This window comes from Methylorubrum populi (assembly GCA_036946625.1).
GTDB lineage: Bacteria > Pseudomonadota > Alphaproteobacteria > Rhizobiales > Beijerinckiaceae > Methylobacterium > Methylobacterium populi_C.
In genome coordinates, this window is sequence record JAQIIU010000003.1 from 1539877 (window position 1) to 1596752 (window position 56876).

53 protein-coding genes (2 of these 53 only partly in view) are annotated in these 56876 nt (G+C 70.0%); 31 read left to right on the forward strand and 22 right to left on the reverse strand.

All coding sequences use genetic code 11. From position 1 onward, the window contains the following. Positions 1-275: the 5' end (the start) of an LTA synthase family protein gene (locus tag PGN25_18720; protein MEH3119553.1), read on the reverse strand. Its footprint begins 1210 nt before the window's first position; the window shows 275 of its 1485 coding nt (coding positions 1-275); it begins with the start codon at positions 273-275; the stop codon falls past the left edge of the window. 7 nt (positions 276-282) lie between these two features. Next, positions 283-2220 carry a capsular biosynthesis protein gene (locus PGN25_18725; GenBank protein MEH3119554.1) on the reverse strand — a complete coding sequence of 646 codons (1938 nt, stop codon included), beginning with the start codon at positions 2218-2220 and terminating at the stop codon, positions 283-285. Between the two features lie 333 nt (positions 2221-2553). Here PGN25_18725 and PGN25_18730 point away from each other — a divergent pair, with 333 nt between their 5' ends. The 3 genes from PGN25_18730 (at position 2554) to PGN25_18740 (ending at position 5554) form a co-directional block, all read left to right on the forward strand. Continuing rightward, on the forward strand, positions 2554-3861 hold the full coding sequence (locus PGN25_18730; protein MEH3119555.1) for a capsular biosynthesis protein: 1308 nt from the start codon (positions 2554-2556) through the stop codon (positions 3859-3861). A gap of 68 nt (positions 3862-3929) precedes the next feature. Beyond that, a complete protein-coding gene (locus tag PGN25_18735) occupies positions 3930-4697 on the forward strand; it encodes an SDR family NAD(P)-dependent oxidoreductase (GenBank protein ID MEH3119556.1) in 768 nt (255 codons plus the stop codon). Then, a complete protein-coding gene (locus tag PGN25_18740) occupies positions 4697-5554 on the forward strand; it encodes a formyltransferase family protein (protein MEH3119557.1) in 858 nt (285 codons plus the stop codon). Before PGN25_18735 ends, PGN25_18740 begins: the two co-directional genes overlap by 1 nt. A gap of 4 nt (positions 5555-5558) precedes the next feature. On the opposite strand, the gene PGN25_18745 is transcribed toward PGN25_18740, so the two are convergent. Next, entirely contained in the window at positions 5559-6839 is a 1281-nt protein-coding gene (locus tag PGN25_18745; GenBank protein MEH3119558.1) for an O-acetylhomoserine aminocarboxypropyltransferase, read from the reverse strand. Positions 6840-7243: 404 nt separating this feature from the next. On the opposite strand from PGN25_18745, the gene petA reads away from it, so the two are divergent. From petA to PGN25_18765, 4 genes are all read left to right on the forward strand, one after another. Beyond that, entirely contained in the window at positions 7244-7792 is a 549-nt protein-coding gene (gene petA / locus PGN25_18750; GenBank protein ID MEH3119559.1) for a ubiquinol-cytochrome c reductase iron-sulfur subunit, read from the forward strand. A gap of 34 nt (positions 7793-7826) precedes the next feature. Continuing rightward, positions 7827-9119 carry a cytochrome b N-terminal domain-containing protein gene (locus PGN25_18755; GenBank protein MEH3119560.1) on the forward strand — a complete coding sequence of 431 codons (1293 nt, stop codon included), beginning with the start codon at positions 7827-7829 and terminating at the stop codon, positions 9117-9119. Positions 9120-9141: 22 nt separating this feature from the next. After that, positions 9142-10035, forward strand: coding sequence for a cytochrome c1 (locus PGN25_18760; GenBank protein MEH3119561.1), 894 nt, complete (start codon positions 9142-9144; stop codon positions 10033-10035). 204 nt (positions 10036-10239) lie between these two features. Then, complete coding sequence (locus tag PGN25_18765; GenBank protein MEH3119562.1) at positions 10240-11115, forward strand: S-methyl-5'-thioadenosine phosphorylase; 876 nt, start codon at positions 10240-10242, stop codon at positions 11113-11115. A gap of 272 nt (positions 11116-11387) precedes the next feature. Here the strand turns inward: PGN25_18765 and PGN25_18770 are convergent, their stop codons facing one another. Both PGN25_18770 and PGN25_18775 read right to left on the reverse strand, forming a co-directional pair. Further along, positions 11388-11651 carry a YARHG domain-containing protein gene (locus PGN25_18770; GenBank protein MEH3119563.1) on the reverse strand — a complete coding sequence of 88 codons (264 nt, stop codon included), beginning with the start codon at positions 11649-11651 and terminating at the stop codon, positions 11388-11390. Between the two features lie 35 nt (positions 11652-11686). Beyond that, positions 11687-12592, reverse strand: a complete 906-nt coding sequence (locus PGN25_18775) for a metallophosphoesterase (protein ID MEH3119564.1) — start codon at positions 12590-12592, stop codon at positions 11687-11689. 178 nt (positions 12593-12770) lie between these two features. On the opposite strand from PGN25_18775, the gene hisB reads away from it, so the two are divergent. The 10 genes from hisB to PGN25_18825 all read left to right on the forward strand — a co-directional run bounded on the left by hisB (position 12771) and on the right by PGN25_18825 (position 20826). Then, entirely contained in the window at positions 12771-13358 is a 588-nt protein-coding gene (gene hisB, locus PGN25_18780; GenBank protein ID MEH3119565.1) for an imidazoleglycerol-phosphate dehydratase HisB, read from the forward strand. A gap of 17 nt (positions 13359-13375) precedes the next feature. After that, positions 13376-13858, forward strand: coding sequence for a DUF2628 domain-containing protein (locus PGN25_18785; protein ID MEH3119566.1), 483 nt, complete (start codon positions 13376-13378; stop codon positions 13856-13858). Next, positions 13855-14517, forward strand: a complete 663-nt coding sequence (gene hisH / locus PGN25_18790) for an imidazole glycerol phosphate synthase subunit HisH (GenBank protein ID MEH3119567.1) — start codon at positions 13855-13857, stop codon at positions 14515-14517. Before PGN25_18785 ends, hisH begins: the two co-directional genes overlap by 4 nt. A gap of 43 nt (positions 14518-14560) precedes the next feature. Continuing rightward, entirely contained in the window at positions 14561-15307 is a 747-nt protein-coding gene (hisA, locus tag PGN25_18795) for a 1-(5-phosphoribosyl)-5-[(5-phosphoribosylamino)methylideneamino]imidazole-4-carboxamide isomerase (GenBank protein MEH3119568.1), read from the forward strand. Between the two features lie 23 nt (positions 15308-15330). Further along, a complete protein-coding gene (locus PGN25_18800) occupies positions 15331-15813 on the forward strand; it encodes a DUF29 domain-containing protein (GenBank protein MEH3119569.1) in 483 nt (160 codons plus the stop codon). A gap of 11 nt (positions 15814-15824) precedes the next feature. Beyond that, positions 15825-16601 carry an imidazole glycerol phosphate synthase subunit HisF gene (gene hisF / locus PGN25_18805; protein MEH3119570.1) on the forward strand — a complete coding sequence of 259 codons (777 nt, stop codon included), beginning with the start codon at positions 15825-15827 and terminating at the stop codon, positions 16599-16601. Between the two features lie 121 nt (positions 16602-16722). After that, entirely contained in the window at positions 16723-17046 is a 324-nt protein-coding gene (locus tag PGN25_18810; GenBank protein MEH3119571.1) for a phosphoribosyl-ATP diphosphatase, read from the forward strand. Continuing rightward, positions 17043-18056 (forward strand): type I pantothenate kinase, encoded by a 1014-nt coding sequence (gene coaA / locus PGN25_18815; GenBank protein MEH3119572.1) that lies wholly within the window; start codon positions 17043-17045, stop codon positions 18054-18056. Before PGN25_18810 ends, coaA begins: the two co-directional genes overlap by 4 nt. 897 nt (positions 18057-18953) lie before the next feature. Continuing rightward, positions 18954-20087, forward strand: a complete 1134-nt coding sequence (locus PGN25_18820) for a transglycosylase SLT domain-containing protein (GenBank protein ID MEH3119573.1) — start codon at positions 18954-18956, stop codon at positions 20085-20087. Positions 20088-20304: 217 nt separating this feature from the next. Then, positions 20305-20826 (forward strand): response regulator, encoded by a 522-nt coding sequence (locus tag PGN25_18825; GenBank protein MEH3119574.1) that lies wholly within the window; start codon positions 20305-20307, stop codon positions 20824-20826. Positions 20827-20862: 36 nt separating this feature from the next. Here PGN25_18825 and PGN25_18830 read toward each other — a convergent pair whose 3' ends face one another. Beyond that, positions 20863-21369 carry a hypothetical protein gene (locus PGN25_18830; GenBank protein ID MEH3119575.1) on the reverse strand — a complete coding sequence of 169 codons (507 nt, stop codon included), beginning with the start codon at positions 21367-21369 and terminating at the stop codon, positions 20863-20865. A gap of 420 nt (positions 21370-21789) precedes the next feature. Between PGN25_18830 and PGN25_18835 the strand changes: the two genes are divergently transcribed. Next, positions 21790-22449: a L,D-transpeptidase gene (locus PGN25_18835; protein ID MEH3119576.1), complete on the forward strand. Its 660-nt coding sequence runs from the start codon at positions 21790-21792 to the stop codon at positions 22447-22449. Positions 22450-22825: 376 nt separating this feature from the next. On the opposite strand, the gene PGN25_18840 is transcribed toward PGN25_18835, so the two are convergent. The 11 genes from PGN25_18840 to PGN25_18890 form a co-directional block, all read right to left on the reverse strand. After that, positions 22826-24259 (reverse strand): NAD-dependent succinate-semialdehyde dehydrogenase, encoded by a 1434-nt coding sequence (locus PGN25_18840; protein MEH3119577.1) that lies wholly within the window; start codon positions 24257-24259, stop codon positions 22826-22828. 112 nt (positions 24260-24371) lie between these two features. Next, the gene (locus tag PGN25_18845; protein MEH3119578.1) at positions 24372-25691 is read right to left on the reverse strand and encodes a hypothetical protein; all 1320 of its coding nucleotides are present in this window, start codon (positions 25689-25691) and stop codon (positions 24372-24374) included. A gap of 644 nt (positions 25692-26335) precedes the next feature. Further along, positions 26336-27439, reverse strand: a complete 1104-nt coding sequence (locus PGN25_18850; protein MEH3119579.1) for an ABC transporter ATP-binding protein — start codon at positions 27437-27439, stop codon at positions 26336-26338. Beyond that, positions 27436-28236 (reverse strand): ABC transporter permease, encoded by an 801-nt coding sequence (locus PGN25_18855; GenBank protein ID MEH3119580.1) that lies wholly within the window; start codon positions 28234-28236, stop codon positions 27436-27438. The genes PGN25_18850 and PGN25_18855 overlap by 4 nt, the downstream gene beginning before the upstream one ends. A 10-nt stretch (positions 28237-28246) precedes the next feature. After that, a complete protein-coding gene (locus tag PGN25_18860) occupies positions 28247-29119 on the reverse strand; it encodes an ABC transporter permease (GenBank protein ID MEH3119581.1) in 873 nt (290 codons plus the stop codon). Between the two features lie 29 nt (positions 29120-29148). Continuing rightward, a complete protein-coding gene (locus PGN25_18865) occupies positions 29149-30135 on the reverse strand; it encodes an ABC transporter substrate-binding protein (GenBank protein MEH3119582.1) in 987 nt (328 codons plus the stop codon). 113 nt (positions 30136-30248) lie between these two features. Further along, positions 30249-30557: an NIPSNAP family protein gene (locus PGN25_18870; GenBank protein MEH3119583.1), complete on the reverse strand. Its 309-nt coding sequence runs from the start codon at positions 30555-30557 to the stop codon at positions 30249-30251. A 10-nt stretch (positions 30558-30567) separates the two neighbouring features. Then, entirely contained in the window at positions 30568-32037 is a 1470-nt protein-coding gene (locus PGN25_18875) for an aldehyde dehydrogenase (GenBank protein ID MEH3119584.1), read from the reverse strand. A 14-nt stretch (positions 32038-32051) separates the two neighbouring features. Continuing rightward, positions 32052-33089, reverse strand: coding sequence for an LLM class flavin-dependent oxidoreductase (locus tag PGN25_18880; protein MEH3119585.1), 1038 nt, complete (start codon positions 33087-33089; stop codon positions 32052-32054). A 68-nt stretch (positions 33090-33157) separates the two neighbouring features. Then, complete coding sequence (locus PGN25_18885; GenBank protein MEH3119586.1) at positions 33158-34921, reverse strand: alpha/beta fold hydrolase; 1764 nt, start codon at positions 34919-34921, stop codon at positions 33158-33160. Further along, a complete protein-coding gene (locus PGN25_18890; protein ID MEH3119587.1) occupies positions 34914-35504 on the reverse strand; it encodes an amino acid synthesis family protein in 591 nt (196 codons plus the stop codon). The genes PGN25_18885 and PGN25_18890 overlap by 8 nt, the downstream gene beginning before the upstream one ends. Before the next feature lie 400 nt (positions 35505-35904). On the opposite strand from PGN25_18890, the gene PGN25_18895 reads away from it, so the two are divergent. Next, a complete protein-coding gene (locus PGN25_18895; GenBank protein MEH3119588.1) occupies positions 35905-36576 on the forward strand; it encodes a GntR family transcriptional regulator in 672 nt (223 codons plus the stop codon). 442 nt (positions 36577-37018) lie between these two features. On the opposite strand, the gene PGN25_18900 is transcribed toward PGN25_18895, so the two are convergent. Together PGN25_18900 and PGN25_18905 are read right to left on the reverse strand one after the other, a co-directional pair. Further along, the gene (locus PGN25_18900; GenBank protein MEH3119589.1) at positions 37019-37336 is read right to left on the reverse strand and encodes a hypothetical protein; all 318 of its coding nucleotides are present in this window, start codon (positions 37334-37336) and stop codon (positions 37019-37021) included. A 237-nt stretch (positions 37337-37573) separates the two neighbouring features. Next, positions 37574-38050 (reverse strand): phasin, encoded by a 477-nt coding sequence (locus PGN25_18905; GenBank protein ID MEH3119590.1) that lies wholly within the window; start codon positions 38048-38050, stop codon positions 37574-37576. 242 nt (positions 38051-38292) lie between these two features. Here PGN25_18905 and PGN25_18910 point away from each other — a divergent pair, with 242 nt between their 5' ends. From PGN25_18910 to PGN25_18925, 4 genes are all read left to right on the forward strand, one after another. Beyond that, positions 38293-40794 (forward strand): PAS domain-containing sensor histidine kinase, encoded by a 2502-nt coding sequence (locus PGN25_18910; GenBank protein ID MEH3119591.1) that lies wholly within the window; start codon positions 38293-38295, stop codon positions 40792-40794. 226 nt (positions 40795-41020) lie between these two features. Then, entirely contained in the window at positions 41021-42967 is a 1947-nt protein-coding gene (acs, locus tag PGN25_18915; GenBank protein MEH3119592.1) for an acetate--CoA ligase, read from the forward strand. Positions 42968-43341: 374 nt separating this feature from the next. Continuing rightward, positions 43342-43728, forward strand: a complete 387-nt coding sequence (locus PGN25_18920) for a DUF485 domain-containing protein (protein MEH3119593.1) — start codon at positions 43342-43344, stop codon at positions 43726-43728. Continuing rightward, positions 43725-45425: a cation acetate symporter gene (locus PGN25_18925; protein ID MEH3119594.1), complete on the forward strand. Its 1701-nt coding sequence runs from the start codon at positions 43725-43727 to the stop codon at positions 45423-45425. The genes PGN25_18920 and PGN25_18925 overlap by 4 nt, the downstream gene beginning before the upstream one ends. Positions 45426-45692: 267 nt before the next feature. On the opposite strand, the gene purH is transcribed toward PGN25_18925, so the two are convergent. The 3 genes from purH to sseA all read right to left on the reverse strand — a co-directional run bounded on the left by purH (position 45693) and on the right by sseA (position 50184). Next, complete coding sequence (purH, locus tag PGN25_18930; GenBank protein MEH3119595.1) at positions 45693-47306, reverse strand: bifunctional phosphoribosylaminoimidazolecarboxamide formyltransferase/IMP cyclohydrolase; 1614 nt, start codon at positions 47304-47306, stop codon at positions 45693-45695. 134 nt (positions 47307-47440) lie between these two features. After that, positions 47441-49147 carry a heparinase II/III family protein gene (locus PGN25_18935; protein MEH3119596.1) on the reverse strand — a complete coding sequence of 569 codons (1707 nt, stop codon included), beginning with the start codon at positions 49145-49147 and terminating at the stop codon, positions 47441-47443. Between the two features lie 188 nt (positions 49148-49335). After that, on the reverse strand, positions 49336-50184 hold the full coding sequence (gene sseA / locus PGN25_18940) for a 3-mercaptopyruvate sulfurtransferase (GenBank protein MEH3119597.1): 849 nt from the start codon (positions 50182-50184) through the stop codon (positions 49336-49338). Between the two features lie 189 nt (positions 50185-50373). On the opposite strand from sseA, the gene PGN25_18945 reads away from it, so the two are divergent. The 8 genes from PGN25_18945 to gyrB form a co-directional block, all read left to right on the forward strand. Continuing rightward, positions 50374-50610, forward strand: coding sequence for a hypothetical protein (locus tag PGN25_18945; protein ID MEH3119598.1), 237 nt, complete (start codon positions 50374-50376; stop codon positions 50608-50610). Positions 50611-50884: 274 nt separating this feature from the next. Next, the gene (locus tag PGN25_18950) at positions 50885-52426 is read left to right on the forward strand and encodes a DEAD/DEAH box helicase (protein MEH3119599.1); all 1542 of its coding nucleotides are present in this window, start codon (positions 50885-50887) and stop codon (positions 52424-52426) included. 94 nt (positions 52427-52520) lie between these two features. Further along, on the forward strand, positions 52521-52706 hold the full coding sequence (locus tag PGN25_18955; GenBank protein ID MEH3119600.1) for a DUF1508 domain-containing protein: 186 nt from the start codon (positions 52521-52523) through the stop codon (positions 52704-52706). Positions 52707-52830: 124 nt separating this feature from the next. Next, positions 52831-53115: a hypothetical protein gene (locus PGN25_18960; GenBank protein MEH3119601.1), complete on the forward strand. Its 285-nt coding sequence runs from the start codon at positions 52831-52833 to the stop codon at positions 53113-53115. A gap of 203 nt (positions 53116-53318) precedes the next feature. Beyond that, the gene (locus tag PGN25_18965; protein MEH3119602.1) at positions 53319-53462 is read left to right on the forward strand and encodes a hypothetical protein; all 144 of its coding nucleotides are present in this window, start codon (positions 53319-53321) and stop codon (positions 53460-53462) included. A 96-nt stretch (positions 53463-53558) separates the two neighbouring features. After that, positions 53559-53963: an acyl-CoA thioesterase gene (locus PGN25_18970; protein MEH3119603.1), complete on the forward strand. Its 405-nt coding sequence runs from the start codon at positions 53559-53561 to the stop codon at positions 53961-53963. 316 nt (positions 53964-54279) lie between these two features. Further along, complete coding sequence (locus PGN25_18975; GenBank protein MEH3119604.1) at positions 54280-54924, forward strand: MBL fold metallo-hydrolase; 645 nt, start codon at positions 54280-54282, stop codon at positions 54922-54924. 238 nt (positions 54925-55162) lie between these two features. Beyond that, on the forward strand, positions 55163-56876 hold the 5' portion of the coding sequence (gene gyrB, locus PGN25_18980) for a DNA topoisomerase (ATP-hydrolyzing) subunit B (protein ID MEH3119605.1). 734 nt of this gene lie beyond the right edge of the window; 1714 of the gene's 2448 nt are visible here — the first part of the coding sequence; the start codon lies at positions 55163-55165; its stop codon lies off the right edge, out of view.

Sequence of the window (56876 nt, forward strand, 5' to 3'; positions counted from 1 at the left end):
GCGAAGTCGCTGAACACCATCGGTTCGCCGATCACCGTGCGCTTCAGCCGGTCGACGACCGAGAGAATGGCCAGCGTCAGCAGACAGGAGCAGGCGGCGAGCCAGGGCCGCCAGGAGAACTGGAACCAGAACAGCGTGATCAGCGCGTAGCCCAGCGCCCGGATCGCGAGATCCCCGGGCCGCAGGCTCGGGCGACGCGGCGAGGCCGCCGCCTCGATGGCGAACGAGCCCGCGAGCGCGACCGCGAGGGGAACCAGATCGATCGCCGGACCCATCCCTGCCTCAGCGTTCCGGGCCGCTGCGCACGCCGCGCCGGGCGCGCAGCCGGCGCAGGATCGGATTGACGAGGGCGTAGCGCAGCCGCATCGCCGTGTGGCGGGCCGCGCCGAGGGCGAGCCGCGAGGGGGGTGCGGCGGCGCGCGCCTCGCTGAGCCGGTCGAGCAGTCGCTCCGGGGTGCAGGGCTTCATCGCCACCGGATCGAGATAGAGCGGGTAGAGGATCAGCGCCCCGGCCACCAGCGCGTCGAGGGAGAGCGTCCGGCCGCGGTCGGCCCCAGGCGCCAGATCCTCGGTCAGCCCCCAGCCGGCGTAGAAGGGACGGCCGTGGACCGCGACCGTCAGGCCGCGGATCAGCGCCTCGAACCCGGCGAGCGAGGTCATGGTCTCGACATGGTGGCAGCGGTCGAGCAGGTCGACGATGGAGAGGCCGCCGACCACGCGGTCGGCGAGCCGCCGCACCTCGTCCTGGGGAATCGCGCCGGGCCGGAAACCCGCCTCCACGTCGGGATGCGGCTTGTAGAGCAGGAAGGCGTCCGAGTTGCGGCGCCGCGCCGCGCGCAGCAGCGCGAGGTTGCCGCGCACCTGCGGCGAACCGGTGAGGACGGAGGCGTCGTCCTCGACCTGCCCCGGCACCAGCACGATCGGCCGGTCGGTCGGCCAATCCTCGCCGCCGCCGTCGAGGCCGACATTGTACTTGCTCAGGCGCCGCGCCACGATCGCTTCGCGCAAGGCGGCGGCGCGGGCGATCGGCCCCGGCGGAAAATCGGTCTCCTTCAGGATGCGGGCCAGCCGGCTCTCGACCCGCGGGTCGTAGTAGATGCCGAGATCGTCCACGACGATCGAGGCGCCCGGCCGCAGGCTCGCCCCGAGCCCGACCGAGCGCAGGAATCCGTCCTCGACCCGCGCGAAGGGGATTCGCGCCGCCTCGCACAGGCCGGGAAGCCGCTCCGGGCAGCGGGTCGCCCAGGCCTGGACCCGGCCGCCATGGGTTCGCGCCAAGGCCACTGCCTCGTCCGCCGTCATGGTGTGGAGAGGCGGTCCCGCCGGCCCCGTGGCGAACACGTCGAGCGCCGCCCGCTTCCAGCCCGAGACGCCGACGAGGACGACGCGGCGGTCGTTGCCGAGGAAGCGGTCGCGCAGCCACCCCACCCGCTCGGCCGCCTCCGCCAGCGGGATCGGCCGGCGCGTCCAGGGGTCGAAGCCGTGCACGCCCGCGCCGTAGCGCAGGGCGAGGAACGCGGCCTCGTCCGCCGGGCGCGGCCCCGCGGCAGGATCGGGGCAGTGGGTCTCGAAGCCGGCGAGCGCGGCTTCGCAGCCCGCCTCCCACCGTGCCACGAAGATGCGGGAGGCGAGCGGAAACAGCCGCCAGGGATCGGCGGGCGCCGCGATCGCGGTCAGCCGCGGATCGCTCGGCACGGCCTCCTGCGGGCAGCCGTCGGGGCCGGCGGCGACGAAGCGCGCCGCGGGATCGGCGGCCAGAAGCCGCGTCAGGAAGGCCCGCACCGCCGGGCGCGAGGCGGCGAGCCGGGGGTCGATCAGCGCCAGGGCGGGCCGTGTTCCCCCGGCGAAGGCGGCATCCGCCGAGGCGAAGCGGTTGAAGCCGGCGAGGCGGCGCACGCGCAGCAGGTCGCCGAGGTCCGGCGTGGGCGGCTCGCCGCCGACCGGGCGGCCGGCATAGGTCAGCCTCAGGCTCGAAAGGCCGGTCCGCGGCGAATCGTAGGGGCTGAGCAGCGGTCCCGGCGCCACGCGCAAGACCGCCCTGCCGTCCCCGACCGCGGCGGGAGACCAGACCGCCGGAGGGCCGGGGAAACGGAAGGTGAGGGCCGTGCCGGTGGCCGCCTCGATCTGTGCCTGCACGCATCGCACCGTCCTGCCGAGCGGCAGGAAGGAGCGGGGCAGCCCGGTGGCCTCTGGCGGCTCGATGTGGCGCAGGTCGATCATGGCGAGGCCCGCTCCATAGCCCAAGCCTCGGCGGTGGCCCAGCTTCGTCCGGGCAGGAGCCAAAATCTTCACGTTCGGCCGATCGCCGGGCGCCACGAGCGGAACGTCGTTTTCCGGGGGATGACGATGGCTCGGACACACCGGAGCCGCAATCTGGCGCGAGACGTGCACCGACCGATCGTCGCAGGTCTTGCGTGACGCATCGGCAACGGAGGTGGCGAGTTTCTTCATTTGGCTCGCGCAGCGGTTGTCGTTCGCGGGCCCGTCGTGACAGGCGTCGCAGACGACGCCGTGGCACGCATCGTTTCACGAGCAGGGATTGAGCGCCCGGGAATGTCGCAGCCTCGTGCCGATGCCGTAGGCAGTCACGCCGCCACGTTCCTGTTCCTGCAGGGGATCGCCTCCCCGTTCTTCTCCGTTCTGGGCCAGGCCTTGCGCGAGCGCGGCCACGGGGTCCGGCGCATCAACTTCTCGGCCGGCGACTGGCTGTTCTGGCGCCTGCCGGCCGACCACTATCGCGGCCGGCGCGACGATTGGGACGCCTATCTCGAAGCCTATATCCGCGAGCACGCGGTCACCGACATCGTGCTGTTCGGCGATTGCCGTCCCTATCATCAGGCGGCGGTGCTGGTCGCCCGGCCGATGGGCGTGCGCATCCACGTGTTCGAGGAGGGCTATGTCCGGCCCTACTGGATCACCTGCGAGGCCGGCGGCGTGAACGGCAACTCGACCCTGCCCAAGCGCGCGGAGGAGATCCGGGCGATCGCCCGCAAGCTGCCGCAGCCGGGGCGCGCGATGCCGCTCACCGGCGACATGGCCCGGCGCAGCCTGTGGGATATCGGCTCCAACATCGCCAACATCGGCTTCCCGTACCTCTATCCGGGCTTCCGCACCCACCGGCCGAATCACATCGCGGCGGAGTACGGCGGCTGGATCAAGAAGTTCGTCCGCCGCCGCCGCACCCGCCGGGAGGCGGCGCGGGTCAACGAGATCTACGAGGCGATCAACGCCGACTACTTCCTGCTGCCGCTCCAGCTCGACAGCGACTACCAGATCCGTGTCCACTCGCCGTTCCTCGGCGTCGAGGGCTTCATGGACCGGGTGATCGCCTCGTTCGCCCGGCACTCGCAGGCGCCGACGCGGCTGCTGGTGAAGCTGCACCCGCTCGACAGCGGCATCATGAACTGGCGCAAGCGCGCCCGCCAATCGGCCAAACGCCACGGCTGCAACGACCGCCTCGACTTCATCGACGGCGGCGATCTGCCGAAGCTCATCGACGGCAGCCGCGGCGTGGTGCTCGTGAATTCCACGGTCGGGATGCTCGCCCTGGAGCGCGGCCGGCCGACGCTGGCCTTCGGTTCCGCCGTCTACAACATGCCCGGCCTGACCCATCAGGGCGACATCGACACCTTCTGGCGCGATCCGCAGCGGCCGGACATGGAGCTGATGGGCGATTTCGCCCGGGTCGTACTGCACCGGACCCAGATCAACGGCGGCTACTTCTCCCGCCCGGCCATCGAGCGCGCCGTGGCCGGCGCCGTGCCGCGCCTCGAAGCGGCGTTGCCGCCGGCCGCCCTCGCGGCGGCCCGGGACGGCCTGGAGCAGGACGGGCGCGGCGGCCGGCTCTCGCCCGCCTACTGATCGCCGCCCGGCCGCACCGGCCGTTCGCCGACGGGCCCGAGCGACAGACCTCGAAAGAACCCAGGCCTTTGTCCGTCATCCTCATCACCGGAGCCTCCAGCGGTATCGGCGCGGCCCTCGCACGGTTGTATGCCGGGCGAGCGGACAGCCTCGTCCTGACGGGGCGCGACCGGGAGCGCCTCGAAGCGGTCGCCGGAGACTGTCGCGCGCTCGGTGCCGAGGTGCGCACGCGCCTGATCGACGTGCGCGAGCGCGAGGCGGTCGGCGCCTGGATTCGCGAGATCGACGGGCAGACGCCCCTCGACCTCGTGATCGTCAACGCGGCGGTCAACGGCGGCCATCCTTCCGGCGGCCTGGAGGCCGAGGCGACCGCCTTCGAGACCGCCGACATCAACCTCACCGGCGCCCTCAACGTGATGCTGCCCTGCGTGACCCTGATGAGCGGGCGCGGCCGGGGCCAGATCGCGCTGCTCTCCTCGCTGGCGGCCTACGCGCCCCTGCCGGACGCGCCGGCCTATAGCGGCGCGAAGGCGGCGCTCCTCGCCCACGGTCTCGCGCTGCGCCAGAAGCTCAAGCCCCTCGGCGTGCGCCTCAGCGTGGTCACGCCGGGCTACGTGAAGACGCCGATGGGCGGCGTCATCAAGGGCTGGCGCCCCCTGGAGATCGGCGCGGACGAGGCCGCTGCCCGCATCGCCCGCGGCCTCGAACGGGATCGCGACGTGATCGCCTTTCCCGCCCTTCTGGCCGCGATCGCCCGCGGCGCGCTGCTGGTGCCCGAATGGGTCCGCGGCGCCGGCCTGCACGGCTTCCGTTTCCGCAACCGGAAGCGGCGCTGATGCCTCCGATCCGAATGGCACTCTTCGCGCTGGAGGCGCTGCCGAACGCCCGCGCGGTGCGCCGCTTCGTGGCGGATCACGCCGACACCATCGCCTTCGTCGGCCTCTCCAACGCCGAGCGGCCCGCGACCGGCGGCCTGACCGGTCAGGTGCGGCGCCATCTCGCCCGCTCGGGCCCCGGCTTCCTGCCCTATCTCGGCGTCAATTTCGGCCTGCCGGATCTGCTGCGCCCCCTGGCCCCCCTGACGCAGCGCCTCGCCGACAGTGCGGACACGCCCGAGGCGACACCGCTCGCCGCGCTTTGCCGACGGCTCGGCATCCCCGTGCTGCGCGTCGATGACGTGAACGGCGAAGCGGTGGCGCGGGCCTTCGCGGCACAGGCGCCGGACCTGATCGTCGCCTTTCATTTCGACCAGATCTTTTCCGAAGCGACGCTCGGACGGGCGCGACTCGGCGGGATCAACCTCCATCCGAGCCTGTTGCCGCGCCACCGCGGCCCGGTGCCGACGATCCATGCCCTTGCCGACGGGGGGGCCGAGTTCGGCGTCACCGTTCACCGCCTCGCTCCCGCCATCGATGCGGGCGCGATCCTGGCGCAGGAGGCGGTGGCCCTGCCCAGGGACACGACGGCGACCCGCGCCGCCGTGCGACTGCACGAGCACGGCCGAGGGCTCGTGGAGCGGGTGCTCGGCGACATCGCTGCCGAGGGCATGATCCCCGCGGGTCGAACCGTGCCGGTGCTGCCCTATCGCGGCTTCCCTGACCGGGGGCTGCTGGCCCGGATGCGCCGGGAAGGGTTGCGGCTCACCGACGCCCGAGACCTGCGGGACGCGCTGACGCTCTCCCGCAAGGCCTGACGCGTCAGGCCCTCAAGGCGGCGTCGAGATCGTCGATGAGATCCTGCGGGTCCTCGATGCCGATCGAGAGGCGCACGGTCTCGGGGCCGGCGCCCGCCGCCCGCTTCTGCGCGTCGGTGAGCTGGCGGTGCGTGGTCGAGGCCGGATGGATCACCAGCGAGCGGGTGTCGCCGATATTGGCGAGGTGGCTGAAGAGCTGGAGGTTCGAGACGAGCGTCACGCCGGCCTCGTAGCCGCCCTTGAGGCCGAAGGTGAAGACGGCGCCCGCGCCCTTGGGCGTGTAGCGCTGCGCCAGCGCGTGGTAGCGGTCGCTCTCCAGGCCCGGATAGCTCACCCACTCGACGTGCGGGTGGTCCTTCAGGAAGCGCGCGATCGTCAGCGCGTTGTCCGAGTGGCGCTGCATGCGCAGCGGCAGGGTCTCGATGCCGTTGAGGATCAGGAAGGCGTTGAACGGCGAGAGCGCCGGCCCGAGATCGCGCAAGGAAAGCACGCGCACGGCGATGGCGAAGCCGAAATTGCCGAAGGTCTCGGCCAGCACCATGCCGGCATATTCCGGCCGCGGCTGCGACAGCATCGGGTAGCGTGCGTCGCCCTGCCATTGGAAGGTGCCGCCGTCGACGATCAGGCCGCCGATGGAATTGCCGTGGCCGCCGAGGAACTTCGTGGCCGAGTGGACGACGATGTCGGCCCCGTGCTCGAACGGCTTGATCAGGTACGGCGTCGCCATCGTGTTGTCGACGATGAGCGGGATGTTGTGGCGCTTGGCGATCGCGCTGAGGGCGGCGATGTCGGTGATCACGCCGCCCGGATTGGCGATGGACTCGCAGAAAATCGCCTTGGTGCGCGGGGTGATCGCGCGCTCGAACGATTCGGGATCGTCGGTATCGGCCCAGACCACCTGCCAGCCGAAGTTCTTGTAGGCGTGGTTGAACTGGTTGATCGAGCCGCCGTAGAGCTTGTTCGCCGCCACGAACTCGTCGCCCGGCTGCATCAGCGCGTGCAGGGTCAGGAACTCGGCGGCGTGGCCCGAGGCGACGGCGAGCGCGGCGGTGCCGCCTTCGAGCGCGGCGATGCGCTCCTCGAGCACCGCGTTGGTCGGGTTGGTGATGCGGGTGTAGATGTTGCCGAACGCCTGCAGCCCGAACAGCGAGGCGGCGTGGTCCACGTCGTCGAAGACGAAGCTCGTCGTCTGGTAGATCGGCGTCGCCCGCGCGCCCGTGGCGGGGTCGGGGGTCGCGCCGGCGTGGATCGCGAGGGTGTTGAAGCCGGGCTGGCGGTCGGTCATCGCGCAAAACTCCTCAAGGCCCGTCGTTTACGCCCGCCGTCTTCGGCGGTGCAAGCGCCGCTGCCGAATGCAATCTCGACCAGCGGCCAAAGACGGCGGCCCTGCATCATCGGGGACCATCGATCGGAGGGGGTGCGCCGGGGGTAACGATCGGGCGGGATCGTTGCGGCGCCGCACAGCGCGCAAGCGCGGCAGTCTGGACATGTTCGCATCTGACATGTCACAGAGCCGCGCGGTGGATGACGGTAATCCGGTGACCCACGGTCGCATTGATTGCCGCGGCGCAATGGTGTCTGCCGTTGCGCGGGATCTTGAATTCGAAAGCCTCCAAGGTATGCACGGGCGCGACTGGCCCGGTGCGTCGCACGGAGAGGCTCGGCGTGACGGCTGACGGGAGGAGCACCTTGGCGGACGAAGGGCCTCAGGGCACCAAGCGAGATTTCCTCTTCCTCGCGACCGGCGCGGGATTGGCCGTCGGAGCCGGCGCGGCGGCATGGCCCTTCGTGGCCTCCATGGCCCCCGACGCCGCCACCGTCGCGGCCGGCGCGCCGCTCGACGTGGACCTCAGCCCGATCCAGGACGGCCAGATCGTCAACGTGTTCTGGCGCGGCAAGCTGATCTTCGTGCGCAAGCTCACGGAGAAGGAAGTCGCGGACATGAAGGCCGTGCCCCTTTCCGAAATGATCGACCCGGCCACCTTCGATTCGCGGGTGAAGAAGGGCCACGACCAGTGGCTCGTGAGCTACGGCAACTGCACCCATCTCGGCTGCGTGCCGATCGGCCATTCCGGCAATTACGAGGGCTGGTCCTGCCCCTGCCACGGCTCGCAGTTCGACGCGGTCGGCCGCGTCCGCCGCGGTCCGGCGCCGATCAACCTGCCGATCCCGCCCTACGCCTTCGAGTCCGACACGAAGATCAGGATCGGCGAAGAGGGCGGCAAGGCGGTCGCCTGACAACAGGACACGAGAAGCCGGAGCGGGCAAACCGATGAGCAGCGCACACGCGACCTCGACCTACGTACCCAGGAGCCGCCTCGCGAAGTGGTTCGAGTCACGGCTGCCGCTGGTCGGGCTGGTGCACTCGTCCTTCGTCGCCTTCCCGGTTCCGCGCAACCTCAACTACTTCTGGACCTTCGGCGCGATCCTGATCGCCTTCCTCGGCATCCAGATCGTCACCGGCGTCTGGCTAGCGATGCACTACGATCCGAGTTCGGCCAACGCGTTCGAGAGCGTCGAGCACATCATGCGCGACGTGAACTACGGCTGGCTCCTGCGCTACGCGCACGCCAACGGCGCGTCGATGTTCTTCGTGGCGGTCTACGTCCACATCTTCCGCAACCTCTATTACGGATCCTACAAGGCCCCGCGCGAGGTGCTCTACCTGCTCGGCGTCATCATCTACCTGCTGATGATGGCCACCGCCTTCCTCGGCTACACCCTGCCGTGGGGTCAGATGAGCTTCTGGGGCGCCACCGTCATCACCAACATCCTGGCGGCGATTCCGGTCGTCGGCGACACGATCCAGAGCCTGCTCTGGGGCGGCTACTCGGTCGGCAACCCGACCATCAACCGCTTCTTCTCGCTGCACTTCCTGCTGCCTTGGATGATCGCCGGCGTCGTCGTCCTGCACGTCTGGGCGCTGCACGTGACGGGTCAGAACAACCCGGCCGGCATCCCGATCAAGTCGAGCAAGGACGCGGTGCCCTTCACCCCCTACGCGACCATCAAGGACGTGTTCGCGGTGGTGGTGTTCATGATCCTGTTCGCGTGGTTCATCTTCTACCAGCCGAACTATCTCGGCCACGCCGACAACTACGTGCCGGCCAACCCCTCGGTGACGCCTGCGCACATCGTGCCGGAATGGTACTTCCTGCCCTTCTACGCGATCCTGCGCGCGGTGCCGGACAAGCTCGGCGGCGTGATCCTGATGTTCGGCGCGGTGCTGATCCTGGCCTTCGCGCCCTGGCTCGACACCTCGCGGGTGCGCTCCTGCAACTACCGTCCGGTCTACCGGGTGTTCTTCTGGGTGTTCCTGGCCAACGCCATCCTGCTCGGCTGGCTCGGCGCCAAGCCCCCGGAAGGCGGCTACGTCCTCGCCTCGCGGCTCTGCACCGTCTACTACTTCGCCCACTTCCTCGTCGTCATGCCCCTGGTCGGCCTGTTCGAGACGCCTGACCGTCTGCCGGGCTCGATCCTCGAGACCGTCACGGGTCCGGGCAAGCCGGTGAACGGGTCGGGCATGCCCGCAGGCGCGGCGGCCGAACCGGCCAAGCGCGGCTAACGGGCAGAGGGAGAGAACAACGATGCGCATCGCACGCCTCGCCGCCGCGGCTCTGCTCGCGGCCTCCCTCGGTGCCGGCTCGGCTCTGGCCGAGGACGGGCACGGCACCAACCCGCCGCGGGAGACATGGAGCTTCGCCGGCATGTTCGGCCGCTTCGACCAGGCGCAGCTCCAGCGCGGCTTCCAAGTCTACAAGGAGGTCTGCGCCAACTGCCACTCCATGCGGCTGCTCGCCTTCCGCAACCTCGCCGAGCCCGGCGGACCGGGATTCACCGAAGGGCAGGTCAAGGCGCTCGCCGAGACCTACAGCGTCAAGGAACTCGACGATTCGGGTTCCGAGAAGGAACGTCCGGCCCGTCCCGCCGACCGTTTCCCGCCGCCCTTCCCGAACGACAAGGCGGCGGCCGCGGCCAACGGCGGCAAGGCGCCGCCGGACTTCTCGGTGCTGGCCAAGGCCCGCACCTACGAGCGCGGCTTCCCCTGGTTCGTCCTCGATGCCCTGCCCTTCACCGGCTACTCGGAGCAGGGCGTCGATTACATCCACGCCCTCCTGAACGGCTACGAGGAGGCCCCGAAGGGCTTCACGATGCCGGACAGCGGCTTCTACAACAAGTACTACCCCGGCCACGTGATCGCGATGCCGAACCCGCTCAGCGAGGGGCAGATCACCTACGCGAAGAACGACAAGGGCGAGCCGGTCGTGCCGGAGACCGTCGAGCAGTACTCGCGCGACGTGTCCGCCTTCATGGCCTGGGCGGCCGAGCCGCACATGATGGCCCGCAAGGCGCTGGGCCTGCGGGTGATCCTGTTCCTGATCGTGCTCGCCGGCCTGCTCTACTACGTGAAGAAGCAGGTCTGGAAGAAGGTCGGCGGCGAGGTTCACGGCCTCCAGCCCGAGCTGCACAAGACCTACTAAAACCTGCCGCTCGGAACCTGACGGACGAACGGGCCCCTCGCGGGCCCGTTTGCGTGTGCGGGGAGGCCTGCGCTAAGGGCTTTCCACCGCCGGACGGGCCGATCCGGGCGTATTCGAAACGTCATCGCCGAACGCGACCCCTGCCGTGCGGAAAACGCGCGGTGCGGGCGTCGCGGTTGCGGCGGCACCACAAGGGATACTCGCATGACGGCAGCGGTTCTCGGCGTGATCGGCGGCTCGGGCGTCTACGACCTGCCCGGCCTGGAGGATGTCCGCGAGGAGACGGTCACCTCGCCCTGGGGCGAACCCTCCGATGCGCTGCGCATCGGCCGCATCGGGCAGACCGAGGTGGTGTTCCTGGCCCGTCACGGCCGCGGCCACCGCTTCTCGCCCACCGGCATCGACTACCGCGCCAACATCGACGTGCTGAAGCGCGCGGGCGTGACCGACATCGTCTCGCTCTCCGCCTGCGGCTCGTTCCGCAACGAGCTGCATCCCGGCCTGTTCGTGCTCGTCGACCAGTTCGTGGACCGCACCTTCGGCCGCGCGACCTCGTTCTTCGGCAACGGCTGCGTCGCGCACGTGCCCTTCGCCCACCCGGTCGGGCCGCTCCTGCAGAGGCGCATCGCCGCTGCCGCCGAGGCCGAGGGCATCGCCGTGCATCGGGGCGGCACCTACGTCTGCATGGAGGGGCCGCAATTCTCCACGCTCGCCGAATCGAAGCACTACAAGGCGTCGAACTTCGACGTCATCGGCATGACCAACATGCCCGAGGCCAAGCTCGCCCGCGAGGCCGAGATCACCTACGCCACCATCGCCATGGTGACCGACTACGATTGCTGGCATCCGAGCCACGACAGCGTGGACGTGGCCTCGGTGATCACGGTCGCCCGCGCCAACGCCCACAAGGCGGCCCAGCTCGTCGCCCGCGTCGCCCGCGATTTTCCGGCCGAGCGCGAGGAGTGCCCGGCGGGCTCGCACCGCGCCCTCGACGGCGCGATCATGACCGCACCCGCCCACCGCGACCCGGAGCTGGTGGCTAAACTCGATGCCGTGGCCGGGCGTGTGCTGAAGGGCTGACGGCTCGTCGGAGAACCGTCGCATCGGCCGAGGCTGCGGCCCCTCGCCCCGCTTGCGGGGAGAGGGTCGCGACGACCCTGTCGTCGGCGCGACGAGGCGGCAGCCGAAGGTGAGGGGGCTTGGCCGAATGAGCCTCATCCTGAGCCGCCCCCTCACCCCCGCTCCGGCTTCGCCTTCGCTTCCCGCAGGCACGACGAGGTGCCTGCGGGCCTCTCCCCGCACGCGGGGAGAGGGGGGAGCCTGCTCGCGGTGACGGCAGAGCCGCTAAGAAATCAGCAGGTGCAGCCGTTCTCGCGCTCCCGGCGCCGGATCCCGGCGATGTCGGCGCGCTGGCGGGCGGAAAGGGGCACGTCGGCCCAGTCGTCGTACCGGTAACCGGCATTGCCGAAGGCGCGGACCGCCCCTTCCGTGCGGAAGCCCTCGCCGGCGTTCTTGTCGATCGCGTTGCGCTCGCCCCACAGCGCGTCGCAGGGGAAGGCCGCGAGGGCGGCCGAGGCGGCGACCGACAGGAGAGGCGAAGCGGCGAGAAGGCGCATGAGGCGGGCTCCGATCCGCCGGGGCGTCGGCATCCTCAGGCGGACTTGAGGGTGAGCGAGCGGCTCGGCTCGCGGCCGAAACCCCGGATGTCCATCCGGCCGCCCGCGATCTCCACCACGGCGAAGGCCGAGCTGTCCGGCGTGTCGACCATGCCGTGGAAATTGACGTAGTGGATTCCGTCGCGCTCGGCGTAGTTGCCCGCATGATTGTGGCCGTTGAAGTAGGCGACGACGTGGGGCTGTCGTGCGAGAAGGCCGACGATCCGGTCCGCGTCCCAGAGATTGTGCGGGTTCTCCGGTGCGGCCGGGTAGTGGTTGAGCACCACGACCCGCTCGCCGGCCGCGCGGGCCGCCGCGAGCCGCTGCTCCAGCCACGCGAGCTGCGAATCGCTCAAGGAGCCGTTCCACGCCTGCGCGTTGGGCCGGCCGGCCGCCTTCGCCTCCGCCAGGCGCGCCTCGGCGAGCGCCCGGCGGGGATCGTCCGGCGGGGGCGCGAACAGCGAGACGTCGTTGCCGTCGAGCACGACGAAGCGGATGCTGCCCGAGGCGAAGTCGTAGAAGGCCCGCTCCATCCCGAGCCGCCCCGTCACCTGCCCGAGATGCTCGGGCGCGACCTGGAAATCGTGGTTGCCGAGCACGAAGCGCGTCTCGTGGCGCAGCGTCCGGTAGATCGGCAGGATTCGTTCGTAGCTCGCGGCATCGCGGTCGATGATATCGCCGAGCGTCACGACGAAGCGCAGATCCTCGCGATTCAGGGTCGCGACCGCCGCGCGCATCTTGTCGAGGCTGGCGGTGTAGTAGCGCCCGAGCGTCCGGTCGGGCGGGGCGTCCGCATATTGCGGGTCGGCGATGACGCCGAAGCGCAATGGTCCCTCCGCACCCTGAGCCTTTCCCGCAAGAAGCGCGGCGCTGCCGGCGAGGACGAAACGGCGGGACAGCATGGCAACTCCTCGAACTGGGCGAAGGAGGCTGACGCCCGCGCATGACCGGCGGATGACGGTTCGATGGCGCGATCGGCCGCCAAAACCCTTCCCCCGCCGGGTAAAACCACACTACAAGGCAGGCCCGGCCGGCCGTTCGGGCCCGCCGACCGTTCCAGGGTCGGATATCCAAGACGCGATGCGTACCGCCAGCATCAGCCGCCGCACGGCGGAGACCGACGTTTCCGTCTCGATCGCTCTCGACGGCACCGGCAAGGCCACCGTCTCGACCGGCGTCGGCTTCCTCGACCACATGCTGGAACTGTTCGCGCGGCACGGCCTGTTCGATGTCGAGATCAAGGTCGCGGGCGACCTGCACGTCGATCAGCACCACACCACCGAGGATACCGGTATCGCGCTCGGGCAAGCGGTGGCGAAGGCGCTCGGCGACAAGCGCGGCATCGCCCGCTACGCCGACACGCACCTGCCGATGGACGAGACGCTGAGCCGCGTCGCCATCGACATCTCCGGCCGGCCGTTCCTCGTGTTCCGCACGAGTTTTCGCGTCGAGAAGATCGGCCGGTTCGACACCGAGCTGGTGCGCGAGTTCTTCCAGGCCTTCGCGATGAACGCCGGGATCACGCTGCACGTCGAGACATTCTACGGTGACAACGCGCACCACATCGCCGAGAGCCTGTTCAAGGGACTGGCCCGGACCTTGCGCAAGGCCGTCGCCATCGACCCGCGGGAGGAGGGCCGGGTGCCCTCCACCAAGGGATCGCTCTGAAGATCGGGAGGCGAGGAATGCGGACCTACACGCTGCACGTTCCCGAGGGCGCCGTCCGCGGTGACGCCCGTGCGCTGGAGCGGGCGGAGATCGTGCGCGACGGCTTTTCCTGGGGCGCCTTCGCCTTCACGGTGCTGTGGTTCGTGCGCCATCGCCTCTGGCTCGCCGCGCTCCTCGTGCTCGCCGGTCTCGTCACGCTGGCGCTGGCCGGCCGGGCGCTCGGCCTGCCGACCTTCGCGGCGTTCGTCGTCGTCGTTCTGGCGAGCCTGCTGATCGGCATGGAGGCGTCGAGCCTGCGCCGCTGGACCTATGGCCGCCGGGGACGGCCCGCCCGCGACGCGGTGATCGCGGGCTCGCAGGAGGAGGCCGAGATGAAGGCCGCCGCCCGCTGGCTCGATGCGGAGGCGCCCGCCCGCCCGACGAACCCCGTCCGGCCGGTCCAGCGCCGCGACGAGGATGCGGTGATCGGCTTCTTCCCGGCGAGCGAGGGTGGACGGTGAGCGGGCAGACCGTCGCGATCATCGATTACGGATCGGGCAATCTCCACTCGGCGACGAAGGCCCTCGAGCGCGCGGCCCGCGAGGCCGGGCTCGACGGCACCCGCATCCTCGTCACCGACGTGCCCGAGACGGTGGCGGCGGCCGACCACGTGGTGCTGCCCGGCGTCGGCGCCTATGCCGATTGCCGCCGCGGCCTCGATGCCGTGCCCGGCATGGTCGAGGCCATGACCGAAGCGGTGCGGGAGAGGGCGAGGCCGTTCCTCGGCATCTGCGTCGGCATGCAGCTCATGGCGAGCCGCGGCCTCGAATACGAGGAGACGCCGGGGCTGGACTGGCTTCCCGGCGACGTCGCGCCGATCGAGCCCGCCGACCCGGCGCTCAAGATCCCGCATATGGGCTGGAACACGCTGCAGCTCGACCGCGAGCACGCCCTGCTCGACGGCATCGAGACGGGACCGGGTGGGCTTCACGCCTACTTCGTCCACAGCTTCGCGCTGCGGCCGGCCGAGCCGGCGGACGTGGTGGCCCATGCCGAGTATGGCGGTCCGGTCACGGCGCTGGTCGCGCGCGACAACGTGGCCGGCACGCAATTCCACCCCGAGAAGAGCCAGCGCCTCGGGCTGGCGCTGCTCGGCAATTTCCTGCGCTGGCGCCCCTGAGGGCGCCCGCTTTCCGACACATCGATTTCGGGCGAGCCAACGCGTGATCCTGTATCCGGCCATCGACCTCAAGGAAGGACGCTGCGTCCGTCTGGTTCAGGGCGACATGGCCCAGGCCAAGATCTTCAACGACGACCCCGGTTCGCAGGCCGCGGATTTTCAGACGCAGGGTTTCTCCTGGCTGCACGTGGTCGATCTCGACGGCGCCTTCGCCGGCGCCCCGCGCAACGCCGCGGCGGTCGATGCCATCCTCGCCCGCGTCAGCCTGCCGGTGCAGCTCGGCGGCGGCGTGCGCGAGATGCGCACCCTCGAAGGCTGGCTGGAGAAGGGCGTGAGCCGCGTCATCATCGGCACCGCGGCGGTGCGCGATCCCGCCTTCGTGCGCGAGGCCGCCCGCCGCCATCCGGGGCGCATCGCCGTCGGCATCGACGCCAAGGACGGCCGCGTCGCGGTGGAGGGCTGGGCCCAGACCTCCAGCATGACGGCGGAAGAACTCGGGCGCCGCTTCGAGGATGCGGGCGTGGCCGCCATCATCTACACCGACATCGCCCGCGACGGCATCCTCAAGGGCCTCAACATCGAGATGACGCTGGCGCTGGCCTCCGCCGTCAGCATCCCTGTGATCGCCTCGGGCGGGCTCGCCTCGATGGCGGATGTCGAGCGCCTGCTGGAGCCCGACTGCGCCGTGCTCGCGGGCGCCATCACCGGCCGCGCCCTCTACGACGGACGCATCGATCCGAAGGAGGCGCTCGCGGCGATCGCCCGCTCCAAAGGGGCCGCGACTTCGTGATAGGGTGCGGGCAGGAGGCTCGCATGAGCGCAGTGAAGGCCGCCGTCCCGACACGGCCCGGCACCGCCTACGAGGACGATTTCTACACCTGGACCCAGGAGCAGGGCGCGCGCCTGCGGGCTGCGGACTTCTCGGCCCTCGACCTCGCGAATCTGGCGGAGGAGATCGAGAGCTTGGGACGCAGCGAGTTCAACAGCCTCGTCGGCGCGTGGCGGGTGATCCTCCTGCACATGCTCAAGTTCGATCATCAGCCGGACAGGAGAACCCGAAGCTGGGCGATCTCGATCGCGGCGCAGCGCGGTGAGGCGGCGGATGTCCTGAAGGACAATCCGGGCCTGAAGCATCGGCTGCCGGAGGCGCTGGAGCGCGCCTATCGCGGCGCCCGCCTCGGTGCGTCGAAGGAGACGCGCATCCCGCTCAAGCGCTTCCCCGAGACCTGCCCCTATTCTCTCGACGAGATCCGGTCGCGGCTCTTCCCCGTCGATCCCGACGCCCCGACCCCCTGAAAGACGTCTCCGTGCTCAAGACCCGCATCATCCCCTGCCTCGACGTGAAGGACGGGCGCGTCGTGAAGGGCGTGCAGTTCCTCGAACTGCGCGACGCCGGCGATCCGGTCGAGTCGGCCAAGGCCTACGACGCGGCCGGGGCCGACGAACTCTGCTTCCTCGACATCACCGCGAGCCACGAGGATCGCGGCACCCTGCTCGACGTGGTGAGCCGCACGGCGGAAGCCTGCTTCATGCCGCTCACCGTCGGCGGCGGCGTCCGCACGGTCGCGGACGTGCGCACCCTTCTGCTCGCGGGCGCCGACAAGGTCGGCATCAACACCGCCGCCGTGAAGAACCCCGATTTCGTGGCCGAGGCGGCGGAGAAGTTCGGCGATCAGTGCATCGTCGTGGCGATCGACGCCAAGCGCGTCTCCGGCGCCGGCGAGGCCGCGCGCTGGGAGATCTTCACCCATGGCGGGCGCAATCCCACCGGCATCGACGCGGTCGAATTCGCCCGAACGGTCTCCGAGCGGGGGGCGGGCGAACTCCTCGTCACCTCCATGGACAAGGACGGGACGCGTTCCGGCTACGACCTCGCGCTCACCCGCGCCATCGCCGATGCGGTGAAGGTGCCGGTGATCGCCTCGGGCGGCGTCGGCGGGCTCGACGACCTCGTGGCCGGCGTGCGCGACGGCGGGGCGAGCGCGGTGCTCGCCGCCTCGATCTTCCACTTCGGCCAGCACAGCGTCGGCGAGGCCAAGGCCCACATGGCCGCGGCCGGACTTGCGATGCGGCTCGATCCGTAACGGGTATCGGCTGCGCCGATGCCCGGCGCCCCTTGACCGGGGCGCCGGGCCTGCGCAGGGTCCGGGAAGCCGGTGTCCGATCATGCGATGCCGCATGGTCCGGGTTCCGCTTGCACGCCTGATGACGAAGTTCAGCCTCGACGACCTCGCCGCCCTCGTGGACAGCCGGGCCGGCACCCCTCCCGAAAGCTCCTACACCGCCAAGCTCCTCGCCGAGGGGCCGGCCAAGGCGGCCAAGAAGCTCGGTGAGGAGGCGGTCGAGGCCGCCATCGCCGCGGTGCAGGGCGACCGCAGGGCGCTCGTCTCGGAGGCCGCGGACGTGCTCTACCACCTCGTCGTGACGCTGAAGGCCGTCGGCGTTCCGCTCGACGAGGTCATGGCGGAGCTGGGCCGGCGCACCGCCCAGAGCGGGCTCGCCGAGAAGGCTTCGCGGAGGCATGCATGATCGGCGCCCCGATCCCGCCGGCCGGGATCGAACCGGAGGAGCGCCAGAATCCGGTGACCGGCCAGGGGCCGGGCCGCCTCTCGCCCTACCGGATCTTCGCGCGGGAAGAATGGGCCCAGCTTCGCGCCGATACGCCGCTGACGCTGACCGCCGAGGATATCGGCCGCCTGCAATCCCTCAACGACCCGATCTCCATCGAGGAGGTCGTGGCGATCTACCTGCCGCTCTCGCGGCTGCTCTCGCTCTACGTCGCGGCGACGCAGGGTCTGTTCAAGGCGACGCAGCGCTTCCTGCTCGCCGAGCACGACGCCAAGGTGCCCTACATCATCGGGCTGGCCGGCTCGGTGGCGGTCGGCAAATCGACCACGGCGCGGGTGCTGAAGGCGCTGCTGGCCCGCTGGCCCAACACCCCGAAGGTCGATCTCATCACGACCGACGGCTTCCTCCACCCCAACGCCGAATTGCAGCGCATGGGCGCGATGGAGCGCAAGGGCTTTCCGGAGAGCTACGACAGCGCCGCGCTCCTGCGCTTCCTCGCCGACATCAAGGCCGGCCACAAGCGGGTCTCCGCCCCGGTCTATTCCCACCTCGTCTACGACGTGGTTCCCGGCGAGGAGCAGGTGATCGAATCGCCCGACATCCTGATCGTCGAGGGGCTCAACGTCCTCCAGCCGGCCCGCCTGCCGCGGGACGGCACCGCGATCCCCTTCGTCTCCGACTTCTTCGACTTCTCGATCTATCTCGACGGCCACGAGGACGACCTGCACCGCTGGTACGTCAACCGCTTCCTGCGCCTGCGCCAGACCGCGTTCCGCGATCCGCTCTCCTATTTCCGTAAATACGCCGAGGTCGCCGAGACCGAGGCCCTCGACATCGCCGACCGGCTCTGGACGACGATCAACCTGCCGAACCTGCGCGACAACATCCTGCCCACCCGCCAGCGCGCGAGCCTGATCCTGGCCAAGGGGCCGAGCCACCGCATCGAGAGCGTGGCGCTGCGGCGGTTGTGATCGGTTCGTCGGAACATTGCAGCAATCGATGACGCCCGCCTTTCTCTTGTCCAATCAAGCTTTGTTATTCTGAGGGTATTTGCTTGTCGTTGCTCATACTTCGGGCCGATGAGGTCTCGCAATTGACAGTTCGCCCGCGCTGGCCCTCCAGGCAGGTGATGGTCGAGGAATGCGTCTACTCCGCACTTGTCGATGTTCAGTCCCGAGCTCCCGAATCCGTATTGCGACTATCACTCGGCTGAATGCCGGGGAGGTGAGCCTCGTTCGACGATGAGCGGAACGCGACACGACCGATGAACCTCTGCGACGTCGCCGTTCTGCTTTCATTGTACTGGTCTGAGCCTGTTTGACCGGCCGCCGTGTCTTCGTCAAGCAACGGCAAGTCGAGAGGAAAGCCCTGCTCCCATCCTGAACCCTCATCCTGAGGTGCCGGAGCGCAGCGGAGGCCTCGAAGGGGGCTCCAGGAATCGCGCGGGGATCTGGAGCATCCTTCGAGGCCGCTCACGCGGCACCTCAGGATGAGGGTGGGGATGGGAGCACCGCAATCAAACAGGCTCTGAGATGCATCGAGCGGGAATCGCGCCTCTTTCGAGAAAGGGCACCTATGGGCGGGTCGTTTCAGGCCACGGCCCTTTCAAGTCCCTGAAACGGTCGGCTGCCGCACCACCTCGGCCGGTATGGACTGAAGCCTCATCGAGTCGATGAGCGATCGTTTCGATGGGGTGCCCGCTGGTGGAAAACACCGGGGACAACGCTGCAAACGGTTCAGCCTGCCCGCAAATTGCCCCGCGCTGCCCTGGGGATGCCACAACCTCGGCCGTGTTTGCGCCACATCCGAAGGCGTAACTGTTGCCCAGACGCCGCTGGCGCCATCACGAAGAGTGAGCGACGACAACGATGCAGGGCCGTACGATCGGATCGCCGCGGACCAACCGGACCCCTCGCAAGAGCGGGCGCCCCACCCCTTCCTCCGACGTCATCACGCTGAACGCCCGCACGGGCCGCGACCATGGCAGCCGCACGGCGCTGGTCCGCTCCGTCCTCTCGATGACCCTGCTCGCCGGGGGACTGAGCGCGATCCTGCTCAACGCCGGCACCGATCTCGGCCGGGCCGAGGCCTCGACCAAGGTGTCCGACCTGACCATGCCGAAGCCGCGTCTCCAGGCGCTGGCGCCCGAGGCGCCGGTCCCGTCGGTGCTCGCGGCCGCGTCGCGCTTCCGCCCGGTGGACGACCTCGACACCGAACTCGGCGCCAACACCGTCGATCGGGTCTCCTACGACTTCCTGCTGTCGCAGACCTCGACCGGCGACCCGAACGACATCCTCGAATTCGGGCCGATGAAGATCCGCCGCCACCTCGTCCAGACCATCGTCAAGGCGGCGCAGGCCGTCCAGACCGATCCGGTCCTGCTCATGGCGGTCGCCGACAAGGAGTCGAGCTTCATCACCGCGGTCCAGGCCAAGACCTCCTCGGCCACCGGCCTGTTCCAGTTCATCGAGCGCACCTGGCTCGGTGTGATCCGCGATTTCGGACCCAAATACGGGTACGAGAAGGAGGCCGTCGAGGTCGTGCCGGACGCCAACGACAAGCCGTCGATCCAGGATCAGGCCGAGCGGACCCGTATCCTCGACCTGCGCCGCGATCCCTATCTCTCCGCCGTCCTGGCCGGCGAGATGCTCAAGCGCGACGCCGCGCGCATCGCCCTGAAGATCGGCCGCGAGCTGACCCTCGGCGAGGTCTACCTCGCCCACTTCCTCGGGCCGGACGACGCCGAGAACTTCCTGTCCCGGGTGGTGGAGAAGCCGACCGCCGCCGCCGCGACCCTGCTGCCGGGCCCGGCCCGGGCCAACCGCTCGATCTTCTTCGCCGGCACCACCGGCCGGGGCCGCCACCGCAAGCCGGCCAGCCTCTCGGTCGCCCAGGTGCACCAGAAGTTCGAGGCGATGATGAGCGCCCGCGGCGACCGCTACCGCGACGTGCGCAGCGTGGCCGGTCTCGTCACCCTCGCCGACGCCGAAACGGCGCAGTAGGCCCACCGCGGCGGGTCCGCGACCGCGAAAATCTCCCTTCGACGGCAACTCGGCGGCCCCCGCCCGCTTTGTTGTCCTGTGCGGCGTCTCGGACCTCGGATTCCGCGAGGGGTCTTGATCGCCGCCCGGACGCGCGAGAGAGGATCGTTTCGCCTTGAACGACTCGTTTCGAGATCGATCGTATCGCGGCCAGGCCGCCGATCCCCTGATGCCGGGCATGCCGCTCGACCAGATCGGGCAGGCCCTGGCCTCCTGCTACGACAACCTCGTGGCGGAAGGCGTTCCCGATCATCTCGCCGCCCTGGTTCGGCGCGTGGACCATGCGGACCGCTCGGCGCCCCCGAAGGACGAACGCCCCGACGCCCGCATCGCCCTCGTCGTCGAGGACGAGCGCGATACCCGCGAGCTGGCCGAAAGCGTGCTCGAAGAGACGGAGATGCGCGTGATCGGCTGCGACAGCGCCGAGCGCGCGCTCACCGTGCTTCAGGAGCGCGGCGGCGACGTCGCCCTGGTCTTCGCCGATATCCGCCTCGCCGGCGCGATGGACGGGCTGCAGCTCGCCCGCGCCATCGCCACCCTGTGGCCGCGCACCCGGCTGGTCGTGACCTCGGGCGTCGCGCCGGAGCCCGGCGTGGCCCTGCCCGAAGGCGCGGTGTTCATCCCGAAACCCTGGCGCGCCCTCGACGTGCTGGCGGAGGCCGAGCGGGCCGCCCGCGACCCCTCGCCCCCCGTGAGCTGATTCGTTTCGAAGTTTCCGTCCGCGTGAAGACGGCGATCAGGCCGCGACCGCCTCGCGCCGCCGACGCCAGGGCAGAAAGAACAGGGCCGAGGCGATCAGGCCGAGAACGCCCGCACCGGCGCCGACATAGATCATCTCCCGATCGGTCTGCTCCTGATGCGCGTTGTCATCCAGGATGATGACGTTCTCGTCCGCCTTCGGCGATCCCGCATCGGCCGACGCGTACTTGATGGGGAGCGTGTCGGCGACGAGCCGATTCTCGACGATGAGCTGCCCCGCCAGCGCGTGCGAGATCGAGACGCCCTCGGCCTTGCGTTGGAGGCCGCCGGCATCCTGCCAACTCAGATCGAGCTTGTAGCTCGTGCCGCCCCGCCGCCGTTTGACCCGCGTCGCGCCGTCGATGCTCGCCTCGGCCTGAACCCCCGTCGCCATCACCTCCCGCCGCCGCTGGCCGTCCTGCCAGCAGCCGAAGGCGACGATCGGGCCGCCGACGGCGCAGAGAACCGCGAGCCACTTCAGTTTACCGAGGATCCAACCCACCATACTTTCAAGCCCTTCCAAGTTGCGAGGCGGTTACGCTAGGTCGTGCTTGCGGGGAAATCAAACCAGGATGCGATCAGATCTGCACCGGAGAGACTTTCTCTCGAAGAACCAGTGGTTTACCGGGTTCGGAGCGCGGGCGAATCGCAAGGCGGCGCCTGGATCGACTGGCCCGAAGGCGCGTTCCATGACGCTGCCGGCCGTCATGCGGCCTCGGGTACGGTCTCGCCTCGTCCGATGGTCTCGGAAGCGGTCGCTCCCGCGGCCGCGGAGACGTCGAGCCCGGAGCGATCACGACGCTACGGCCAAGCCGATGTGAGAGGCCGCACGGCCAAGCCGTTCAAAATCCGTAAACAGCCGGGAACCGACCAAGCACAGTCAGGCTTGTAACAGCAAAGATTACTGCACAGGTAGGCCCTTTCGATGAAGACCCTGGCATCTGTTCTCGCCGGCGTTATCGGCGTCTGTGTTCTCGCGACCGGCGCCGCCCGGGCGGCCCCCTACGATCCGTTCGGATCGAATGACGACACCTACGAGGAGCAATCCTCGCAGGGCGGCTGGCCCGTCTACGACCCCTATGCCGCGCGCGGCGGCTCCGGCACCCAGGGCTACGGCGAGGCCGAGGCCGCGCAGGCCCAGGTCGCCCGCATCCCCCGCGAGATCGTCGGGTACGGCAGCCGCTACGCGCCGGGTACGGTCGTCGTCTCCACCGCCGAGCGGCGCCTCTACTACGTGCTGCCGGATGGGCAGGCGATCCGCTACGGCGTCGGCGTCGGCCGGCCGGGCTTCACTTGGAGCGGCGTGAACAAGATCACCGCCAAGCGCGAGTGGCCGGGCTGGACCCCGCCCGCGGCGATGCTCGCCCGCCGCCCGGACCTGCCGCGCTACATGGCCGGCGGCATCGAGAACCCGCTCGGCGCCCGCGCGATGTATATCGGCAGGTCGGAATACCGCATTCACGGCTCCAACGAGCCGGACACGATCGGGCAGGCGGTCTCCTCGGGCTGCATCCGCATGACCAACGAGGACGTCACCGATCTCTATTCGCGGGTGAAGGTCGGCGCCACGGTCATCGTGAACTGAATCGTGCCGACGAGCGCCTGCCGGTCGTGCTCAGGCTCGAGGAGGTGGCGCTGCTTCCCGCGCAGGCGCCGATCCTGAGTGTCTCTCACGAAACTCCCGCTACGCTGTCGCGCCCGGAGCAGGCGCGGTCGGTGATCGGGAGTTTCGTGAGGCACTCTGAAGTACCGCGCCGCGCTCAGCCTCGCCTACGGCCTGCGCGTGTCCTTCCGACGAACGGGCTGCCGCCTCGTCGGAGTGCGCTTTCGAACTCATGCAATGAAAGCGTGCTCCAAAATTTCAAAGCACGGACACGACCTCTGATCATCATTATCAAAAGGCAGAAATTTCCGCCGTCCGAGTTAACGATGAAGCAGACATCGATCGATCAACCGTTTCTCTACGTCGCCATGGTGATAAACTTCGTCGATAGATAGCCTTCCAAGGCTTCCGGACCGCCCTCACTACCGTATCCGGAATCGCCAACGCCGCCGAACGGCGTCTCGGGCAGACCCAGCCCGTGATGATTGATGCCGAGCATCCCGCAGGCGATGTTCGCGCCGAGTCGGGTCGCCGTCCGGTTCGAGCAGGTGTAGGCGTAGGCGGCAAGGCCGAAGGGCAGGCGGTTGGCTTCCCCGAGCGCCTCGTCGAGATCCGAGAACGCTGCGATCGTCGCGACCGGGCCGAACGGCTCGTCGTTCAGGATGCGCGCAGTCTTGGGCACGTCGGTGAGGATCGTGGGCGCCATGAAGAAGCCCCGGTTGTGCGGGCGCCCGCCCCCAGTCGCGATCCGGCCGCCCGCGGCCTCGGCGTCGGCGATGAGCGCCTCCACGGCGAGGCGGCGGCGCTCGTGGATGAGCGGCCCCATCTGCACGCTCTCGTCGAGGCCGTCGCCGACGGTGATCGCCGCGGCGCGGGCGGCGAAGCGGTCGACGAACTCGTCGTAGACCGGGCGCTCGACGAGGAAGCGCGTCGGCGCGACGCAGACCTGCCCGGCGTTGCGGAACTTGTTGGCGGCCAGGATTTCGACCGCGCGCTCGATGTCGGCGTCGGCGCAGACGATCGCCGGGGCGTGCCCGCCGAGTTCCATCGTGACCCGCTTCATGTGCCGGCCGGCAAGGGCGGCGAGTTCCTTGCCGATGGCGGTCGAGCCGGTGAAGGAGATCTTGGCGATCTCCGGTGCCGGGATCAGATGGCCGGAGATCGCCGCGGGATCGCCGTAGAGCAGTCCGAGCGCGTCGCCCGGCACGCCCGCATCGAGCAGCGCCCGCACCAGCTCGGCACAGCTCGCCGGTGTGTCCTCGGGCCCCTTGAGGATTGCCGCGCAGCCGACGCAGAGGGCGGCGGCAACCTTGCGCACCGCCTGGTTGATCGGGAAGTTCCACGGGGTGAAGGCGGCGACCGGCCCGACGGGCTCGCGCACCACGATCTGCACCACCCCTTCCGCCCGCGGTGGGATCACGCGGCCGTAGGCGCGCCGGCCCTCCTCGGCGAACCAGTCGAGGGTGTCGGCCGCCGACAGCGTCTCGACCCGCGCTTCGCGCAGGGGCTTGCCCTGCTCCAGGGTCATCAGCCGGGCGATTCCCTCGACGCGCTCGCGCAGCAGGTCGGCGGCCCGGCGCAGGATGCGCCCGCGATCGAAGGCCGAGACGGCGCGCCATGTCGCGAAGCCGCGCGCGGCGGCCGCCAGCGCCCGGTCGAGGTCGTCGACGGTGGCCTTGGCGACCGCCCCGATCACCTCTCCGGTCGCAGGGTTGACGACCGGGATCGCGTCGCGGGCTTCCGCCGCGATCCAGGCGCCGCCGATCTGCAGTCCGGTGTTCGGATAGGCCATGGGTACTCGCATCCTTGTCCCGCGCCCGCCTTGCGAGTCGCCCGGGAAACCGCGTGATGGTTCCGTTTTGCTCCGCGCCGGCATCGGGCCCGGCACGGAGCGCTCGCTCTCGCTAGAAGTAGTATCCGATATTGACGAAGAACGCCTTTTTCCACTTGCTGTCGCCGCCCATGGCGAGACCGCTGGTGTATTGCCCAGCGCCGATATAGGGATCGTTTCGGCCGAACAGACCTTCGGTGTAGATGATGAGACTCGGATCGGCCGTCAGCGTCCAGATCGTGCCGAGAGTGAAGCGCTCGGAAGTGCTGAAATCGGCGCGATCCTTGAAGTAGGCGCTGTAGTTCAGATAGGGCACGATCGTGAACGGGCCGATCGGTTCGGCGACCTTGTAGGACACGTCGGCCGAGACGAAGTGGCCGCGCGTGGCCATGTTGTACGAGACGTCGAAGCCGCCGACCGTCAGCAGGTCGTTGCGGATCGGGTTCCTCGGATCGATGTCCTGGCGGACGTAGATCGCCTTGAAGCCCCACGGACCGCGGGTGGCGTTGAGATGCACGCTCTCGAGCTGCTTCGAACCGGTCTGGCGGGTATCGAAGTTGTAGATGCTCGAGTGCCAGATCGAGGCGCCGAGCGCGAGCGAGGCGACGTCGTTCTTGACGAAGAAGTATTCCGCCCGACCGATGAACATGTTCTCTTCGGCGTTGCGCGTCCCGAACGGGATGTAGCTGTCCGCGATGACGATGTTCGTCGAATAGCGCGCGCTGTCGCGGCTGATGCCGAACGCGTTCGGGTTGGCGCCCGGATAGAAGCCGAACTGGTAATTGAAGTCCGGCTCGACATGCGCGTACTTCAGCCCGAGATTGTAGACCTCCTCCACGCCCATCACGAAGCCGAGCGAGCCGAGAAAGGTGTTGGTGAAGTAGGGCGTCAGGCCGAACGGCACCTGATTCATGCCGAAGGTGAGGCTGTCCTCGGGCGTGAGCTTGAGGCCGAGATAGGCCCACATCGGAAAGTTCACCTCACCCGGATGGCCGTCGTAGCCGAAGCGCGGTCCGTAGAGGAAGCTGCCGCCGTAGAAGCGGTACTGCGCCGCGCCGAAGAGCGTGTCCGATTCGTAGACCGCCTTCAGGGAGAGCGTGTCGAAGGAGAAATGTTCCGACGTCTTGGCGACGCCGCCGCGGCTGACATCGTCGAAGCGCATGTCGTAGCGGACGCGGAAGGCACCGCCGAAGGTGAACTGGCCGACCGAGCCCGCCGCCGGTTCGGGGTTGGGGGTCGGGTCGGGCACCGCGATCGGCTGTTCGCGGTTGACCGGGCTCGGCTCGGCATCGATTTCCTGTGTCCCCTGATCCTGAGCGAGGACAGGATGGTCCTGCAAGAGCCCGACGCCCGTACAGAGGGCGAGAACGACTGCCAGCTTCATCGGCTTCACGGTGCGCGACCTCTCGCCTGTCAGGAGGATGGGATCCGCGCCGCGGTGGAGTCGGCCCACGGACGATGGATTGGGTTGAGCGCGACCTCCCGTCCGACCGCCAACGGCCGGACGAGATCAGGGCCGAAAGCCCAGGATCACGCGCCGGCCTCCATGCTCCGTCGTCCCGCGGACAAGCTTTCGCTTCATGGGGCCTCGAAGAGGTCACAGCACATGGGAAATCCGACGAACGCTTTGCTTCAGCGCTCGACGACCAGAAACATCGTCGTCATGACAGCACGTAAAAAGTGAAATACATCAGAATAACATCAATGATCACATCGCGATCCGCATGAATATTTGAAAATTCCCTGCAAACGCGCGAATCATCGACGGAATTTGCGTCGAACTCAGGAAGCCGGAGCAAAAGCTGCCCTTCCGCTTCGATGTCTTATCGTATTACGGAAGACCGTAAGATGGCAAGCCGTTTCGAAAGGCATACAGGTGAAATATTGATCTTTGTCGGAGAATTTTCAGACCATCGACTTGTCGCCGCCCGACATACCGGACCGAAGAACCGTCGATCCAAGTCGAGGGCGCCGCCCATCTGCACGGCGTCCTCGTCTCGGCGCACCGGCGACCGGCCGCATCGCGGCGGTGCCGGGTCAGTTCGGGAAGATCTGCGCCTGTTCCGGCCGCCAGGCCAGGGCGACCCGCTCGCCGACCCGGGCGCGACCGGCGCCGCAGGGGGTGCGGACCGTGAGGTTCTCGCCCCAGGCGGTGGCGACGCTGTACTGCATCGCCTCGCCGCAGAAGCTCGCCTCGTCGACGGTCCCGAAGATCGCCCCCGCCGGGGCGCTGCCGGGATCGTGCAGCCGGATCGCGTCGGGCCGCACCATCAGCACGCCGGTATCGGATTGGGCCGGCATCGCCCCCAATGACACGCCGCTCACGGGCGTCCCGTCGTCGAGGAGGATCGCTCCGTCCGCCCCACCGCGCTGCCGGTCGATGCGGCAGGGCATGAAGTTCGAGTGTCCGATGAAGCCGGCGACGAAGCGCGAGGCCGGCGCGTCGTAGAGGTCCCGCCCGGTGCCGAGCTGCTCGATCCGGCCCTGGCGGAACAGGGCGATCCGGTCGGACAGGCGCAGCGCCTCCTCCTGGTCGTGGGTCACGTAGAGGATGGTCACGCCGGTCTCGTGGTGGACCCGCTTGATCTCGTGCTGGAGTTCCTCGCGCAGGCTCTTGTCGAGGGCCGAGAGCGGCTCGTCCATCAGCAGGAGCGGCGGCTCGTAGGCGAGCGCCCGGGCCAGCGCGACGCGCTGCTGCTGGCCGCCGGAGAGCTGCGCCGGCTTGCGGTCGGCATGGGCCTCGAGATGCACGAGCTTGAGCATCGCCCTGACCCGGGCGTCGATGTCGGCCCGGTTCCAGCGCCGCACCTTGAGCGGGAAGCCGACATTCTCGGCGATCGTCATCTGCGGGAACAGGGTGTAGCGCTGGAACACCATGCCGATGTTGCGCTTGTTCGAGGGCGTGTTCAGGATCGAGCGGCCCTCGATCAGCACGTCGCCGGCATTCGGCTCCTGGAAGCCGGCGATGACGTAGAGCGTGGTGCTCTTGCCGGAGCCGGAAGGCCCGAGGAAGGTCACGAACTCGCCGCGGGCGACGTCCAGGGTGACCCCCTCGACCGCCACGACCGGGCCGTAGCTGCGCCGGATGCCGCGGATCGCCAGGAAGGGGTGGCTGGAGGGATGGCTGGACGGAGAGCTCATGCGCGAACGTCCTTCTTCAGCGCGGCGGAGAGCAGCATCAGCACGGCCGTGAGGGCGACGAGCAGCGTCGAGACGGCGGCGACGACGGGGGAGAGATCCTGGCGCAGCACGCCCCAGATCCGGACCGGAAGCGTCTGGATGTCCGGGCTCGCCATGAAGATCGCGACGACGACCTCGTCCCAGGAGGCGAGGAACGAGAACAGGGCGGCGGTGGCGATGCCCGGCATGATGCCCGGCAGGGTGACCCGGAGCCTCGCTTCGAGCGGCGAGGCGCCGCACAGCACCGCCGCGTCCTCGATCGACGGATCGAACCGCTCCAGGGCGCCGCTGATCGCGATCACCGAGAAGGGCAGGGCGAGCAGGAGGTGGGCGAGGACGAAGCCGACTTCCGTCCCGTTGAGCCGGAGCCTGAGGAACAGCGCGTAGAGCGCCACCGCCAGCACGACCACCGGCAGGATCATCGGCATCAGGAAGAGCGCCCGCACCGCCTCCCGGCCGGGAAAGCGACCGCGCACCAGGCCGAACGAGGCCGCCAGACCGAGCGCCACGCTCAGCACCGTGACCCAGGCGGCGATCCGCAGGCTCGTCAGGAAGGCGAAGATCCAGTCGGGATCGTCGAAGAGCTCCGCGTACCAGCGCAGGGTCCAGCCCGGCGGCGGGAACTGCATCCATTGCGAGTCGCCGAAGGACAGCGCGACGAGCACCAGGATCGGGAGCAGGAGGAACAGCCCGACCGCGAGGCCGATGCCGCCGAGCACGAAGCGCAGGGCGCCGAGGCGGGAATAGGTGAGAAGCATCGTTCCCTCCTCAAGCCGCGCCGCGGGTTCCGAAGAACCGGATCTGGAGCGTGTACAGGATCAGGGTAAGGACCAGCAGGATCGTCGCGGCGGCGCTGGCCAGCCCCCAGTCGAGCAGCGACTGGACGAGCTGCGCGATCAGTTCGGGCAGCATCATGTTGGCGGTGCCGCCCAGAAGCGCGGGCGTCACGAAGTAGCCGAGCGACATCACGAAGACCATGAGCGCACCGGAGGCGATGGCTCCGGAGACCATGGGCAGCAGGATGTGGACCAGGCACTGCCAGCGGGTGGCCCCGCACAGCGAGGCGGCCTGGAGCACGCTCGGATCGATCGTCCGCATGGCCGAGGCCAGCGGCAGCACCATGAAGGGCAGCATGATGTAGGTCATGCCGACGGTGACGCCGACGAGGTTGTTGGTCAGGGTGAGCGGCGCCGCGATCAGGCCGAGCCCCAGCAGGGCCCGGTTGATCAGGCCCGTCCCCTGGAGCAGCACCATCCAGGCGTAGGTCCGCGCCAGCAGGTTGGTCCACATCGACAGGACGACGATGCCGGTGAGCAGCCCCGCCATCCGGCGCGGCGCGACGGCGAGGAACCACGCCGTCGGGAAGCCGATCATCAGGGTTGAGGCGGTGACGAGGCCGGCGATCAGAAAGGTGTTGCCGAGCACCTTGAGGTAGGTCGTGCCGCCGAAGAAGGTGGCGTAGTTGGAAAGGCCCGGTGCCGGCTCGGTAACGCTGCGCAGGAGCAGCGCGAGCACCGGCACGACGAACAGCAGGGTGACGAGAACGAGGGCGGGCAGGACCGCGCCGAGGCCGCGCAGGCGACGGGTCCAGGGCGGTGGAGCGTCCGGCAGCGGCAGGGCCTGCATCCGTGCTGTGGTCATGACGGCTGCTCCGTTCCGCATCGAGCCCATCAACGCGCCTGCCACGCGTACCACCGCTTGCCGATCTCCTCGCGGTTCTTGGCCCAGTACTCCATGTTCAGGTCGATCTGCGTCGCCGCGTGCCGGTCCGGTAGGGTCTCGGCGACGGCGGGATCCATCAGCTTGGCCGAGCCGAGATTGATCGGGGCGTAGCGTGTGGCGGCGGCGAAGTCGGCCTGCTCCTTCGCTCCCGTGGCGGTGGCGAGGAACTCCATCGCGGCCTTCCGGTTGCGGCTGCCCTTGGGCACGACCAGCATGTCGGCGGTGGTGAGGTTCTGCTCCCAGGCGATCGCCACCGGCTGCCTGTCCTGTTCCAGGGCGGCGACGCGCCCGTTCCAGAACTGGCCCATCGCGACCTCGCCGGAGGCCAGGAGCTGCTGCGACTGCGCGCCGCCCGACCACCAGATGATCTCGGACTTGATGGTGTCGAGCTTGGCGAAGGCCCGGTCGAGATCGAGCGGGTAGAGCTTGTCCGGCGCCACGCCGTCGGCCAGCAGGGCGATCTCCAGCGCGCCCGGTGCCGACCACTTGTAGAAGGTGCGCTTGCCGGGGAAGGTCTTGGTGTCGAACAGGTCGGCCCAGCCCTTCGGCGCGGCCGGAAACGGCTTGGTGCCGTAGCCGAGGACGAAGGCGTAGTAGAAGCTGCCGACCGCGTGATCGGTCACGAAGCGGGGGTCGAGGGCGTCGCGCTTGACCACCGAGAAGTCGATCGGCTCCAGGAGCCCGTCCCGGGCGGCCTGGGCGGCGAAGTCGTACTCGACGTCGACCACGTCCCAACTGACGTTGCCGCTCTCGACCATCGCCTTGAGCTTCCCGTAATCGGTCGGGCCGTCCATCTGCACGCGCACGCCGCTGGCCTTGGTGAAGGGCCGGACCCAGGCGGTCTTCTGCGCCTCCTGGGTGGTGCCGCCCCAGCTCGTGAAGACGAGGCTGCCGGCGGCGGCCGCGGCCCGCGGCAGCAGGGAGGCGGCCGGCATCGCCGCCAGGGCGGCGCCTCCGAGCGCGGCGGCGCCGATGCCGATGATGGTCCTGCGCTTCATATTGGCCCCCTGTGGCTGCGATGCGAGTGGCTCGTATGGTCCGGCACGGGCTACGGATGGAACGGCGCGGCCCGGAGGATCTTGGATTCCATGGTCTCGATCAGCGCCTGGATCCTGGGCAGGAAGGCCACCCAGGCCGGATCGGCCGCGAGCGCCGCCCGCCGGGTCTCGCGCTCGGCGAGATCGCGATAGCCCCAGACGTGGACGATCTCGTTGAGCGGGCCGATCTCGGTCGCGTAGTAGCCGACGAGGTGGCCGAGATGGCCGCGCTGGATCGCGATGCCCTCCTCGCCGACGAGCTTGAGGTAGGCCGGAACGGCGCCCGTCTTGAGCCGGTAGGTCCGCATCTCGTAGATCACCGGCGCCTCCTCAGCGCATCACGAACGGATCGGGGATCGGCGCGTCGGAGGTGCGGATCCAGACCGACTTGGTGCGGGTGTAGTCGAGCATCGATTCGAGCCCGCCCTCGCGCCCGAGGCCCGAGAGGCCGAAGCCGCCGAACGGCACGATCGGCGAGATCGCCCGGTAGGTGTTGACCCAGACGATGCCGGCGCGCAGCCGCCGGATGCAACGGTGGGCCCGGGTCAGGCTCGCCGTGAACACGCCCGAGGCGAGGCCGAAGGGCGAGTCGTTGGCGAGCGCCACCGCCTCCGCCTCGTCCGCGAAGGGGATGACCGTGAGGACGGGGCCGAACAGCTCCTCGGCGGCGCAAGGGGTGTCGGGGTGCGCGTCGGCGATGATCGTCGGCAGGTAGTAGAAGCCTTCCGCGAACCCCTCCGGCCGCGCACCGCCGACGACGAGGCGCCCGCCGGCGGCGAGGCTCGCCTCGACCACCGCCTCGATATGCGCCCGCTGCCGCGCGGTCGCGAGCGGACCGACCTCGGTCTCGGGGTCGCCCGGCGCGCCGAGGCGGATCGCCCGCGCCTTCTCGGCGAGGATCGCGAGGAAGCGGTCGTGCACGCCGCGCTCGACCAGCAGGCGCGAGCCGGCGACGCAGCTCTGGCCGGCGGCGGCGAAGATGCCGGCGACCACCGCGTTGGCGGCGCTCTCCAGATCGGCGTCGGCGAAGACGAGCACCGGCGACTTGCCGCCGAGCTCCAGCGAGGTCGCCGCGAGGTTGTCGGCGGTGTTGCGCACGATGTGGCGGGCGGTGCCGGGGCCACCGGTGAAGGCGACGCGGGCGACGAGCGGGTGGCGCGTCAGCGGCGCGCCGCAGCCCGTCGCGTCGCCGGTCACGACGTTGACCACGCCCGGCGGGAAACCGGCCTCGTGCACCAGTTCGGCAAACGCCAGCAGCGGGGCGGGCGCCTCCTCCGAGGCCTTGAGCACGACGGTGCAGCCCGCCGCGAGCGCCGGCCCGAGCTTGACCGCCGACAGGAACAGCGAGGAGTTCCAGGGCACGATCGCCGCGACGACGCCGATCGGCTCGCGCCGGGTGAAGGCCTCCATGTCCGGCTTGTCCACCGGCAGGTGGGCGCCGTGCAGCTTGTCCGCGAGACCGCCGAAATAGCGGTAATACTCCGCCACGTAGCCGATCTGGCTGCGGGTCTCGCGGATGATCTTGCCGGTGTCGCGGGTTTCGAGTTCGGCCAGATGCCCCGCCCGCTCGGCGACGAGATCGGCCAATCGCATCAGCAGCGCGCCGCGCCGGGTCGGCACGAGGTCGGCCCAGGCCGGATCGCGTAGGGCCCGGTCGGCGGCCCGCACCGCCGCGTCGACATCGGCGGGGCTCGCCGCCGGCATCAGGGCCCAGGGGCGGCCGGTCGCCGGATCGAGGCTCTCGAAGGTCGCGGCCGGTTCGGGAAAGCGGCCGTCGATATAGGCGCGGAAGGTGGGCAGCATCGCGGGCGCGCTCACGCGAAGGCCGGCATGACGTCGCGGATGAACCGCTCCAGCGAGCGCTTCTTGCGGGCATGGCCGATGCCGCTGTCGATCCAGACCGAGTACTGGTCGTAGCCCATCGCCTCGTAAGCCTTGAGGCGGGCAATGACCGTATCGGGCTCGCCGATGACGAGGTTCCGGGCGATCGTGTCGGGCGCGTATTGCGGCATCGAGGCCTGGAGGTCGGCGTCGAGGCCGCGGATGAAGCCCTGCTCGATCGGGAGCTTGTTCTGGAACAGGGCGCCGAAGGCGCAGTAGAACCGGCTCAGATCCTCGCTCAGCCGTGCCGTGTCCTCGGGGGAATCCGACACGAAGGTGTGCTGCAGCAGCATGATCTGCGGGCGCGCCACCCCGGGCGCGTCGGCGCAGGCCTTGTCGAAGCGGCCGATCAGCGCCTCGACCTCGCCGTCGCCCGAGGCGAGCGGCGTGACCTGGACGTTGCAGCCGTTCTCGACGGCGAAGGCGTGGGAGTTCGGATCGCGCGCCGCGACCCAGACCGGGATGCCCGGCCTCTGGAGCGGCCTCGGTGTCGCGGTGGTCTTCGGGAAGCGCCAGAACTCGCCCTCGTGGGTGTAGTCGCCGGTCCACAGGCCGCGCAGGGCCGGGATCATCTCGCGCATCCGCTGGCCGGCGCCCCAGGCGTCGAGGCCGGGCATCAGGCGCTCGTACTCGAAGCTGTAGGCACCCCGGGCGATGCCGAGATCGAGCCGCCCGCCGGTGGCGAGATCGGTCATCGCCGCCTCCCCGGCGAGGCGGATCGGGTGCCAGAACGGCGCGATCACCGTGCCGGTCCCGAGCCGGATGCGCTCGGTGCGGGCGCCGAGATAGGCGAGGTTGATGAAGGGATTGGGAGCGATCGTGAACTCCATCCCGTGGTGCTCGCCGATCCAGGCCGCCTCGAACCCGCCCCGCTCCGCCGTCTGGACGAGGTCGGTCAGTTCATCGAACAGCTCGGCATGGGTGCGCGCGTCGTCGAAGCGCTCCATGTGGACGAAGAGAGAGAATTTCATGTCGGCCTCGGCGAGAAGGGGCTGTGCGCGACGGAGGTGGATGCGGGCGGCGGGCGAGGCGGCCCCGATCAGGCCGCCGGACCCGGGTGCAGGGTCTGGACCGTTCCCGCGGTGACGTTGCCCGCGTAGACGCCGAAGGCATTCTCCCGGCGCTCGCGGGCGTAGCGGTCGAGCATCGTCCGGACCGCCGGATCCCGGATCGGGCAGTTCGCGAGATCCGCGACCGGCCAGAGGCGGGTGCCGGGGCCGGTCTGGCCGGAGAAGCTCCCGCGATAGACGATCGAGGTCGGGGCGCCCGGCGTGCCGTGATCCTCGTAGACGGCGAACAGGAACCCGAGTTCGGCCGCGACGCTCAGGGACGCGAGCTTGCCGTGCAGGCTTTTCGGATCGGAGGACGGTTCGAGGCAGGGGGCCGAGGGCAGGGCGAGGCGCCCGTCGCGCTCCTCGACCAGAAGGATTTCGCCCTCCGATTCGAGGATAGCCCGGACCTCGCTGGAGCGGGCGCTGGCCGCCACCGCATCCTGGGCGAGACCGAACTCGACATAGGCGCCGCGGCAATAGCCGAGCGGCATCCGGTTGCTGCCGTCGAAATCGACCACTTCGCCGATGAGGATGTCGTGGTCGCCGGCCGCCACCACCTCGTGCAGGCGGCAGTCGAACCACGCGGCGCAATCCTCCAGCACCGGGGAGCCGGTGGCGCCCGAGGCCCAGGCGACCTGCTCGAACTTGTCGGGGCGCTTCGAGGCGAACACGCCGGACACGTCGCGCTGGTCCTGCGCCAGGATGTTCACGGCGAACCGCGGCGCGGCCTTGAACACCGGGTGGCTCGAGGCCGTGCGGGCGATGCAGATCGAGACGAGCGGCGGATCGAGCGAGACCGAGCTGAACGAGTTCGCGGTAAATCCCCGCGGCTCGCCGTTCTCCTGCAGCGTCGTCACGACGGTGACGCCGGTGGCGAAGGCACCGAGCGCGTTGCGGAAGCGCTTCGGCGCGGCGGTGGGCTCCTCCGCTTCGAGCGCGGCGAGGAAACGTGCGATCTCGGCATTGACCCTGGCCGCCCCGACCAGGGGCATCATGTGGCGCTCGCCCGACAGGACGAGCCCGCGGGCGCCCGGGACCGCCGCGGCCATCGCCCGCGTCATCTCGGGGGTGGAGTTGGGGTCGTGCTGGCCCGTCATGAACAGGGCCGGCACCGACAGGCCCGGGAGACGCCCGGCATAGGCGGCGTCGGCGGTGGCGAAGACCCGGTAGGCCAGGGCGTAGCCCTGCTCGTCGGCCCGTTCCAGCAGGCCCCGCATCCGCTCCGCCTCGTCGGCGAGATGCGGCGGCGCCGGGGAATCGAACCAGCGTGCCAACGTGGTCTCGACCCCGGGGCCGGCCTCGCCCGCCTCCAGGGCCTCGACCCGGCGCAGGACCGCCGCGCTCTGCTCGGCGCTGCGGCGGTAGACGGCGTTGAGCGCGGTGACGCTGGCCACCCGCGCGGGATGCGACAGGGCCGTCTCCAGCGCCACCATCGCGCCCATCGAGTGGCCGACCAGATGCGCGCGCCCGATCCCCAGCGCGTCGAGGACGCCGACGAGCTGGGCGGCGTAGTCCGCCAGATCCGGCCTGCCCTTCGGCAGGTCCGAGCCGCCATGGCCCATCATGTCGTAGGCGTGGACCGGCCGCACCCCGGCGAAGGCGGCGATCTGCGGCCGCCACACGGAGTGGTCGAGACCGACCCCGTGGATGAACAGGATCGGGGTCGCCCCCGTCTCGGCGCCGGCCGAGATGACGGCGGTGCGCCGACCCTCCCGGTCGGTCAGGACGGCGGGGGAAGCGGCCTCAGGCATCGCCGGCCTCGATCTCCCGCAGATCCTGGTAGCGGTCGCCGATGCGATGATGCGGGCGCCCGCCGACGGAGGCGCCCAGCGCCACCACGACCTCGTCGGGCGCCGGCGCATCGAGGATCGAGAACTGCACGGTGAGGTAATGCGAGCGCATGCCCTCGTCGTGCTTGTGCATCAGCGGGATCACGATCGGGCAATCCGGACCGCCGCGCGTGTTGGTGAAGCTCAGGTAGCTCTTGGCACCCACCGCCTGCCGGTAATGGTTGCCGAAGCGCAGGGTGTGGATCAGCGCCGAGGCGTGCTCGATCTCGCCTTCCGTGCCGACGACGGCGGCCTTGCCGTAGCCCTCGACCGCCTCGCCGGACCCGACGGCGCGGATGATCTCGGCGGTCAGCAGGGCGCCGAGCTCCGGCGCGATCCTGCGGATCTCGGGCCTGAGATCCTCGACGAAGCCCCGCCCCGCCCAGGGGTTCTTCAGGACGGCGGCGACGCCGAACAGCTTGAGCGGCTGCGGGGCGGACCGCCCGCCCTCGATGAAGGTGGTCTCTTGGTAAGCGACGAGCTTGCGGATCGACGACACGGGCATCTCCCTGCGATGGGGATGACAGTATTACGGTATACCATAAGACGGCAAGGTGTTTTCGGCATCATTCTGCTTATTTTGCGAGCCATGATGCATCGCAAGCGATCTTCTTGCACTGCAAGGGGCAGCTTTTCACGATATAGGCCAGCCGGTTCAGCCCGAGACCGTTCGGTCACGGCCGGCAATGCGCACAAAATTTTTGCATTGCATGGTATCCCGGGGAGCCGGCGCTGGCCCGCATCGTCGGGAAGACGGGCGCTTGCAGGCCGGGCCTCGCACGGCCTATCGCGGCGGATGCGGACGGAGCCGTATCGATTCGGCGCGTATCCGAGGTGTGGGGTACCCGCCCACGATCTCGCCGCGAGGGTGCACGAGGGACGGGCGAGGCAGGAAGCAGACTTCGATGGTGGCGGGGATTCTACGAGTCGAGCGGGAAACGAAGTCGCTGCGCGAGATGACGCTCGACAAGATGCGTCGGGCGATCCTCGACCAGCATTTCAAGCCCGGCGACCGCTTGGTCGAGCGCGAACTGTGCGACCAGCTCGCCGTCAGCCGCTCCGTCGTCCGCGAAGTGCTCCGGCACCTCGAGGCCGAAGGCATCGTCGAGATCGTGCCCAACCGCGGTCCGATCGTGGCGGTGCTCACCCGGGCACAGGCGCGCCAGATCTACGAGGTGCGCGGCTATCTTGAGGCGCTGGCCGCACGGGGCTGCGCCGAAGGCTCCGATGCGCCTGCGGTGGCGGATACGCTGGATGCCAGCCTGGAACGCATCGCCCATGGCTACGCGACCAAGGACGCCGCCCTGATCCTGGAAGCGACCGCGCAGTTCTACGAGCGCATGTTCCTGGCGAGCGGCCGGGAGATCGCCTGGGACATCGTGTCGGCGCTGCACATGCGCATCACGCATCTGCGCTCGATCACCATCGCCACGCCTGGCCGCGCCACGGACGGCCCCGAGGAGATGCGGCGGATCGTGGCCGCGATCCGGGCTCGTGACGGAGAGGCCGCGTTCCAGGCCAGCCTCTCGCATGTCGAGCGCGCCGAGCAACTGGCGCTTGCCGAGATCAACCCCTAGGAGCCCGTCCGAGTCAGAGCCTGTTTGACTGCAGTGATCCCATCTCGCCCCTCATCCTGAGGTGCCGCGTGAGCGGCCTCGAAGGGTGTTCCAGATCCCGCGCGATTTCTGGAGCACCCTTCGAGGCCTCCGCTGCGCTCCGGCACCTTAGGATGAGGGTGGGGATGGGAGTAGGACCTTCCCTCGCCTTGCCGTTGCCTGACGAAGACACGGCGGCCGGTCAAACAGGCTCTCAGTGTCTCGACGGCGAGGCTGCTGGGTGATTCACTCGGCTCATGGTCTAAGGTGTTTCGCTCCTGGGACGTCGATCAGAACTGGTTGCTGCCGCCAACGTCCCGCATGCGCACACCGACGCCTTCGCAAACGCACGAAAAGGGCCGCACCGGACATCTCCGGAGCGGCCCTTTTCGTGCGTCGTCCCGGCGCCGGGGGAGCGCGTGGGTCAGGGCGCGACGCGGCCGACCGCCGTGCGCGGGCCGTTCAGGAACGAGACGGGCATGTCGCAGAAGCAGCGGGCGCCCAAGGGGCGCGGACCCGGCAGCGGGCAGGAAAAGGGCTGAAGCCCGCTGATGCCGGATTGCACCGCGTCGCAGTTCAGGCCCATGGCCCTGCGCGGCGGCGGGCCGCCCCAATCGCGATAGGCGCGGGGCCGCGGCGGCGGGGCGTCGTAGCCCTCGTCGTCGTACTGCGCGTGGGCGGGGGCGAGGCTTCCGGCGAAGGCGACCAGGGCCGCGATGCCGAGGGTACGGACGGGACGCATGATGTCGGGCTCTCCGCTCGATGGACCTCGCTGAACCGCAGATCGCCCACTTCGGAGCGACGTGAGATTCGCGAGAGATTAGGGGCCGCTCCGCGATGGAGCCGGCGACGCATCGAGCCTTGCGGCGCCCGGGCGGCGGAAAAGTGGCGAAGCCGGCTTCGAACGGAAACGGCCCGCTCCGTCGGGAGCGGGCCGTCGGATCGTGCGCGGCGCGGGACGAGCGCCGCGGAGGACGGATCAGGACGTCGCCTTCTGCGCGTCGTTGGCGTTCTCGCGGGCGGTCTCGACGCCCTGCTCGTAGGCCTGGCGGGCCTCGGCGGCTCCCTGCTGCATGGCGCTCTTGGCGTTCTCGGCGCTCTGCTGGAACGCGCTCTGGGCGAGACCGCCGAACTCCTTGGCCTGCGCCTGGATCGCGGCGAACTGCGCACGCACGAACTCGGCCTGGTGCTGCATCGCCTCCTGAACGTCGCGCGAGCGGACGAGCTTCTGCGCCAGGTCGAACGCGGCGTTGACGTTCTGCTCGGCGTACTCGAAACCGCGGCTGGAGATGCTGGTCGCGTTGGCGCGGGCGAGATCGGTCGAGCCCTGCACCGTGTCCGCGGTGCGGCGGGCGGCACCGATGAACGAGTCGAAGGCCTTCCGGGCCTGCTCGACGCTCTTCTCGGCGAAGTCGCGCATCTCGGTGGGGATCTCGTAATTCGGGGTGCTGCTCATGCCTGTCTCCTCTGATGTCGCGTCGGGCGCTCGTTGTGCGGCGCACAATGTGCAATGCACAATAGCGCAGGGTGTGCCCTTTTGCCAGCCCCGTGGAGCCAATTAAGGTTACCAGTTGATAAACGTGTGTCGGCGCGCTTCAGTGTCCACGTCCGGCGGCAGTTAAGTTACACAGGGCCCTGGTGTTCATGCCCCGCGCGACCGTCGGCAGGGCTATGAAGGGGCTCATGACCAGGGTTCGGATGTCGGACCGCGCTGTGCAGGAATCCTCATCGGAGGACGCTTCGACCCTCCGGGCTGCGCTCGTGCGGTGGCGGAGCGATGCGTCGACGGCCCATCTCGTCCGCGAGAGCGGCCCGTTCCTCGTGTTCGATGAGGAGGCTCGACGGGTTCTGCACGCCGCCGGTGCGGCGGTGGGCTGGCGTGCCGGGATCGCGGGGGAAGACGGCGCGATCCTGCCCGGCTTGCGTCTGCCGGAGCAGATCCACCGGGCCGGTGCGTTGGACGAACGGCCGCGCATGGTCCGCCTGCGCCTCGATCCGCGGGGCGTCGCGCCGCCCGTGGTCGCCCTGGTCGCGCGCGTGGCCCTGGGAGAGCGGTCGGCCCTGCTTCTCGCGCCGATCGGAGCCCTGCCGGCCCTGCGGCCGGTCGAATCCCCCTCGACGGCGGCTCCGTCCCCCGAGGCGGAAAAGCCTGCCGTCCCGGAGCCGGCGGCTGTCCTGCCGCTTCCTGCGCGGGATGCGGAGCCGGCCGACCTGCCCGCCCGCTTCGTCTGGCGCAGCGATGCCGAGGGCGTGCTGGCCCCCGTCTCCCGCACCCATCCCGACCTCGCCGCGGCGCTCGCCGGGCGCTCCTGGGCCATGCTCGCAGCCGACGGCGTGATCGACGGGCCGGCGCTGATCGCGGCGCTTTCGGCGCGGCGCACCTTCCGCGCATTGCCGCTCGTGGTGCACGGAGCCGCCTTCGCGCACGCGGTCGAGATCTCCGGCGCCCCGGCCGGCCGCGCCACGGCGGACTTTTCCGGGTTCGGCGGTTTCGCGATTCCGGGCGAGCGGCGCCCGCGCGTCGTCGGCGAGGAGGAGGCCGTTCCGAACGAGGCGCCGGAGGCGGCGCCCGGGGCGGACGGCGCGTTGTCGGTGAACGAGCATGCCGCCTTCCGCGAGGTGGCGCGCATCCTCGGCCTGCGCTTCGCGCCCGACGCGGCCGTGCCGGACGAGACGGCGCCCCCGCCCCGCCCGGAGACGCCGCCGGGCGGTTCGGTGACGCCGTTCCCGACACCGCCGGGCCGGGTCGCCGACGCCGAGGGCCGCGCCCGCTCGGCGCTCGCCGAACTGCTCGAAAGTCTGCCGCTCGGCGTGCTGGTCTATCGTGGCGACGAGGTCTTGTTCGCGACCCGCGCCTTCCTCGCCCTGACCGGCCATGCCGACCTGGCCGCCCTGCGGCAGTCGGGTCTCGCGCAATTGTTTCGCGGCCTCCCGCCCGGTGAGCGGAAGACGGCGGAGCCGGCGCCCTTCGCCCATGCCGGGGGCGGCACCGTGGCGCTGCGCATCGACCACGCCGGCCTCGTCTGGGAGGGGGCGCCGGCCGAGATCTGCCTCGCGCGCGCCGCCGCCGGCGAGAGCGTCGCCGAAGCCGTCGCGATCCCGCCGAATGCCGCGCGGGCGCGGGCGGAGAAGGTGCTGGACAGCCTGGAGGAGGGCGTCGTCACCCTCGACGCCGAGGGCCGCGTCGTCGGCCTGAACCCGAGCGCGGCCGAACTCGTGCACGCCCATCCCAAGGAGGTCGTGGGCGGGCGCTTCGCCGACCTGTTCGCGCCCGAGAGCCTGCCGGCGCTGGAGGCGGCGGTCAGCGCTTCCCGCCGCTCGGGAGCGAGCGAGCTTCACGGTGTCACGGCGCGGACCGGGGCGGCGGCCCTGCGCCTGCGTATCGCCCGGCTGCTGGGCGAGGACGCGCCGGGCTACTGCGCCAGCCTGCGCGAGATCCGTGGCGAGGACGCCGCCCTGTCGGCGCCGACGACGGCCGAACCGGTCACGCGGGAGGTGCCCGAGGCGGAGGCCGCCTGGAAGGCCAATGCGCTCGCGCGGGTCAGCCGCGAGATCCGCCCCTCGCTCAACGCGATCCTGAGCCTCACCGACATGATGCTCTCGGACCGCTTCGACCGGGCCGATGCCGAGCGTCTGGAGGCTTACCTGCGCGAGGTGCGCCTCTCCGGCGGCCGCATCGCCGGCCTGATCGACGATCTGCGCGATCTCGCCGAGATCCAGGCGGGCCGCGGCAAGCTCGCCTTCGCCAGCCTCGCCCTCAACGATCTCGTCGCGTCCTGCATCGCCGCACAGCAGGCGCAGGCGGCGCGGGACCGCATCGTCCTGCGCACCAGCCTCTCCGCGGATCTTCCGTCCCTGAAGGCCGACGAGCGCTCGATCCGACAGGCGGCGCTGACGGTGCTCGGCAACGCCATCCGGGTGACGGAGGCGGGCGGACAGGTGATCGTCTCGACCACGCTCGCCGAGCGCGGCGAGGTCGCCCTGCGGGTGCGCGACACCGGCACGGGCATGACCGAGGAGGAACTGCTCGGCGCCCTCGAACCGTTCCGGGCCGATCTCGGCCCGGCCGCGGAGGGCGAGGAGAAGGGGTTCGGGCTGATCCTGACCAAGGCGCTGGTGGAGGCCAATCGCGGCCGCTTCCGCATCACGAGCCGCAAGCACGAGGGAACCCTGGTCGAGATGCTGTTTCCCGCCGCGTGACGGCTTTCATCGCGGTCGATCTGTTCGGTTTCGCAGACGTTTCGCACCGAGCGGGACGTTCCGCGATACTGTGCAATAAAGTAGCGTACAAACCGATTGCGCAAACCTGCGGGCCTCGACTTTTTGGCGCTTGCCGGGTGTATTCAACTGCGCTTAAGAGTTTTTCGGAAGCCCCGGCTGCGCGGACCTTCGCGATACGATCGGGCACCGTCAGGGAAGAAACCAAATGAGCGAGAAGGTCATCGACGTCCAAGATGCGTGGCGCGAGCGGGCTCTCATCGACGATGCCGAGTACAAGGCGATGTACGCGGCCTCCGTTTCCGATCCCGAAGGGTTCTGGGCCGAGCACGGCAAGCGCATCGACTGGTCGACCCCGTTCAGCAAGGTCAAGAATACCAGCTTTGCGCCCGATAACGTCTCGATCAAGTGGTTCGAGGACGGCAAGACCAACGTCGCCCTGAACTGCATCGATCGCCACCTCGAAACCCGCGGCGACCAGACCGCGATCATCTGGGAGGGCGACGACCCGAACGAGTCGAGGCACATCACCTACAGGCAGTTGCACGCGGAAGTGTGCCGGATGGCCAACGTCCTGCGCAACCGCGGCGTCGGCAAGGGCGACCGCGTCACGCTCTACCTGCCGATGATCCCCGAGGCCGCCTACGCCATGCTCGCCTGCGCGCGGCTGGGCGCCATCCACGCCATCGTCTTCGGCGGCTTCTCGCCCGACTCGCTGGCGAGCCGCATCGACGGCTGCGGCTCGAAGCTCGTCGTCACCGCCGACGAGGGCCTGCGCGGCGGGCGCAAGGTGCCGCTCAAGGCCAACGTCGACGAGGCGATCAAGCGCCTCGACAAGGAGCTCGTGGATCACGTCATCGTCGTGAGGCGCACCGGCGGCGCCGTCGCGATGGAGCCGGGCCGCGACGTCTACTACCACGAGGCCGCCGAGCAGGTGACGGACGATTGCCCGGCCGAGGCGGTGGAGGCCGAGCACCCGCTCTTCATCCTCTACACCTCGGGCTCGACCGGCCAGCCGAAGGGCGTGGTGCACACCACCGGCGGCTATCTCGTCTACGCCTCGATGACCCACCGGTACGTCTTCGACTACCACGACGGCGACATCTACTGGTGCACCGCGGATGTCGGCTGGGTCACCGGCCACAGCTACATCGTCTACGGTCCGCTCGCGAACGGCGCCACGACGCTGATGTTCGAGGGCATCCCGACCTACCCGTCGAACGCCCGCTTCTGGGAGGTGATCGACAAGCACGAGGTCAACGTCTTCTACACCGCACCGACGGCGATCCGCTCGCTGATGGGCGGCGGCGAAGGTCCGGTGAAGAAGACCGCGCGCACCTCGCTCCGCGTGCTGGGCTCGGTCGGCGAACCGATCAACCCGGAGGCCTGGGACTGGTACTACCGCGTCGTCGGCGATTCCCGCTGCTCCATCGTCGATACGTGGTGGCAGACCGAGACCGGCGGCATCCTCATCACCCCGCTTCCCGGCGCGACCCGGCTCAAGCCCGGCTCGGCGACCCGGCCGTTCTTCGGCGTGCAGCCGGTGATGGTCGATGCCGAGGGCAAGGAACTCGACGGCGCCTGCGAGGGCAACCTCTGCATCAAGGATAGCTGGCCGGGCCAGATGCGCACGGTCTACGGCGACCACGAGCGGTTCGAGCAGACCTACTTCTCGACCTACAAGAACCTCTACTTCACCGGCGACGGCGCCCGGCGCGACGCCGACGGCTACTACTGGATCACCGGCCGCGTCGACGACGTGATCAACGTCTCGGGTCACCGCATGGGCACCGCCGAGGTCGAATCCTCGCTGGTGGCGCATCCGAAGGTCTCGGAGGCGGCGGTGGTCGGCTACCCCCACAACGTGAAGGGCCAGGGCATCTACGCCTACGTCACCCTCAACGAGGGCGAGGAGGGCGACGACGCCCTGCGCAAGGAACTGGTGACCTGGGTCCGCAAGGATATCGGCCCGATCGCCTCGCCCGACCTGATCCAGTTCGCGCCGGGCCTGCCCAAGACCCGCTCGGGCAAGATCATGCGCCGCATCCTGCGCAAGATCGCCGAGGACGATTTCGGATCCCTCGGCGACACCTCGACCCTGGCCGAGCCGGCGGTGGTCGACGACCTGATCGAGAACCGCCAGAACCGCGCCTGACGCCGCTCCCTCAAGCCCCCGCCGAGACACTCGGTGGGGGCCGTTCGGTTTGCCCTGCAACCGATGGTGCGGCCCCGGCCGGCGAGGCCGGTGATCCGTGCGGGATCGAGGTCCGGGCGATCCGAGAGAACGAGATAAAACAGTGGCTTAGGGCGACGACCGATTGCGCCGCGATCGAAAGCCGCTCTAAGGTAGCGATTGTGGGCCGGGGGTTTGCCGAACCCTTGCCGCAAAGGACGGCCGGTTGCCCGAGCGGCGGCCGGATGAGGCCCGCGACGATGCGGAGAAACAAGGCCCGCGTCGCGAATCACCTGAAGAACAAACCAGCCGACGGCCCGGCCGCGCGTGGGGACCGGACAGGCGGGAGGAGATCGATGAGCGCCACACAGACGGTGAGGCCGGCGGCGACGTCGGACGTCCGCACACTCCACGGGGCCGATGCCCTCGACATGCCCGAGCCCGACCACCGGCTCGACCGCATCGCCGAGCACCCGACCTTCAAGACCCTGGTTCACGAGCGCACACGGTTCGGCTGGATCCTCACCGGCCTGATCCTGCTCGTCTATTTCGGCTTCATCGGCCTGATCGCCTTCGACAGGGCGCTGCTCGCGACCAAGGTCGGCGGCACGGCCTCGCTCGGCTTCTACATGGGCATGTTCGTCATCGTCTTCGCGTTCATCCTCACGGGCGTCTACGTCGCCCGCGCCAACACGCGCTACGACCGGCTCTCGGCCGACCTCGTCCGGAGCCTCGCCAAATGATCCGCCTCGTCTCCCGACTCGTTCCTCTCCCGGGTGCGAGCCTCGCGCTCGGCATCGGTTCGGCGCTCGCCGCCGGCCCCGACATGGGCGCCGTACAGCAGCAGGCCACGAACTGGCCCGCCATCTTCATGTTCCTGTTCTTCGTGCTGTTCACCCTCGGGATCACCTACCGGGTGGCGAAGGGCTCCAAGTCGGCCTCGGACTTCTACGCCGCGGGCGGCGGCATCTCGGCGCGCACCAACTCGCTGGCGATCGCCGGCGACTACATGTCGGCGGCCTCCTTCCTCGGCATCTCGGGCCTCGTCTACTCCTCGGGCTTCGACGGCCTGATCTACTCGACGGGCTTCCTGGTCGGCTGGCCGATCGTGCTGTTCCTGATCGCCGAGCGCTTGCGCAACTTGGGCAAGTTCACCTTCGCCGACGTGGCGAGCTTCCGCCTCGACCAGACCGCGATCCGCATCATCTCGGCGACCGGGACCCTCGTCGTGGTGGCCTTCTACCTGATCGCTCAGATGGTCGGCGCGGGCAAGCTGATCCAGCTCCTGTTCGGCCTGCCCTATCTCTACGCGGTGGTGATCGTCGGCACGCTGATGATCGTCTACGTCGCCTTCGGCGGCATGAAGGCGACGACCTGGGTGCAGGTCATCAAGGCCTGCCTGCTTCTGGGCGGGGCGACCTTCATGGCCGGCGCCGTGCTCTACAAGTACGGCTTCAGCCCGGAGAAGCTGTTCGCGACCGCCGTGCAGACCCATCCGAAGGGCGACGCCATCATGGCGCCCGGCGGCCTGGTCTCGAACCCGATCGACTCGATCTCGCTCGGCGTCGGCCTGATGTTCGGCACCGCCGGCCTGCCGCACATCCTGATGCGCTTCTTCACCGTGTCGGACGCCCAGGCCGCGCGCAAGTCGGTGTTCTACGCCACCGGCCTGATCGGCTACTTCTACATCCTCACCTTCATCATCGGCTTCGGCGGCATCGCCCTGCTGATGTCCGATCCGAGCTACTTCAAGCTCGGCGCCGACGGCACGACCTACGACAAGATCAAGGACATGATCGGCGGCACCAACATGGTGGCCGTGAACCTCGCCAACGCGGTCGGCGGGCCGTACTTCCTCGGCTTCATCTCGGCGGTGGCCTTCGCGACCATCCTCGCGGTGGTGGCGGGCCTGACGCTGGCCGGCGCCTCGGCGATCAGCCACGATCTCTACGCCCAGGTCATCGCCCGCGGCCGCACCACGGAGAAGGCGGAGGTCAACCTCTCCAAGATCTCCGCCGTCGGCATCGGCATCGTGGCGATCTATCTCGGCTACGTGTTCGAGAACCAGAACGTCGCCTTCATGGTCGGCCTCGCCTTCTCGGTGGCGGCGTCCTGCAACTTCCCGGTCCTCACGATGTCGATCCTGTGGCGCGGCACCACGACCTGGGGTGCGCTCGTCGGCGGCCTCGTCGGCCTCGTCGCGGCGGTGACGATGGTGGTCCTGTCGGACGCGGTCTGGGTGAAGACCTTCGGCCATCCGGCGGCCCTGTTCCCCTACGCGAACCCGGCCCTGTTCTCGATGCCGCTGGCCTTCGTGACGATCTGGGCGGTGTCGCTGCTCGATCGGACCCGCCGGGCCAACCGCGAGCGCGCCGCCTTCGACGCGCAGTACGTCCGCTCCGAGACCGGCATCGGCGCCTCGACCGCGCACGCGCACTGATAACGATCGGCGATGAGTCCGACTCATCGCCGGTTCCGGCATACAAAAAGAGAGGCCCCGCCGCTCGGCGGGGCCTTTTCGTTGCGCGGCAGCGTGGTCTCATACGGTATCCGGTTGATCGCTTCGGTCTTTGCCATGCTCCGTCATCGCGAGGCGAAGCCGTGGCGATCCAGGGCGCGACACCTCCGGATAGGGCGGCGGCCTGGATCGCTTCGCATTCGCTCGCGATGACGGGTGAGGAACCGAGCCGGTCAACCGGAAACCGTATCAGTGCCGGAAGTGGCGCACGCCCGTGAAGACCATGGTGAGCCCGGCCGCGTCGGCTGCCTCGATCACCGCGCCGTCGCGCATCGAGCCGCCGGGCTGGATCACCGCGGTGGCCCCGGCTTCGGCCGCGGCGAGGAGGCCGTCGGCGAAGGGGAAGAAGGCGTCGGACGCCACCGCCGAGCCCTTGGCGAGGCTTTCGGACAGGCCGAGACGCCGGGCCGCCTCCGCGGCCTTGCGCGCGGCGGTGATGGAGGAATCGACCCGCGACATCTGCCCGGCGCCGATCCCGACCGTCGCGCCGCCCTTGGCGTAGACGATGGCGTTCGACTTCACGTGCTTGGCGACGCGATAGGCGAAGCGCATGTCGGCGAGCTCCGTCTCGCTCGGCGCGCGCCGGGTGACGACCTTCAGCGCCATGTCGTCCACGTTCGACGCGTCGCGGCCCTGGACGAGGAAGCCGCCCGCCACGGTGCGGATGGTCTCGCCCGGAGCCCGCGGATCGGCGAGGCCGCCCGCCAGCAGCAGCCGCAGGTTCTTCTTGGCGCCGACGATCGCCTTCGCCTCCTCGGAGGCGTCGGGAGCGATGATGACCTCGGTGAAGACCTCGACGATCTTTTTTGCGGCCTCGGCGTCCAGAGGGCGATTGAGGGCGACGATGCCGCCGAAGGCCGAGGTCGGGTCGCAGGCGAGCGCCCGCTCGTAGGCCTCGATCAGGCTCGGCGCTTCCGCCACGCCGCAGGGATTGGCGTGCTTGACGATCGCCACCGCCGCGGTGCGGGCCGGGTCGAACTCGGCGACGCATTCGTAGGCGGCGTCGGTGTCGTTGAGGTTGTTGTAGGACAGGTCCTTGCCCTGCACCTGCCGGGCGGTGGCGATGCCGGGGCGCAAGCGGCCGGGCAGGCGGTAGAAGGCGGCCGACTGGTGCGGATTCTCGCCGTAGCGCAGGCCCTGCGCCAGCGTGCCGCCAAGAGCCTTGAAGGTCGGCGCCTTGAAGGTCGGCGCCTCGTCGCGCCCCTCGACCTCGGCGAGCCAGTTGGCGATGGCCGCGTCGTAGGAGGCCGTGCGGGAGAACGCCTTCCGCGCCAGCCGCCGCCGCGTCGCGGCGGCGAGGTTGCCCGCATTGGCGGAGAGTTCGGCGAGGATTTCGGCGTAATCGGCGACATCGACCACCACGGCCACGTCGGCGTGGTTCTTGGCCGCCGCGCGGATCATCGCCGGGCCGCCGACGTCGATGTTCTCGACGCAGTCGTCGTAGGCCTTGCCGGCCGTCAGCGTCTCCTCGAACGGGTAGAGGTTGACCACGAGCAGGTCGATGGCGCCGATGCCATGGGCGGCGAGTGCCGCCTGATGCTCGGGATTGTCGCGCACCGCGAGCAGGCCGCCATGCACCGCCGGATGCAGCGTCTTCACCCGCCCGTCCATCATCTCGGGGAAACGCGTCAGCTCGGAGACCTCCTTCACGGCGAGCCCGGCTTCCGTCAGCGCCCGGTGGGTGCCGCCGGTCGAGACCAGCTCGATGCCCCGCTGCGCCAGGGCGGCGGCGAAATCCGTCAGCCCGGTCTTGTCCGAGACGGAGAGGAGGGCGCGGGTGACCCGGATCTGGTCGCGCGGCATCGTGCTGGCCTGTGTCGTCATTAGGAGGGATTTTCCGCGCGCGGTAGCACGGAACCGGCGGGGGCGGCCAGTTGCGCGGGGCGAAGCCTTGGTGCGGAAACGGTCGGTTCAACCGCCGCAAAGGGTTCGAACGGTCAGATCTGCTCGATCCGCCAGCGCACCCGCGCGTCCTCGGCGACGGTCAGGTGCAGGACGATCTGCGCCGTGCGCCGCGCGCCGACGACGCCGGCGAAGTAGACGCTCTCCTCGATCGCCGCCGTGGCGCCCTCCGCCGTGAAGCGCCACGCCTCGCCGGTCGGCAGGCCGAGCGCGACGCTGCCGTCCTCCCGTGCCCGCACGGCGACGGCGGTGTGCAGGTGGAAGCGGATCGCGACCGGCTGGGGCCGCGGGCGCTTGCCGTCGCGCCGGAAGGCGTCCTCTCCTTCGAGCCGGACCGGTCCGTCGGAGAGACGCCAGCGGCGCTCGTGGACGATGCCGAACTCGGACAGGTAGCCGTCGTGCCGCGCGGCGAGCACCGCCGCGCCGTCCTCGGTGCGCCGCTCCACGGCGACGGGGCCGGGGCCGCGCAGGACCACGGGCCCGCGCCGCGCCAGCAGCCAGCGCGCGGCGAGGCGGCCGATCCACCAATCCTCCGGCTCGTCGAGGAAACGGCAGGAGGAGGTGTCGGCCACCGTCGCGGTCGCGTGGGCGGCGGTGCTGCGCGCCGCCCGGTGCCGTTCGCCGCCGCTCGCGGGCGCCCCGCAATTGACGACGATGCGCTGCGCTCCGCTCGTCAGCTCGAAGGAGAGGCAGCCGGCGGCGGCCTCGCGCGACTGGTCCATCGGCGGTGGCGCGCCGACGTCGCAGACCAGCACGACCCGGCCGCGTTCGAGCCGGGCGTATCCGGAATGCGGCGCGTACATCAGCGGCTCGGTGCCGGCCCCGTCATAGACCAGCAGCGTGGCGAGGTGGTCGGCCGCGGTCACGCCCATGCCGTTGAAGTGGCTGAGCGAGGCGTCGCCGTGCCGCAAGAGGCGCAGGGCCGGCAGCATCCGGTCGACGGCGCGCAGCAGCGCCTCCGGCGGGTCGACGCTGCGGCTGAGGAAGCTCTGGCGCAGGGGCAGCAGGTCGAGCAGCAGTTCCATGGCGAAGCGCGGATCGCGCGAGCGGTGGCCGCCGTCGGCCAGGATCTGCGCTTCGAGTTCGCGCACGAGGATGCGGGTGGCCCTTCGCAGGATCGGCTCGATGCCCTCGCAGCACAGGCCGGCATAGGTCAGCGCCACCGCCGCGAGCAGGCGCGATTGCGGCGGCGCCGAGCGGCGCAGCGCGTGTTCCAGCTCCCGGGCCCCCTTGCCGACGGCCTTCAGGAAGGCTTGGTAGAAGGCGTGGTCGGCGCCTTCCAGCACCAGCGGCGACTGGCACAGGAACGAGATCAGCCGCCGGGAGGCCACCGGCACCGGGCTGGCGCGGGCGGCCTCGCCCCGTCCGCTCATGAAGTCCGAGACGAAGGCGCGGGCGTTGGCGCGGGCCAAAGCCGTGTCGGCGGCGCGCAGGTGGCGCAGCCAGCCGAAGCCGTAGAGCGCGTCGGCCCATTCGGGGGAGGGGGGATCGTGGTCGAAGGGCGAGCGCCCGCTCACCACCAGCGAGCGCCCGGCGAACACGAACAGGCCGGAATAGATGTCGTCGGCGAGCGACGCGTCGCTGGTGCGCAGGTCGTGCGGCGCGATGACGAGCCCGGTCACCCGGGCCCGGGTCAGAAGCTCCGGCCGCGCCGTGAGCCGCGTCGCCCGCTCGCGGACCGCGCGGACGATCTCGTGACCGAGCAGGCGGTAGAGCTGCCAGCGTTCGGGGCCCCTGCCCAAGCGGTGTCCTCCGAGCCTTCGAGATGGGTCGTATCGATCGCCGCGGCCCTCGCGAAGGAGGCGCGAGGGCGGCCGGCTCCGGCCAAGCCTGTGCCCGCCCTCTTAACGGCCCTTCAACGCCGTGTCGTCCTCTCGCCGGCCGGCATCCCCGCAATGCACGGCTCCCCAGCCTGCGACCGATCGGCTCCTCAGACCGGTCCGGTCTCGACGGGCCGTTCCGGATCGGAGCCCCATTCGGACCAGGAGCCGTCGTAGAGCGCCCGCGGCGGCCGCCCCAGGGTTTCCAGCGCGAGCGAGACGATCGCCGCCGTCACGCCCGAGCCGCAGGTGGTGACGACGGGACGGTCGAGGTCGACCCCGGCCTCGGCGATGGCCGCACGCAGCGAGGCCTCGTCGCGCAGGCGGCCGTTGGCCTGGAGCGCGGCGTAGTGGAGGTTCCTGGCGCCGGGCATGTGGCCGGGGTGCACGCCGGGGCGCGGCTCCGCCTCCTCGCCACGGAAGCGCGGGCCGGAGCGGGCGTCGACGACCTGCGCCGAGCCGTTGGCCAGCGCCCGGGCAATGTCGTCGGCATCCGCGACCGCGCCGTTGTCGAGCCGGGCGGTGAAGTGGCGCCGGTCGCGCGGGCGGCCCTCGCCGTCCTCGGTGGCGTAGCCCGCCGCGACCCAGGCCGGCAGGCCGCCTTCCAGAATCGTCACGTCGCGCACGCCGAAGGTCTGGAGCATCCAGCGCACCCGCGGCGCCGAGAACAGGCCCATGCCGTCGTAGACCACGACCTGCGCCCCGTCGCCCACGCCGAGCGCGCGCATCTTCGAGGCGAACGCCTCGGGCCGCGGCAGCATGTGGGGGAGGGGGGATTCGGTATCGCTCATCGCATCGAGGTCGAAGCGGATCGCACCGGGGATGTGGGCGGCCCGGTACTCGGCCTCGGCGTCGCGCCCCTGCGCCGGCAAGTACCACGAGGCGTCGAGCACGACGATGTCCGGCGCGCTCAGACGCCGGTGCAGCCAGTCCGGCGTGACGAAGGGGGATGTCGCCATGGGTGTCCTCGCTCGCGCGTGCCCCTGAGTTGAAAGATACCACATCCGGCATCGGAGGGGTTTCGGCAAGGCCGCGAGGGCGAAAGCCGCGACGTTGCCGGGGTGCGACGTGCGGCCTGCCCCTTCCGCGGCCTGCAACCGGCACGATGTTCGGTTAAAGCCGCATCCGGCGCAGGGGGAGGGACCGACGTGCGAGAGACCTATCACATCGAAGTGCTCGGCCCCGAGGAGCCGGACGCGCCGGGCGGGGTGCAGCAGCGGGTCTCCGTGCGCACGTCGAGCCCGGAGGGAGCGGAGGAGCGGGCGAAACGGCTCTTCGCCCGGGCCCGGGTGCCGCAGCGCTCCGGTACGGCGGCGGAGGCGGTGCGGGTGCTCGACGGGGCCGGCACCGAGATTTTTCGCATGAGCCGGTTCGACGAAGGCTGAGGCGATCATCCGTTTCGCGGTCGCCTCATTGACTTCGCAGGTGCAACGTCGCATATCGCACCTGCAGCGTCAGCGGCCGAACGGGGCCGCTTGAGGGGGCTGCGTGACGGTTCGCGCCTTTTTCGAGGTCGCGCCCCGGCCCCTCTCTTCAACGTGAATGCACCCCAGGCCGCCCCATCACGCGGGCAGCCTCCCGGACCGATGGACCCGCCCTCGATGATCCCGTGCGCACGAAGCGCCGGATCGCGGGTTCCGCTGCCTCGAAAGTAAAGACTTGACCCAGTTTACCGATTTCGGCCTCGCTCAGCCCGTGCTCTGCGCTCTGGAAGAGGCCGGCTACGTGACGCCGACCCCGATCCAGTCGCAGGCGATCCCGCCGGCGATGGAGGGCCGCGACCTGTGCGGCATCGCCCAGACCGGCACCGGCAAGACCGCCGCCTTCGCCCTGCCGATCCTGCACCGGCTCTCGCTCGACGACCGCCGCGCCCCGCGCCGCGGCTGCCGCGTGCTCGTGCTCTCGCCGACCCGCGAGCTGGCGAGCCAGATCGCCGAGAGCTTCTCGGATTACGGCCGGCACCTGCCCTGCACCAACACCGTCGTGTTCGGCGGCGTCAACATCAACCGCCAGGAGCGCACGGTGGCGCCCGGCGTCGACATCCTCGTCGCCACGCCGGGCCGGCTGATCGACCTCGTCGACCGCCGGGCGCTGACGCTGGAGGGCGTCGAGATCCTCGTCCTCGACGAGGCCGACCAGATGCTCGATCTCGGCTTCATCCACGCGCTCAAGCGCATCGTGAAGATGCTGCCGGCGCGGCGCCAGAGCCTGTTCTTCTCGGCCACCATGCCGAAGAACATCGCCGGGCTCGCCGACCAGTACCTCTCGAACCCGGTGCAGGTGGCGGTGACGCCGGTGGCGACCACCGCCGAGCGCGTCGACCAGCAGGTCATCTTCTGCCACACCGGCGCCAAGCAGGCGCTGCTCAACCACGTCCTGCGCGATCCCGGGATCGAGCGCGTCCTCGTCTTCACCCGCACCAAGCACGGCGCGGATCGGGTGGTGCGCGGGCTCGACAAGGTCGGCATCGTCGGCGCGGCGATCCACGGCAACAAGAGCCAGCCGCAGCGCGAGCGGGCGCTCGCCGCCTTCCGCGACGGCTCCTGCCGGGTGCTGGTGGCGACCGACATCGCCGCCCGCGGCATCGACGTCGAGGGCGTGAGCCACGTCGTGAACTACGATCTGCCGAACGTGCCGGAGAGCTACGTCCACCGCATCGGCCGTACCGCCCGCGCCGGCGCGGAGGGGCAGGCGATCTCGTTCTGCAACGACGAGGAGCGCGCCTACCTGCGCGACATCGAGCGCACCACGCGCCAGAAGGTGCCGGTGGTCGGCTTCCCCGAGGGCTTCGTGCCGCCGACCCGGCAGGAGGCGCAGGACAACGCCGCCGAGGAGGCGCGCCGTCCGCCGCGCCAGCCGCAGGGCCGTCCCGGCCATCGCCAGGGCCGGCCGGGCGGCGGTCGCGGGCCGGAGCAGCGCGGCGAGTCGCGCGGCCACGAGGCTCGCGGCGGCCGTCCCGGCGGTCAGCCGGGGCACCGCCAGGATCAGCGCGCCGGCGCCCCCCGCGCCGAGGCGCCGCGGCAGGATCAGCGCCGTCCCGACCGGGCCGGCGAGGGCCGGCCGCAGGCGGCTCGTCCGCAGGGTGGACGCCCCCAGGGCGGCCGTCCGAACGACGGCCGCCGCGACGGGCGCCCCGCCCGCTCCGGCGGCGGCGAGGGCGGTCGCGCCATCGGCTGGCTCGACCGGGCGCCGCGATCCTGATCCGTCTCCGATCCAGCATCGATCCTTTCGGCGCGGGATGCGTTCTATCCCGCGCCGCGCCCGGCTTCCCGCGCGGTCCGTCAGGAGCAGGCAGATGCGCTTCGAACTCTATCGTGACGCGGGCGGCGAGTGGCGCTGGCGCCTGCGCGTGCAGAACGGCCATGTCATCGCCGATTCCGGTGAGGGCTATGTCCGCCGCGAGGATTGCGAGCACGCCGTCGGCCTGGTGAAGCGCAGCGGCGAGGCCTCCGTCGTCGACATGACGACGAAGATCGCCTGATCGGTCCTGAACCGTTCGCCCCGGCGTTTTTCGCGAAACCGTTTCACGCCCTCATGCGTTTCTGCACCCGCGGCGCGCCGGAAGCGGCGCGTCCGTTCGCGACTGCCGCAGAGGGAATGCCCACTTGCTCAAGAAACTCCTGATCGCCGCGCTGATGGCCCTCGGCCTCGCCGCGGTCACCCCGCAGGGCGCCTCGGCCGCACCGGTCGGCCCGTCGGTCGCGCTGGCGACCGAAACCGCACCCGCGACCGTGGAGAAGGCGCAGTACTACTATCGTCGTCACTGGGGTCCGCGTCCGTATTACGGCCGCCGCTTCTACGGCCCGCGTCCGTTCTACCGTCGCCACTATTACCGCCGTCCGTTCTACGGTCCGCGGCGCTTCTACGGCCCGCGCCGCTTCTACTACTGAGCCGGTGGCCCGGTTCGGGCGGCTCCGAAGCCTTCCCGGATGCACCCCGTCTTCCGACCGAGAGCCCGGAGCGTGAGCCCCGGGCTTTTTCCGTTCCGGATCGGATCGTTCGATCCGTCGCTTTTCGAAGGGGAGGACATGGTTGTAGGATGGGCCCCTGGCGAGCCGACCCGCGACGGACGGGCCGCTCCGGAGGACGCCCGATGATCGATCTCGTGACGCGGCAGCGGCGCGCGGTTGCACCGTTCCGTATGCCGTCCTGGCAGGACATCCCGCTGGAACTGTTCGTGTCCGCCGCGGGGCTCCTCCTCGCCGCCGGCCTGAAGATTCTCGGCGTCATGCCCTGACACGCCGCGTCCTGCCCACTGGCGCCCGTCGAGCCTGCATGCTTGGCTGCCCGCGAAGGGCGGCGGCGACTCGGGACCGGACGGGGGGAAGGATCGATGACGCGGGCGATCGATGTGGGGGACGAGCATCCCAACGGCGACCTGACGGTGCGCACCATCGCCATGCCGGCGGACACCAACGCCAACGGCGACATCTTCGGCGGCTGGGTGCTATCGCAGATGGATCAGGCCGGCGGCATCGCCGGCGTCGAGCGGGCGCAGGGCCGCGTGGTCACGGTGGCGGTCGATGCGATGACCTTCATCCGCCCGGTGCGCGTCGGCGACGTGCTGTGCGTCTACACCCGGATCGGCCGGGTCGGCCGCACCTCGATGAAGATCCATCTCGAAGCCTGGGCCCGCCGCTTCCGGACGCAGTTCCGCGAGAAGGTGACCGAGGCGACCTTCACCTTCGTCGCCATCGACGAGGAGGGCCGCCCGCGTCCGATCCCCCCGGAGGCGTGAGCAGGGCCATCGCTCGAAGCCGCCTGAGCGGCTTCGCGGCGCCAAGGGACACGACCAAGAGCGCCGCGCGGAACGGGCTTCTCAGGACCCTGGTCCTGAGAAGCATCGAGCGGAGCGAAAGCCCAAGGGGCCGAGATGTCCGCGGAGGCGGGCGCCGGCGACTGAGGCCGGCCAAGAAAACCCTGGCAAAACCCTGGCCAAGAAAACCGGGGCCATCGCTTCAAGCGATGGCCCCGGAGGCGTGAGGGCGTGCGGATTGGCGCTTCCCGGCGCGGCGGGCTAGAACCGGGCACCCGTCTCCATCCGTCGAGGCCGCATGCCCGCCACACCCCGCGCCGCGATCATCCCGGTCACCCCGTTCCAGCAGAACTGCACCCTGATCTGGGACGAGGCCACCAAGGTCGGCGCCGTCGTCGATCCCGGCGGTGATCTGGACCGGATCGAGGCGGCGATCCGGGCGCAGGGCGTGACGGTCGAGAAGATCCTGCTCACCCACGGCCATATCGACCATGCCGGCGGGGCCGCGGAGCTGAAGGAGCGCCTCGGCGTTCCCGTCGAGGGCCCGCACGAGGCGGACAAGTACCTGCTCGATTCCCTGCCCGAGACGGGCGCGAATTACGGCCTCGACGGCGCCCGCGCGATCGCGCCGGACCGCTGGCTGAACGAGGGCGACACCGTCACCGTCGGCGGCCTGACCTTCGACATCCGGCACGCCCCCGGCCATTCCCCCGGCAGCGTCGTGTTCATGAGCCGCGACGCCCGCTTCGCGCTGGTCGGCGACGTGGTGTTCCAGGGGTCGATCGGCCGTACCGACCTGCCCGGCGGCAACCACGAGCAACTGATCCGCATGATCAGGGAGAAGGTGCTGCCGCTCGGCGACGACGTCGCCTTCATCCCTGGGCACGGCCCCACCGGGACGCTGGGGCAGGAGCGGCTGACGAACCCGTTCCTGCAGGGGTGAGGCTGTCGTTTCGGGATTCGCCGTTTCCACCGCGGCTGCGAAAGCGGGACCTGCGCGCGCCTAACGGAGGATTAACGCAACCGCGTCAGAAAGGCGGGTGCCGCAGCGCTTTCGAGACGCGAAAAGCGATGCGAAATCAGAGGGGAACGCCTATATGAAATCGGCACGGAGATAGCAGGCACGCCCGGCCCGGCCGGGTTCGAAAACAGGCTCGCGAGCCGCCTGCCCGAGGAATTTCATGGCTGACTCCCCGAACACCGAACACGCCGACAGCTACGGCGCGGAATCGATCCGCGTGCTCAAGGGCCTGGATGCCGTGCGCAAGCGGCCGGGCATGTATATCGGCGACACCGATGACGGCTCCGGCCTCCACCACATGATCTACGAGGTGGTGGACAACGCCGTCGACGAGGCGCTCGCGGGCCACGCGGACCTCGTGACGGTGACGCTCAACCCCGACGGCTCCTGCACGGTCTCCGACAACGGCCGCGGCATCCCCACCGACATCCACAGGGAGGAGGGGGTCTCGGCGGCCGAGGTCATCATGACCCAGCTCCATGCCGGCGGTAAGTTCGACCAGAACTCCTACAAGGTCTCCGGCGGCCTGCACGGCGTCGGCGTCTCGGTCGTGAACGCGCTCTCGACCAGCCTGAAGCTGCGGATCTGGCGCGGCGGCAAGGAACACCGCATGGAGTTCCGTCACGGCGACGCGGTGGCGCCGCTGGAGGCGGTCGGTCCCGCGGGCGAGCGGCGCGGCACCGAGGTGACCTTCCTGCCCTCCCCCGAAACCTTCACGATGACCGAGTTCGACTACGCCACGCTGGAGAAGCGGCTGCGCGAACTCGCCTTCCTGAATTCGGGCGTGCGCATCGTGCTGACCGACGCGCGGCACGCCGAGCACAAGCGGGAGGAGCTCTGCTACGAGGGCGGCGTCGAGGCTTTCGTGCGCTATCTCGACCGCTCGCGCAAACCCGTCGAGGGCATGGCCAAGCCCGTCACCGTGCTCGGCGAGCGCGACGGCATCCGCGTCGAGGTGGCGTTCTGGTGGAACGACTCGTTCAACGAGACGGTGCTGCCCTTCACCAACAACATCCCGCAACGCGACGGCGGCACCCACATGGCGGGCTTCCGCGCCGCCCTGACCCGCCAGATGACCGGCTACGCCGAGTCCTCGGGGATCGCTAAGAGGGAGAAGGTCTCGCTCACCGGCGACGATTGCCGCGAGGGCCTGACCGCGGTCATCTCCGTGCAGGTGCCGGACCCGAAGTTCTCGTCGCAGACCAAGGACAAGCTCGTCTCCTCCGAGGTCCGTCCGGCGGTCGAGAACATCCTCAACGAGGGGCTCTCGACCTGGCTGGAGGAGAACCCGGCCCAGGCGAAGTCCGTGATGGCCAAGGTGGTGCTCGCGGCGGCCGCCCGCGAGGCGGCGCGCAAGGCGCGCGAGACCATCACCCGCAAGGGCGCGCTCGACATCGCCTCCCTGCCCGGAAAGCTCGCCGACTGCCAGGAGCGCGACCCCACCAAGTGCGAGATCCTGCTGGTGGAGGGCGATTCCGCCGGCGGCTCGGCCAAGCAGGGCCGCGACCGCACGTTCCAGGCGGTGCTGCCGCTGCGCGGAAAGATCCTCAACGTCGAGCGGGTGCGCGCCGACCGGATGCTGTCCTCGGCCGAGATCGGCACGCTGATCACGGCGCTCGGTGCCGGCATCGGCCGGTCGAGCACCGACCGCGAGGGCTTCAATCCGGACAAGCTGCGCTATCACCGCATCATCATCATGACGGACGCGGACGTCGACGGCTCGCACATCCGCACGCTGCTCCTGACGTTCTTCTTCCGCCAGATGCCGGAGCTCATCGAGCGCGGGCACCTCTACATCGCCCAGCCGCCGCTCTACAAAGCCGAGCGCGGCCGGCGCGCCCTCTACCTCAAGGACGAGCGGGCGCTCGAGGACT

Excerpts from the sequence above, each read along its gene's own strand:
- PGN25_18725 (MEH3119554.1), bottom strand. The coding sequence starts at position 2,220 with ATGATCGACCTGCGCCACATCGAGCCGCCAGAGGCCACCGGGCTGCCC.
- PGN25_18730 (MEH3119555.1), top strand. The coding sequence starts at position 2,554 with ATGTCGCAGCCTCGTGCCGATGCCGTAGGCAGTCACGCCGCCACGTTC.
- PGN25_18740 (MEH3119557.1), top strand. The coding sequence starts at position 4,697 with ATGCCTCCGATCCGAATGGCACTCTTCGCGCTGGAGGCGCTGCCGAAC.
- PGN25_18745 (MEH3119558.1), bottom strand. The coding sequence starts at position 6,839 with ATGACCGACCGCCAGCCCGGCTTCAACACCCTCGCGATCCACGCCGGC.
- PGN25_18755 (MEH3119560.1), top strand. The coding sequence starts at position 7,827 with ATGAGCAGCGCACACGCGACCTCGACCTACGTACCCAGGAGCCGCCTC.
- PGN25_18760 (MEH3119561.1), top strand. The coding sequence starts at position 9,142 with ATGCGCATCGCACGCCTCGCCGCCGCGGCTCTGCTCGCGGCCTCCCTC.
- PGN25_18765 (MEH3119562.1), top strand. The coding sequence starts at position 10,240 with ATGACGGCAGCGGTTCTCGGCGTGATCGGCGGCTCGGGCGTCTACGAC.
- PGN25_18770 (MEH3119563.1), bottom strand. The coding sequence starts at position 11,651 with ATGCGCCTTCTCGCCGCTTCGCCTCTCCTGTCGGTCGCCGCCTCGGCC.
- PGN25_18775 (MEH3119564.1), bottom strand. The coding sequence starts at position 12,592 with ATGCTGTCCCGCCGTTTCGTCCTCGCCGGCAGCGCCGCGCTTCTTGCG.
- hisB (MEH3119565.1), top strand. The coding sequence starts at position 12,771 with ATGCGTACCGCCAGCATCAGCCGCCGCACGGCGGAGACCGACGTTTCC.
- PGN25_18785 (MEH3119566.1), top strand. The coding sequence starts at position 13,376 with ATGCGGACCTACACGCTGCACGTTCCCGAGGGCGCCGTCCGCGGTGAC.
- PGN25_18800 (MEH3119569.1), top strand. The coding sequence starts at position 15,331 with ATGAGCGCAGTGAAGGCCGCCGTCCCGACACGGCCCGGCACCGCCTAC.
- PGN25_18810 (MEH3119571.1), top strand. The coding sequence starts at position 16,723 with ATGACGAAGTTCAGCCTCGACGACCTCGCCGCCCTCGTGGACAGCCGG.
- coaA (MEH3119572.1), top strand. The coding sequence starts at position 17,043 with ATGATCGGCGCCCCGATCCCGCCGGCCGGGATCGAACCGGAGGAGCGC.
- PGN25_18820 (MEH3119573.1), top strand. The coding sequence starts at position 18,954 with ATGCAGGGCCGTACGATCGGATCGCCGCGGACCAACCGGACCCCTCGC.
- PGN25_18825 (MEH3119574.1), top strand. The coding sequence starts at position 20,305 with ATGCCGCTCGACCAGATCGGGCAGGCCCTGGCCTCCTGCTACGACAAC.
- PGN25_18830 (MEH3119575.1), bottom strand. The coding sequence starts at position 21,369 with ATGGTGGGTTGGATCCTCGGTAAACTGAAGTGGCTCGCGGTTCTCTGC.
- PGN25_18835 (MEH3119576.1), top strand. The coding sequence starts at position 21,790 with ATGAAGACCCTGGCATCTGTTCTCGCCGGCGTTATCGGCGTCTGTGTT.
- PGN25_18840 (MEH3119577.1), bottom strand. The coding sequence starts at position 24,259 with ATGGCCTATCCGAACACCGGACTGCAGATCGGCGGCGCCTGGATCGCG.
- PGN25_18850 (MEH3119579.1), bottom strand. The coding sequence starts at position 27,439 with ATGAGCTCTCCGTCCAGCCATCCCTCCAGCCACCCCTTCCTGGCGATC.
- PGN25_18855 (MEH3119580.1), bottom strand. The coding sequence starts at position 28,236 with ATGCTTCTCACCTATTCCCGCCTCGGCGCCCTGCGCTTCGTGCTCGGC.
- PGN25_18860 (MEH3119581.1), bottom strand. The coding sequence starts at position 29,119 with ATGACCACAGCACGGATGCAGGCCCTGCCGCTGCCGGACGCTCCACCG.
- PGN25_18865 (MEH3119582.1), bottom strand. The coding sequence starts at position 30,135 with ATGCCGGCCGCCTCCCTGCTGCCGCGGGCCGCGGCCGCCGCCGGCAGC.
- PGN25_18880 (MEH3119585.1), bottom strand. The coding sequence starts at position 33,089 with ATGAAATTCTCTCTCTTCGTCCACATGGAGCGCTTCGACGACGCGCGC.
- PGN25_18885 (MEH3119586.1), bottom strand. The coding sequence starts at position 34,921 with ATGCCTGAGGCCGCTTCCCCCGCCGTCCTGACCGACCGGGAGGGTCGG.
- PGN25_18890 (MEH3119587.1), bottom strand. The coding sequence starts at position 35,504 with ATGCCCGTGTCGTCGATCCGCAAGCTCGTCGCTTACCAAGAGACCACC.
- PGN25_18895 (MEH3119588.1), top strand. The coding sequence starts at position 35,905 with ATGGTGGCGGGGATTCTACGAGTCGAGCGGGAAACGAAGTCGCTGCGC.
- PGN25_18900 (MEH3119589.1), bottom strand. The coding sequence starts at position 37,336 with ATGCGTCCCGTCCGTACCCTCGGCATCGCGGCCCTGGTCGCCTTCGCC.
- PGN25_18905 (MEH3119590.1), bottom strand. The coding sequence starts at position 38,050 with ATGAGCAGCACCCCGAATTACGAGATCCCCACCGAGATGCGCGACTTC.
- PGN25_18910 (MEH3119591.1), top strand. The coding sequence starts at position 38,293 with ATGTCGGACCGCGCTGTGCAGGAATCCTCATCGGAGGACGCTTCGACC.
- acs (MEH3119592.1), top strand. The coding sequence starts at position 41,021 with ATGAGCGAGAAGGTCATCGACGTCCAAGATGCGTGGCGCGAGCGGGCT.
- PGN25_18920 (MEH3119593.1), top strand. The coding sequence starts at position 43,342 with ATGAGCGCCACACAGACGGTGAGGCCGGCGGCGACGTCGGACGTCCGC.
- PGN25_18925 (MEH3119594.1), top strand. The coding sequence starts at position 43,725 with ATGATCCGCCTCGTCTCCCGACTCGTTCCTCTCCCGGGTGCGAGCCTC.
- purH (MEH3119595.1), bottom strand. The coding sequence starts at position 47,306 with ATGCCGCGCGACCAGATCCGGGTCACCCGCGCCCTCCTCTCCGTCTCG.
- sseA (MEH3119597.1), bottom strand. The coding sequence starts at position 50,184 with ATGGCGACATCCCCCTTCGTCACGCCGGACTGGCTGCACCGGCGTCTG.
- PGN25_18955 (MEH3119600.1), top strand. The coding sequence starts at position 52,521 with ATGCGCTTCGAACTCTATCGTGACGCGGGCGGCGAGTGGCGCTGGCGC.
- PGN25_18965 (MEH3119602.1), top strand. The coding sequence starts at position 53,319 with ATGATCGATCTCGTGACGCGGCAGCGGCGCGCGGTTGCACCGTTCCGT.
- PGN25_18970 (MEH3119603.1), top strand. The coding sequence starts at position 53,559 with ATGACGCGGGCGATCGATGTGGGGGACGAGCATCCCAACGGCGACCTG.
- PGN25_18975 (MEH3119604.1), top strand. The coding sequence starts at position 54,280 with ATGCCCGCCACACCCCGCGCCGCGATCATCCCGGTCACCCCGTTCCAG.